Raw genomic sequence first — 57,348 nt, 5'->3', positions numbered from 1 at the left:
TACGAGCGGCCCTTGCGGGCCAGCTCCTCGAGGAGGGTGACCGCTTCCCGGGCGAGGCTGTCGTTGCCGGCCAGCAGGACGTGGAACTCGTCGACCACCGCCACGATCCGGGGTGCCGGCGTGTCCCGGGGCAGGTCGGCGAGTTTGGTGACGCCGTACCGTTTCAGCGCGCTGGCCCGGCGTCCCAGTTCGCGGCGGAGTTCCCGGAGCACGGCGACGCCGTACTCGCGGTCGGACTCGATGCCGACCGCGCGGGCGTGCGGCAGCCAGGACGGGTCCCGCCCGGTGGGGACGAACTCGGTGAAGCTGACCCCCTCCTTGAAGTCGAGGAGGTACAGGTGCAGTTCCGCCGGGGAGTAGCGGGTGGCCAGGCCGTAGAGCACGTCGAGGAGGAAGACCGTCTTGCCGGCCCCGGTCCGTCCGCCGACCAGCCAGTGCGGGGTGGCGTCGTCGAACGCCACGGTGACCGGGGTACGCCCAGCCCGGCCGATCACGGTACGCAGGCCGGAGCGGGCCGACTCGGCCCAGTGGTGGGCCGGGAGCAGGTCGGTGAAGCGGAGTGCGGCGTCCTGCCGGGTGGCGGTGGCGAGGTGTTCGGCGAGCGCGGCGACGGTGGCCGGTGCCGGGTCGCCGTCGAGCAGCACCGGGGCGGCCAGTCCGGTCCCGTCCGGGCTGTACGGCAGGCCGGGCGGGTCGCCGACGTGGGCGTACCGGTCGGTGAGGGTGATCCGGGTGGCGGCGGCCAGCGGTGGGGGTGGCGGCCCGACGTCCCGGGGTGGCTGCCCGGCGAGCAGCACGCAGAGCGCGGCGGTCGGGCCGGCGTGGGTGAGGGCGGCGAGCCGGGCGAGTTCCCGTGGCGGGGGCGGTGCCGCGCCGACCACGACCAGGGTGGGCAGATCGGCGTCCGGGCCGGCCTGCTGGGCAAGACGGGCGTGCCGTTCGACCGTGTCGAGCAGAGTGGCGATCTCGGGTTCGGTGGTGGCGGGCGGATCGAGCACCCCGGCGTCGACCAGTGGTCGCAGCGGCAGGAAGGCCGCCCCGAACGTGGCCGGGTCGAGGGCGGCGACCCGGACGGTGCCCGGTGGTGCGGTGGCGACCAGCCGGAGCACCAGGGCGCGCAGCAGGGCGGCGACCCGGGGATCGCGGGCGTCGGTGTCGACCGCCAGGTGCCGGCCGCTGCCGAGCGGTACGACCACAGCAAAGTCGCCGTCCACGGTGGACGCTTCGCCGACCCGGACCGGGACCGGTCCGGCGGTCAGCGGGGTCGCGCCGGGGGTCGGGGTGGCCAGGGTCGCGCCGACCCGGGCGAGCCGGGCGACCAGGTCGGCGGTCTCCCCGCCGGTCGGGGCGGGACGCTCGGCGAGGGCCCGGGTGAGCCGGTCGAGCCGCTCACGGGCTTCCCGGTGGGCCGTTACCGCCTGCCGGTACGCCGACGTGAGCCGCGCCATCCGTCACCTCCTGATCACCGTCCGCCGTATCGCGCCACGGTAGCGGAGACGCCCGACAGCCGGCAGTCCGGTATGGACTGCCGGCGGACGGATCGGTGGTCGCCTCGGGTCAGCCGGTGACGGCGTTGAGGGCGGGCAGGTAGCCGAGGCGGTAGCCCGAATCAGTGCCTGATCCTCGACTGGCGCGCCGGCTTCTACGACAACGGGACGCCGGTCATCCAGTACCCGCACTGCAAGGGGTACGGTCCGGGCGAGTGGTTCACGGAGTGGATCTGGTACCCCGGCAACGGGTGCACGGGGTGCCTGCTCGACGGCAGGGGCTGGCACCGGCTCATCCGGAAACGCAAGACCGGACTCTGCCTGGACGTAGCCAATCCCGCCGGCAGTATGCCGGGGCACGGAGCCGTGGTGCAGCAGTGGCAGTGCATCACGGCGGCCCACGCAGTGGAACTCCTGGAACCAGATGTGGACGTTCGCCTGGCCCTCCCTCCTCGTCCGGGGTGGCATCGTCCGGGTCCGCGTTCCGTCGGCGGTCACCGTGGGGCCAGGTCCCTGACCTGCCTATCAGTCAGTGGCCGGGTGCGGTGCCCCTGGAGGAGGAGGAAGAGCTTGGCGGTCTCCTCCAACTCCTCGAGCGCGTCGAGCGCGGCGGGAAGGCTCTCGCCGGCCACCACCGGCCCGTGGTTGCTCAGCAGGAACGCGACGTTGTCGCGGGCGGTCGATTCGGCCAGGGCACCGAGCGACTCGTCGCCGGGTGCGTGGTAGGGCAGCATGGGCAGCCTGCCGATCCGCATGGCGAAGTACGCGGTCAGCGGCGGAAGCACATTCCGCTGGTCGACCCCGGCGAGGCAGGAGACCGCGGCGGAGTGTGTCGAGTGCGTGTGGATCACGGCCGTCGCGCCCGGCCGGGCCCGGTAGACCGCCGCGTGCAGGAACGCCTCCTTGGAGGGCCGGGGACCGGCCAGGTGGTGCACCCCCGTGTCGATGACGGAGAGGTGGTCGGCGCGAACGGTGCCGAGGCTGCTTCCGGTCGGGGTGACGAGGATGCGGTCGTCCAGTCGTACGCTGATGTTGCCGGTCCGTCCGTGGGTGAGCGAGCGGGTGAAGAGGGAGCGGGCGGTCGCGATCACCTCGTCGCGGAGCTCTGCCTCGGTCATGGTGCGATCTCCTTCTCGTGGTGCCCGCCGACCGCCCTGGACAGCAGGGCGACATCGCCGAAGTTGCCGGACTTGAGCAACAGGGCGAGCGGGGTGGTGTCGGTGGTGTAGATCCAGGGGGCTCCGGGTGCCGCTTCGTCGCCGATGATCCCGCTGCGGACGCCGAGGGCGGTCACCACCGCCCCCGACGTCTCACCACCGGCGACGACCAGCCGGCGGACGCCGCGTTCGACGAGTCCCTGCGCGATGCGGCCCATCGCGGCTTCCAGGAGGGTCGACGCGCGGTCCACGCCGAGTGCGTCCTGCACCGTGAGCAGCTCGGTCGGCGCGAGGGACGAGTAGACCAGCGGGGCGGGACCGGCGCGGTGGTGGTCGTACCAGTTCAGTGCGGCGGCGGCGAGGGCCTCCGAGTCGGGGGTCCTCAGCGCGTCGAGGAAGTACGCGTCGTGCCGTGCCCGCATGTAGGCGACCTGTTCCCGGGTCCGCGCGGAGCAGCTTCCGGCCAGCACCGCTCCGGGTACGTCGCCGACCGGGTCGGCGTCGAGCCGTTCGGTCGGCGACCGCCCGGGGGCGAGCCGGGCGAACCGGGCCGCACCGATGCCACCGGCCAGCCCGGCGGCACCGGTGACCAGGACGTCGTTGGTGGCCGCCGCGCCGATCTCGGCCAGGTCCTCGGCCGACACCGAGTCGACGACCAGGTACCGGTACCCCTCCGCCTCCGCCTGGTCGAACAGGGCGCGCAGCCGCTCCCGGCCGTGGCGTACCTCGCGGTGGTCGATGAGGGTGATCCGCTGTGTCGTCTGGGCGCCGAGCACGCCCGGGATGAACGAGTCGGTCATCGGGGTGAGCGGGTGGTGACGCATCGGGGAGTCCGACAGCAGTTGGCGCCCGACGAAGAGGTGCCCCAGGTACTGCGTGCGGTCGTGCTCGGGTGAGCTCGGGACGACGACCGCCCGGCCGGCGCCGAGGTAGTCGGCGAGGGCGTCGGCGACCGGTCCGATGTTGCCGCCGGGTCGGGAGTCGAACGTCGAACAGTACTTGAAGTAGATCTGCTCGGCACAGTGCGCGCGGAGCCAGGCCGCGACCTGGAGCGACTGGCGAACCGCCTCGTCCGGGTCGATGGTGCGGGTCTTGAGTGCCACGACGATCGCGTCGTGCGCCGGTAGCGGCTCGTCCCCCACCGGCGGGCCGAAGAGCACGATGGTGCGCAGTCCGGCCCGGCGGAACGCGACGGCCACGTCGGTTCCGCCGGTGAAGTCGTCGGCGATCGCCCCGATCACGCGTCGGCCTCCCGCTGCCCGACCGCGTCACGCAGGGCGAGCGCCGCCAGCCGCGGGCCGGCGAGCACGGGCCGGCCGGTGAGGTCGGCGAGGTCGGTGGCGACGGGGCTGATCGAGTACTGGCCGAGGACGATGGCGTCGGTCTCCGCGCCGTGGTCGAGGTACGCGCGGTGCAGCAGGGACACGAGCCGCCGGTGATCCCGGTCGCGGGCCGCGTCGGCTGCTCCCTCGGCCACCGCGCCGGTGACGGCGAGTTCGGCTCCGGCGCTGTCGGCGGCCGTGGCGAGACGGGCCGCGGAGTCGGCGAGCGGGCCGGCGGCCGGGGAGAGCAGCAGGACCCTCCGGTGGCCGCCGTCGAGGACGGCCGCGAAGAGCGCGTCGTCCGGGGCGAGCAGCGGCACGCTGACGGTACGGGCCAGGTCGTGCGCGACCGGCCCGTACAGCGAGCAGGTCAGCAGGATCCCGTCGGCCCGCCCGGCGAGCGCGTGCCGGACGAGTCGGCCCATCCGGTTGGCCAGGTCCGGGGTGATCCGTCGCTGGCCGGCCGCGGCCTGGAGCAGGTGGTCGTCGAGGATGTTCCACACCCGGGCGGCGGGGAACAGCTCGGCGAACGCGGCCTCGGCCGGCGGGATCGCCGCCTGGACGGCGCTCACGAGCGCGATAAGCGGGCGCTCTTGCTCGGTCACGGCTGCTTTCCTTCCTTCCGCCACCGGTGGGTGACTGCCTTCCGCCCCCGGTGGGTGACTGGTCTGTCGGTCGTCCGGCCACGCTCGGCGGGTCGGGCGACCGGTGGATGTCGGGGCGGGTGCGCGGGGCCGGAAGCCCCGCGCACCCGTACGTCAACCGGCGAGGCTGACGTGGCCGAGCAGGACGGCGGTGCCGACCAGGCACACGAAGATGCCGAGGCACCATCCGGCTGCCGCGCGCTGCCACTCCCCCAGGTCCTGCTTGGTCATGTTCAGCAGCAGGTAGATGAAGGCGGTCAGCGGGCTCAGCATGTGGAATGCCTGGCCCATGAGGGAGGCGTAGCCGACCTCGAACTCGGAGAAGCCGTACGACTGGCCGGCTTCCGAGAGGACGGGGAGCACGCCGTAGAAGAACGCGTCGTTGGAGATGAAGAAGCCGCCGGGAGCGGAGATCAGCGCGGTGATGATCGGCCACTGCGATCCGAGGGAGGCGGGGATGACGTCGACCATGCTTCCGGCGACGGCGCTGGACATCCCGGAGTTCGTGAAGAGGCCCATGAAGACGCCCGCGCCGATGACCATGATCACTGTCTGGAGCACGTCGGGTGCGGCGGAGTCGATGAACGCCTTCAGCGACGCGATCCTGGGGAAGTTGATGAGGAAGGCCAGCAGCGTGCCGACGAGGAAGATGTAGACGGGAGCGAAGACTCCGAGCACGAGCAGCACCAGGGCGCCGACGCTGAGCAGAGCGTTCACCGTCGTGATGACCCGGCTCTTCTGCACGGTGCCGACGGCGGTGCCGTCGGGCTCTCCGCCGTCCGCGTCCCCGGTCCTCTCGCCCTTGCGCATGATGGCGTCGATGTCGCTCGCGGAGAGTTCCTGGATGCCGAGCCGCCGACGTTCCCGGATACCGATGACGACGCAGACGATCATGACGAAGACGATGGCCACGGCCATGCCCGGGGCGAGGGCGCGCAGCATGTCGTTCGGGTTGATGCTGGGCATCACGGCGAGGACGCGTGCGGTCGGGCCGCTCCAGGGGAGCAGGTTGAGGATCGTGTTCATCAGGATGAGGACGACCGCGAGGTCCATCAGCCGCATGCCGAGCTTCAGGTAGATCGGAATGAGCGCCGTACAGACGATCAGGGTGGTCGTGGTGCCGTCGCCGCTGAGCGACACCACGGCGGAGATGATGCCGGTACCGATCATGACCTTGAGCGGGTCGCCCTTGGCGATCTGGAGGATCTTCCTGGTGAGCGGGTCGAAGAGGCCGACGTGGAGCATCACGGAGAAGAACAGGATGGCGAAGAGCAGGAGGAAGGCGGTGGCCGAGGTCTGGACCATGCCGTCCTTCGCCCAGTCGCCGAAGGTCTGGAGCTGGTCGAGCAACGTCACGTCGCCCGCCGGTTTCTCCATGGTCTTCGCGACCGCGTCCCGGAAGATGCCGAGGAAACCGCCGATGACGGTGAAGGCCACCGGTACGAAGGCGAGTCCGACGAACGGGTGCACCTGCGAGACGATCGTCGTGGTGTCCCCACCAGCGCCGGCGGCCAGCGGCTCACCCGCCGTGCCCTGACCGCGCCGGTCGCGCAGCCGCCGCACCAGCACGGCCCGGTTGTCCTCGGCCTCCACGCCCAGGTTCAAACTCTGGTGCATCAACCAGTCGGCGAGCGGATAGTGCCGGAACCGGATCCGCTCGGCCCCGAACGCCTCGACGCAGAGCTGCCGGTGCAGCTCCCGCAGCACGGTCGAAAGGTCGGCGTCCTCGGGCAGCGCCGCCACGTCGACCACCGCGTGCGGCACGCGCCGGTGCGCACCCTGACCGACGAGCCGCCGCAGCACGGTCATCAGGTCGGCGGCCGACGGCGGACGCACCAGCCAGAACACCGGCAGTCGCCGGTCGCCGCGCCGTGGTCGGCGCAGCAGCCGGGCGAGCAGGGCCAGAAAGTCCAGGCCACCGGCCGGGAGCCGGTCCCGCCCCGGTGGGAGCTGTGGTTCCCGAGCTGTCGCTTCCCGCACCCGACACCTCCGACGTGGCCGCCCGTGAACACCGGAGCACACAGTGTCGCCCGGCGTGGCAAGCGTCGACCACCGGGTTACGGTGCCCTCCGGTGACCATCCACACTGCCACGCCCGGCGCCGGACGAGAAGGATCGTCGATTCCCGGACACCGTGGAGCTGCCCGCGCAGACGGGGCAGCTCCACAGTGCCGGGTGGTGCGGCTGGCCGTACCCCGACGGGTCAGCGCGCGGCGAGCGGCTGTGTGGAGGCGGTCACCGGCGCGGGCAGGGTGCCCGGGCCACCGAGGTAGGAGTGGATCGCCGCGGCGGCGGACCGGCCCTCGGCGATCGCCCAGACGATCAGCGATGCGCCCCGGTGCATGTCCCCGGCGACGAAGACCCCGTCGACGTCGGTCTGCCAGTCGGGGCGGGCGTCGACCGCGCCCCGACTGTTGCGGCTGACCCCGAACTGGGCGAGCAACGGCTGCTCCTCGGTGCCCTCGAAGCCGATCGCCAGCAGCACCAGGTCGGCCGGGATCTCCCGCTCCGAGCCGGGCAGCGCGGTGACGATCCGCCGGCCGTCGCGCTTCTCCACGGTCACCTCGGCGACGCGGACCGCCCGGACCTGGCCGGTGCCGTCGTCGACGAACTCCTGCACGGCGACCGCGAAGACCCGCTCGCCGCCCTCCTCGTGCGCCGGGTAGTTGCGCAGCAGCCACGGCCAGGTCGGCCACGGGTCGCGTCCGGCGTCGCGGGTGGTCGGCGGTTCCGGGTACAGGTCGAGCTGGTGGACGCCGGCCGTGCCCTGCCGGTGGGCCGCCCCCAGGCAGTCGGCGGCGGTGTCGCCGCCACCGATGATCACCACGTGCTTGCCGGCGGCGTCGACCGCTGCGGTCTCGGCCCGTCCGGCGACCACCCGGTTCGCCGCGACCAGGTGTTCCATCGCCTGGTGGACGCCGCGCAGTCCGCGTCCGGGCGTCTCCGGGGTGTCCCGGCCGGCGAGCGCGCCGCAGGCCAGCAGGACCGCGTCGTACTCGGCGCGGAGCTGCTCGGCGGTCACGTCCACCCCGACGTTCACCCCGGTCCGGAACTGCACCCCCTCGGCGGTGAGCTGGGCCACCCGCCGGTCGATGTGCTCCTTCTCCAGCTTGAAGTCGGGGATGCCGTAGCGGAGCAGGCCGCCGATCGCGTCGTCCCGCTCGTACACGGTGACGGCGTGACCGGCGCGGACCAGTTGCTGCGCGGCGGCCAGACCGGCGGGCCCGGAGCCGACCACGGCGACCCGCCGACCGGTCGGCGCGGCCGGCGCCGCCGGGGTGACCAGGCCCCGGTCGAAGGCGGCGTTGGCGATCTCCACCTCGACCTGCTTGATGGTCACCGGGTCGTCGGCGATGCCGAGCACGCAGGCCGCCTCGCACGGGGCGGGGCAAAGCCGGCCGGTGAACTCGGGGAAGTTGTTGGTGGCGTGCAGCGACTCCACCGCCGCCGCCCAGTCCCCGGTGCGGACCAGGTCGTTCCAGTCCGGGATGCGGTTGCCCAGCGGGCAGCCGTCGTGGCAGAACGGGATGCCGCAGTCCATGCAGCGGGTGGCCTGCTCCCGGACGAGGCTCTCCTCGGCCGGCGGGTAGACCTCCCGCCAGTCGCTGATCCGCACCGGCACCGGGCGGCGGTCCGGCATCCGCCTCGGGTAGCGCAGGAAACCGTTCGGGTCAGGCACGAGCCACCTCCTGGGCCGCCGCTGTCCGGGGAGCCGGCGCGGCCGGCGCGGACAGCGCGGTCATCACCGCATCGTCGACGTCGCGGCCGGCGGCTTCGGCGGCCCGCATGATGTCCAGCACCCGGCGGTAGTCCCGGGGGACCACCGCGGTGAACTCCGCCACCGCCTCCGGCCACCGCCGGAGCAGCTCCCCGGCGACCGTCGACCCGGTCTCGGCGAGGTGCTGGCGGACCAGGTCGTGCAGCAGGTCCCGCTCCTCGGCGCGCAGCGGCGCCAGGTCCACCAGTTCGGTGTTGACCCGACGGCGGTCCAACCGGTGTACGAAGGCGAGACCACCGGACATACCGGCGGCGAAGTTACGGCCGGTCGGCCCGAGGACGACCACCGTACCGCCGGTCATGTACTCGCAGCCGTGGTCGCCGACGCCCTCGACGACCGCCGTCGCGCCGGAGTTGCGGACCGCGAACCGCTCCCCCACCCGACCGCGCAGGAACACCTGGCCGGCGGTGGCGCCGTACAGGATGGTGTTGCCGGCGATGATCTGGTCCTCGGCGCGCCCGCCCGGCTCGGCGTCGGCGGCGACGAACGGGGCGGCCTGGTCGGGGGCGACGACGAGCCGTCCCCCGGAGAGGCCCTTGCCGACGTAGTCGTTGGCGTCGCCGCGCAGCCGCAGGGTCACCCCGTACGGCAGGAACGCGCCGAACGACTGGCCGGCCGTGCCGCTCAGCACGAACTCGACGGTGTCGTCGGGCAGTCCGGTGCCGCCGAACCGGCGGGTCACCTCGCCGCCGAGCATCGCGCCGACGCTGCGGTGCTCGTTGCGCACCGCCACCTCGACCCGGACCGGGGTGCCGTCGTGCAGCGCCGGCTGGGCCAGCCGGACCAGCTCGTTGTCCAGGGCGAGGTCCAGGCCGTGGTCCTGGGCGCGTACGCCCCGCCGGGCTGCCGTCTCGGGCAGCTCCGGCAGGTGCAGGACCCGGCCCAGGTCGAGCCCCTTGGCCTTCCAGTGCTCGACCGCCGGGGCGACGTCGAGCAGCTCGGTCCGGCCGATCGCCTCGTCGATGCTGCGCAGGCCCAGCTCGGCCAGGTAGCCCCGGACCTCCTCGGCGAGGAAGAGGAAGAAGTTCTCCACGAACTCGGGCTTGCCGTTGAACCGCTCGCGCAGCACCGGGTTCTGGGTGGCGATGCCGACCGGGCAGGTGTCCAGGTGGCAGACCCGCATCATCACGCAGCCGGCGACGATCAGCGGCGCGGTGGCGAAGCCGAACTCCTCCGCGCCGAGCAGCGCCGCGACCAGCACGTCCCGGCCGGTCTTGAGCTGCCCGTCGACCTGCACGGTGACCCGGTCGCGGAGCTTGTTGAGCAGCAGCGTCTGCTGCGCCTCGGCCAGGCCCAGTTCCCACGGCGTGCCGGCGTGCTTGAGCGAGTTCAGCGGGGACGCGCCGGTGCCGCCGTCGTGGCCGGAGATCAGGATCACGTCGGCCTTGAGCTTGGCGACCCCGGCGGCGACGGTGCCGACGCCGACCTCGCTGACCAGCTTGACGTGCACCCGGGCGGCCGGGTTGACGCACTTCAGGTCGTGCACGAGCTGGGCGAGGTCCTCGATCGAGTAGATGTCGTGGTGCGGCGGCGGGGAGATCAGGCCGACGCCCGGGGTGGCGTGCCGGGTCCGGGCGATCCACGGCCACACCTTGTTGCCGGGGAGCTGGCCGCCCTCGCCGGGCTTCGCGCCCTGGGCCATCTTGATCTGGAGGTCGTCGGCGTTGACCAGGTATTCGCTGGTCACGCCGAACCGGCCGCTGGCGATCTGCTTGACCGCGGAACGGCGTTCCGGGTCGTAGAGGCGATCCCGGTCCTCACCGCCCTCGCCGGTGTTGGACTTGCCGCCGATGCGGTTCATCGCCACCGCGAGGGTCTCGTGCGCCTCCGCCGAGATCGACCCGTACGACATGGCGCCGGTGGCGAAGCGCTTGACGATCTCGCTGGCCGGCTCGACCTCCTCGATCGGCACCGGGGGCCGGACGTCGGTACGCAGCGTGAACAGGCCGCGCAGCGATCCGGACCCGGCGGCGAGCGCGTCGACCTTGCCGGTGTACTCGCGGAAGATGTCGTACTGCCGGCTGCGGGTCGCGTGCTGGAGCAGGAAGACCGTCTCCGGGTTGAACAGGTGCACCTCGCCCTCGCGGCGCCACTGGTACTCGCCGCCGACCTCGAGGCGGGTGGAGGCGGGGATGCCCGGGGCGGGCCAGGCCACGGCGTGCCGGGCGGCGACCTCGGCGTGGATGCCGTCCAGCCCGATGCCGCCGATCGTGGTCGGAGTACCCCGGAAGTACCGCTCGACGAGCTGGGCGTCCAGGCCGACGGCCTCGAAGACCTGCGCGCCGCAGTACGAGGAGACGGTGGAGATACCCATCTTCGACATGATCTTCAGGACGCCCTTGCCGAGCGCCTTGACGTAGTTCCGGACCGCCTTCCCGGGGTCCACCCCGACCAGCGCGCCGGTGGCGATCAGGTCCTCGGCGGACTCGAAGGCGAGGTACGGGTTGACCGCCGCAGCGCCGTACCCGATCAGCACGGCCGCGTGGTGCACCTCCCGGCAGTCGCCGGTCTCCACCACCAGCGCCACCTGGGTACGGGTCTGCTCCCGCACGAGGTGCTGGTGCACGGCGGCGGTGAGCAGCAGCGACGGGATCGGCGCGAGGTCGGCGTTGGAGTCCCGGTCGGAGAGGACCAGGATGCGCACGCCGTCCTCGATCGCCTCGGAGACGTGCCGGCAGATCTCGGTCAGCCGGGCCTTGATGCCCGCGCCGCCCTCCCGGATCCGGTACAGGCCGGAGACCCGGACCGCCTTGAAGCCGGGCAGGTCGCCGTCCTCGTCGACGGAGAGGAGCTTGGCCAGCTCGTCGTTGTCGATCACCGGATACGGCAGCACGATCTGCCGGCAGCTCGCCGGACCCGGGTCGAGCAGGTTGCCCTCCGGGCCGATGGTGGTCTGCAGGCTGGTCACCAACTCCTCGCGGATGGCGTCCAGCGGCGGGTTGGTGACCTGCGCGAAGAGCTGGTGGAAGTAGTCGTAGAGCAACCGCGGCCGGCTGGACAGCGGGGCGATCGGGGTGTCGGTGCCCATCGAGCCGATCGGCTCCGCGCCGGTCCGGGCCATCGGCGCGAGGAGGATCTTCAGCTCCTCCTCGGTGTAGCCGAAGGTCTGCTGGCGGCGGCGGACCGAGTCGTGGGTGTAGACGATGTGCTCGCGGGCGGGCAGGTCGTCCAGCTCGATCAGCCCGGCGTGCAGCCAGTCGCCGTACGGCTGCGCGGCGGCCAGTTCGGTCTTGATCTCGTCGTCGTGCACGATCCGACCGGCGACGGTGTCGACCAGGAACATCTTGCCCGGCTGGAGCCGCCCCTTGGCGACCACCCGGGCCGGGTCGAGGTCGAGCACGCCCGCCTCGCTGCCGAGCACCACGAGGCCGTCGGCGGTGCGCCACCAGCGGCCCGGTCGCAGCCCGTTGCGGTCCAGCACCGCGCCGACCATCGAACCGTCGGTGAAGGCGACCGAGGCCGGGCCGTCCCAGGGCTCCATCAGGCTGGCGTGGAACCGGTAGAAGGCGCGCTTGTCGGCGGCCATGTCCGGGTCGTTCTCCCACGCCTCGGGAATCATCATCAGCACCGCGTGCGGCAGGCTCCGCCCGGACAGGTGCAGCAGCTCGAGGACCTCGTCGAAGTTGGCCGAGTCGGAGGCAGCCGGGGTGCAGACCGGGAAGAGCCGGCGGATGTTGCCCGGCACGTTCACCGTCCGCAGCAGCGCCTCGCGGGCCTGCATCCAGTTGCGGTTGCCGCGGATCGTGTTGATCTCGCCGTTGTGGGCGATGAACCGGTACGGGTGCGCCAGCGGCCAGGACGGGAAGGTGTTGGTGGAGAAGCGCGAGTGCACCAGGGCGATGGCGCTGGTCACCCGCTCGTCGCGCAGGTCCGGGAAGTACGCCGGGAGCTGGTCGGGGGTGAGCATCCCCTTGAAGACCATGGTGCGCCCGGACAGCGACGGGAAGTACGCCGGCACGCCCCGCTCGGCGGTCTCCCGCTCGGTCTGCTTGCGGACGCAGAACGCCACCCGGTCCAGGTCGAGGCCGGTCAGCGGAGAGCCGGCCGGGCCGGCCGGGGAGTCGGTGAGCCGGTGCGCGGCGAGGAAGATCTGCCGGACCCGGGGCATCGCCGCCAGGGCCGTCTCGCCCAGGTCGCTGGGGTCGACCGGCACGTCCCGCCAGCCGAGCACGTCGGCCCCCTCGACCAGGGCGTACTTCTCCAGCACCTGGCGGGCACGGGCCTCGTCGGCGTCGTCGTCGGGGAGGAAGACCAGGCCGGTGGCGTACTGGCCGGCGGGCGGGAGCGGGAAGTCCACCACGGCGCGGAAGAACGCGTCCGGCACCTGGATCATGATGCCCGCGCCGTCGCCGGTGTTCGGTTCCGCGCCCCGGGCACCCCGGTGGTCGAGCCGACACAGCGCGCCGAGGCCGTTCGCGACGACCTCGTGGGAGCGTCGTCCGTACAGGTCCGCCACGAAGGCCACGCCGCAGGCGTCATGTTCGTTCGCCGGGTCGTAGAGACCCTGGGCGGCGGGAGTCGCACCGGCGGACGGGCGCGAGCCGGACTGGGGGTGGGGAGGGTACGGAAAGGCCACCGGGCCTCCTGTCGTCACTCAGGTTTTCATCAAGTCGGGACGACGTCGGCCCTCAGGGGTCTATTGAGTCTACGTTAGGGCTCGAGGCGCAAGTGCAGTAAGGATTGATCACACTTCCAGCATCTGGGACGTGTAGTCTCGCGCGGTGGATCACGTACCCGCTGAGCTGTTCGACCGGTTGGAGCACTTCTACGACGCCGTGCCCCGGGACGGAGCCCGCCCGGAGGAGTTCGGATCACTGGTGCTGTTTGTCCGGGAAGGTGCCGGATGGCCGTTTTACGCACGCCCCCGGTTGGGCACCTCCCGGCCGCCGTCGGTCGCCGACGTCGACGCCGTCCGCGCGCGACAGCGTGAACTGGGACTGCCGGAAGCCTTCGAGTGGGTCCACGAGACCACCCCCGACCTGCTCGCGGTGGCCCGCTCGGCCGGACTGGGCGTGCTGGAGGCCCCGTTAATGGTACTCGACCCGGCCGCCCTACCCGACCCAGCCTCGCTGGCCGACCTGCCGGTCCGGGTGCTGGACCCGGCGGCACCGGACTTCGCCGCGCAGGTGGCCGCCCGCCGGGCGGTGGCCGCGGTCGGCTTCAGCGCACCCGGAACCGCCGGGGGCGACGCCGGCCCCACCGAGCGCGACGCCGCGATGGCCGAACTGGATCTCGCCGCCGTCGAGGAGGAGGCCAGCCGGACCGCGGACGGCCGACGGATCTCGGCCCTCGCCGGCACCCCGGACGACGGGCCGCTGGCCTGCGGAATGGCGATGCGGGTCGGCGACGTCGCCGAGATCGCCGGGGTGGCCACCCTGCCGGTGGCCCGCCGTCGGGGCCTCGGCGCGGCGGTGACCGCCACCCTCGCCCGGGCGCTGCGCGACGCCGGCACCGACCTGGTGTTCCTCTCGGCTGGCAGCGAGGAGATCGCCCGGGTCTACGTCCGGGTCGGCTTCCGCCGGGTCGGCACCGCCTGCATCGCCGAGCCCGCCGCCGTCCTGCCCTGACGGCGGCCGGGTTCAGGACGAGGAGGAGGGCGGCCGCCACTGGGCGGCCGACGAGGCGGCGCTGCCCAGCAGTCGGGTGGTGATCGGGCCGAGCGCGGCGTCCCGGGCCCGCAGCGCGAGGCGCCCCCGGGTCTGCAACACCGCCGACATACGGCGGGTCTGCCGGACCACGTTGGCCACGCGCGGACGGCGGGTGCGGTCGTACCCGGCGACCGCGTCCGGCAACCGGGTCTCGCGGAGCAGGGACTGGAGGGTCGCCGCGTCCTCGAAGGCCAGGCAGGCGCCCTGACCGAGGTGCGGGGGCATGGCGTGGGCGGCGTCACCGAGCAGCACCACGCCGCCGGGTCCCGACCGGAAGGCGTAGTGGCGGGGCAACGGCCGCAGCTCGCGAACCTCCTGCTGCACCAGGTCAGCCGGCTCGGTGGCGGCGAGCAGCGCGTCGACCGGCGCGGGCCAGCCGGCGAACCAGCGCCGAAGCAGGGTGAGCTGGGTCTCCGCCGGCTCCGGTCGGGGCGCGCCGGCCGCGGTGGCCACCCAGTAGATGCCGCCCCGGGCGGCCCCCCCGCTGGTGTCCCGGTCCCCCAGCGACGCGGAGACGAACCGGTAACCGGCCCCGAGGATCTGCGCGCCCAGTGGCTGGTCGGCGGGCACCCGGGGCGCGCGGTACCAGGGAATCACCGCCCGCCAGGTGGCGCTGCCCGAGGCGACCACCCCGGCCTCGGGGGCGAGCTGGCGGCGGATCACGCTCTCCACGCCGTCCGCCGCGACGATCAGGTCGGCCTCGTGCTGGTGCTGGCCGTCCCCCACCGAGGGACGTTCCTTCCCGCCGGCCCGCACCGTGCGTACGGTCACCCCGGTCCGCAGGTCCACCCGGTCGCCGAGGCCGGCGACGAGAGCGTCGTGCAGGTCCTCCTGGTGCACCACGACCGGCGTCCGCTCCGGCGGGGCGGGTCGGGGCTGCACCAGCCAGTGCCCGTCCGGCCGGCGGATCCCCCCGTCCCGCAGCGGGGTGGCGACGGCGTCCAGCCCGGCACCGAGACCGAGCGCACGCAGCGCCCGGACACCGTTGGGCCAGAGCACGGTGGCGGTCGGCTCGGGGCGTACCCGGTCGGCTTTCTCCAGGATGGTGACCTGCCAGCCGGAGCGGTCCAGCGCGCCGGCGACCGCCAGGCCGCCGATTCCGGCCCCCACCACCACCGCGGTACGCACTGCCATGGCCGCCTCAGCTGTCGCGGTCGGTGGAACGCGTACCGGACTCGTTGCCCGGGACGCCGTCGGCGGCGCTGCCGGCGTCCGCCTCCGGTTCCGGACCGTCCGGCTGCCCGGCGGACACGTCGGACGCGGCGGGCTGGTCGGTGGGCGCTCCGGGCGCGTCCGGCTGGCCGGCGGCGGGCGCTCCGGGCTGGCCGGTGGGCGCGGTCCCGGTCTTCTGGTACGCCTCGAACTCCGCCTCGTCGACCACCCGGTAGCCGCGCGGGGCGGCCAGGTCGGCGCTGGTCTCCGTGCGGGAGAGGTCACGCTGGGAGACGTCGCCGCCACCGGGCACCGGAGCCGGCGCGTCGGCCGGGATCGGCACCAGGTACTCGCGGGGCCCCCGGGCGCGCAGGAAGTAGACCAACGCGCCGAGGAAGACCAGCCCCGCGGTCCAGACGTTGAGCCGGACGCCGAGGATCTCGTTGGCCTCGTCGGTGCGCATCAGCTCGATCCAGAACCGGCCGGCGGTGTACCCCATCACGTAGAGCGCGAACGCACGCCCCCGGCCCAGCCGGAACCGCCGGTCGACGGCGAAGACCAGCAGGGCGACCCCGATGTTCCAGAGCGCCTCGTAGGCGAAGGTGGGGTGGTAGAGACCCGGTTCGAGGATCGGCTGGCCGACCTCGTCGCGGAGCGCCTGACCGGGGTTGTTCGGGTCCATCCGGTGGATCTCCAGCCCCCAGGGCAGGGTGGTCCGGCCGCCGTGGAGCTCGTTGTTGAACCAGTTGCCGAGCCGGCCCACCGCCTGGGCCAGCGGCAGCCCCGGGGCGAGGGCGTCGGCCACCACGGCGAACGGGATGCCGAGCTGGCGGGCGGCGATCCAGGCGCCGACCGCGCCACCGGCGACCGCGCCCCAGATGCCGAGACCGCCCTGCCAGATGTAGAGGGCTTCGATCGGGTTGCCACCGGTGCCGAAGTACTGCTCCGGGGAGGTGATCACGTGGTAGATCCGGGCACCGATGATGCCGGCCGGCACGGCCCAGACCGCGATGTCCAGCACCGCGCCCGGGGCGACCCCCCGACGGCGCAGCCGGTACTCGGTGACCAGGCAGGCCACCACGATCCCGGCGATGATGCACAGCGCGTACGCCCGGATCGGTACCGGTCCGAGCTGCCAGACGGCGGTGCTGGGGCTGGGCAGGGCCGCCTGGGGTGTCAGCGAGGCGAGGTTCACGGGTGCACAGGCTACCGCTGTGTCCCGTGTCGGGGACATCCCGGTCCCGTGCTGTCGTCATTGGGTGACTTCTGATTTGGGGGCCCGTACGCTCTTTGTCATGAAGTCGCTCACCTGGGCGGTCGCCGCAGTCGTCACCGACGACGCCGGCCGGGTGCTTCTCTGCCGGCAGAGCAGGCCGGCGGCCCGGTGGGCGCTGCCGGGCGGCCGGTTCCGGCCGGACGAGAGCCCGCAGCAGGCGGTGGTCCGCGACGTCCACGCCGAGACCGGCCTGACCGTCGAGGTCGTGGACCTCGTCGGGATCTACCACCTGCCCACGGCAACGGACACCCCGCCGGCCGGGCCGCAGCCCGACGTCCTGGTGCACGTGCTGCGGGCCCGGGTTTCGGGCGACGCCCCGCCGGGCGTGCCGGGAGCGGGCTGCCGGGTGTCCTGGCACGATCCGGACGGGTTGCCGGATCCGCTCACCCCGGTCACCCGCTGCGCCGTGGCCGACGCCACCGCCGGCCACTCCGGCCTCCTCCGCGCGCTCTCCCCCACCCCGCCGGACCCAGCGGCCACGCCGGACCCAGCGGCCCTGGTGGCTCCGCCGGCCGCGCCGGTCCCGCGTCGATCAGGAGGTTCGCGTCACCGGGAGGTCGGACGCTGACGTCAATCTCCTGATCGACGGCATCAGGCCGGGTGGGGCGGGGCCGGGCGGGCTGCGTCGGGGCTGGACCTGAAAGCGGGTCAGTGGGGGCGGACGCCCTGGGCCAGTTCGGCGGAGAGGGTACGCAGGGCGGTCAGGCCGGTGGCCTCGTCCGGGGCGTCGAGCAGGCAGCGGATCAGCGCGCTGCCCACGATCACGCCGTCGGCGTACCCGCCCACGGTGCCGGCCTGCGCGCCGGTGCCCACGCCGAGCCCGACCCCGACCGGCAGGTCGGTGACCGCCCGCACCCGGGCGACCAGGGTCGGCGCGGCCTCGGAGGTCTGCGTCCGGGCCCCGGTCACGCCCATCACGGCGGTGGCGTAGACGAAACCCCGGCAGTGCTGGACGGTCATCGCCAGCCGGGCGTCGGTGGAGGAGGGCGCGACCAGGAACGTACGGTCCAGGTCGTGCGCGTCCGACGCGGCCAGCCACTCGTCGGCCTCATCCGGGATCAGGTCCGGGGTGATCAGGCCGGTGCCACCGGCGGCCGCGAGGTCCCGGGCGAAGGCGTCGACGCCGTACTGCTCGATCGGGTTCCAGTAGGTCATCGTCACCACCGGCGCGCCGGTGGCCGCGACCGCCTCGATGATCCGCAGCGTGTCCGCCGTACGGACCCCACCGGCGAGGGCGATGTCGCTGGCCTTCTGGATCACCGGCCCGTCCATCACCGGGTCGGAGTACGGAATCTCCACCTCGATGACGTCCACGCCCGCCTCGACCATGGCGGTCATCGCGGCGATGCTGCCCTCGACCGTCGGGAAGCCGGCCGGCATGCAACCGATCAGCAGGGCCCGTCCCTCGGCACGCGCCTTGTCGAAGGCGACCCCGATCCGGCTCATGCCGCCACCTCCGTACAGCCGGCGTCGCCCTGGGCGCACGCCACACCGGGCCCGGTGATCCGCCCGCTCATGTCACTCCTTGTCGAGGATGCCGAAGTACTCACCGGCGGTGTGGACGTCCTTGTCGCCCCGACCGGAGAGGTTGACCACGATGACCGGCTCCCGGCCCAGTTCGGCGGCGAGTCTCGGGGCGATCTTCATCGCGCCGGCCAGGGCGTGCGAGCTCTCGATCGCCGGGATGATCCCCTCGGTACGGCAGAGCAGCTCGAACGCGGCCATCGCCTCGGCGTCGGTGACCGGCTCGTACGTCGCCCGGCCGATGTCGTTCAGCCAGGCGTGCTCCGGCCCGACGCCCGGGTAGTCCAGTCCGGCGGAGATCGAGTGCGACTCGATGGTCTGCCCGTCGGCGTCCTGGAGGACGTAGGTGCGGCTGCCGTGCAGCACCCCGGACGACCCGCCGGTGATGCTGGCGGCGTGCCGGCCGGTCTCGACGCCCGCGCCGCCGGCCTCGAAGCCGTACAGCCGCACGTCCGGGTCACCGACGAAGGCGTGGAAGATACCCAGGGCGTTGGAGCCGCCACCGACGCAGGCGGCGACCGCGTCGGGCAGCGCGCCGGTGAGGTCCAGGCACTGCTGCCGGGCCTCCTCGCCGATGCCCTTGACGAAGTCCCGGACCATCGCCGGGAACGGGTGCGGCCCGGCGGCGGTGCCGATCAGGTAGTGCGTGTCGTCGACGTGGGCGACCCAGTCGCGCATCGCCTCGTTCATCGCGTCCTTGAGGGTCCGCGAGCCGTTGGTGACCGGGACGACGGTGGCGCCGAGCATCCGCATCCGGGCCACGTTCAACGCCTGCCGCTCGGTGTCCACCTCACCCATGTAGACAACGCACTCCAGGTCGAACAGGGCGGCGGCGGTGGCGGTGGCCACGCCGTGCTGCCCGGCCCCGGTCTCGGCGATCACCCGGGTCTTGCCCATCCGCTTCGTGAGCAGGGCCTGCCCGAGCACGTTACGGACCTTGTGCGCCCCGGTGTGGTTGAGGTCCTCCCGCTTGAGCAGCACCCGCGCGCCGGTCTTCGCGGAGAACCGGTGCGCCGCGTAGAGCCGGGACGGGGTGCCGGCGTAGTCGCGCAGCAACGCGTCGAACTCGGCGCGGAACGACTCGTCCGCCATCGCGTGCCGGTAGGCCGCGTCCAGCTCGTCCAACGCGGCGACCAGCGCCTCGGGCACGAACCGGCCGCCGTACCGGCCGAAGCGGCCGGCCGGGTCGGGAAGCAGGCCGGCCGCGCCGGCCAGCGCGTTGGCGCTCATCGGTGGTCCTCTCGGTGCTGACGGACCCGGTACGCCTCAGCGCGCCGGGCGCGGGGTGGCCGGATGGTTGCCGGCGTTGACCAGCTCCGAGACCGCCTCGCGGGGGCTCTTCTGGGTGACCAGTCCCTCGCCGACCAGGACGGCGTCCGCCCCGGCCGAGGCGTACCGGATGAGGTCGTGCGGTCCGCGTACGCCGGACTCGGCGATCTTGACCACGCTGCTGGGCAGGCCCGGCGCGATCCGTTCGAACACCGACCGGTCGACCTCAAGAGTACGCAGGTCACGGGCGTTGACCCCGATCACCTGGGCACCGGCCTCCAAGGCCCGGTCGGCCTCCTCCTCGTCGTGCACCTCGACCAGTGCGGTCATCCCGAGCGACTCGATCCGCTCCAGAAGCCCGACCAGGGCGTTCTGCTCCAGTGCGGCGACGATCAGCAGCACCAGGTCGGCGCCGTGTGCCCGCGCCTCGTGGACCTGGTAGCTGGAGACCACGAAGTCCTTCCGCAACACCGGGATCTTCACCGCGGCCCGGACGGCGGCCAGGTCGTCCAGCGAGCCGCCGAACCACCGCCCCTCGGTCAGCACGCTGATCGCCCGGGCGCCACCGGCGGCGTACTCGGCGGCCAGGTCGGCGGGATTGGCGATCTCGGCGAGCTGTCCCCGCGACGGCGAGGAACGTTTCACCTCCGCGATCACCGCCACGCCGGGCCGCCGCAGGGCCGCGTACGCGTCCAGCGGTGGCGGGGCGGCAGCGGCGAGTTCGCGGATCCGCTCCAGCGGAATCTGCTCCTGCCGTCGGGCGACGTCCTCGCGTACGCCGGCCAGAATCTCGTCCAGCACGCTGGCGGGCTTCGCCGGACCGGCCTCGTCCCCCTCGGCGTGCGCATGCTCAGCAGTCACCAACGGACTCCCCTCTCCGGGTGTCATGGGCCGATGCTAGGTGGCGGCGCTCGACCCCAGGTGGGGGGGTATGGCGCGCCTCACGAGATGGGCTGGGGCATAATGACCGACCTCCGGTGAGCGCAAAAACACGCAGCGCAACCGGCCGGGTCGACCAGCGCGATCGTCCCCACCGCCCGTCGTCGCCGAGTCATCGATCATTCTCATCATCATGACACCGCTGCCGGTCGTTGTCGCCGCGAGAGGGACGTGCCCAGGGCCCGCCTCCCGGGGCCGCACGTTCGTCGACGACCTCTTCCCCGCGCCGGGTGTGACGAAGGTCAAGGACGAACGGCCCTGACCATGGCGTTCTTCCCAGGCAGTGTTGATGCGGCGGTCATCCCGACGAAACGTGAAACCGGCAGCATCAGCGTCGGGCAGACTCGAAACCGGGCCGCCGCCACCGACCGAACGGATCCGTTACGGAGTGACCATGAGTACTGGCCAGTCGACCCTCGGACTCACCACGATCTCCCGGACGGTCGCCTCGCTCGCCGTCGGCGTGGTGCACACCCTCGAGCGGGCGGTCGTCGGCGAGGAGCGGATGCGTACCGCCCGGGGCAACGCCTGGGAGGCGGTCTGCGCCGACCGGGCCCGCGCCGACCGGCGCGCCGAACTGCACCGCCTGGTCGAGGAACTCGCCGCCACCCGGGCCGCCCGGTCCGCCGAGCGGCAGCCGGTCAGCTGACCGTCGGGTCCTCACCCCGGTCCAGCGCGTCCCACGCGTCGGCGGTCCGCCCCTGCGTCCGCGCCGCCGCACCGGCGGATCCCGCCTCGTCGGGGGTACCGGCAGCACCCCGGGCCGGACGCTCGTAGCGGGCGCCCATCGCCGGCCAGGCCGCTCCCCGCAGCACCGTCCACGCGCCACCGGCCGTCGCCAGCACCCCACCGAGCAGGCAGAGCGCCGGCCACTGCCGACTCACCTCACCCTCGAACCCGGCGCCCAGGGCGTACCCGCCGCCGGCCGCGACAGCCACGCCGAGCAGTAGGATCAGCATCCCGACCAGCCGGCGCAGCGCGCCCCGGGTGGCGAGCACGGCCCCCGCTCCGGCCAGCGCGACCACCGCCAGCGCGGGCAGCCAGGGCAGCAGGGCGGCACCGGACCGCGCCTCCCGCAGCGCCGGCAACGGCGCCGGCCGCGGGGTCAACTCGACCGCCCAGGTCCGGGTCGCCGCCCAGACCGCCAGGCCCGCCCCGGCCAGGCAGAGCAGCACCGCGTACGTCAGTTCGCGCCGCCCGGCCGACGACACGCCACCCCCACCGGCCGGTCGGCCGGCCCCGACGCTCACCGAGCGGGCCTTTCGTTCGCGACTGCGGGGCTCCGCTCCGCTGCACTCCTCGCGCTCACCGAGCGGGCCTTTCGTTCGCGACTGCGGGGCTCCGCTCCGCTGCACTCCTCGCGCTCACCGGGCGGGCCGGAGGGTTTCGGCGGCGGCGATGGCCGCGAGCACCGCGGCGGCCTTCGCCCGGGTCTCCCGGTCCTCGGCGGCGGGATCAGAATCGGCCACCACCCCCGCGCCGGCCTGCACGTACGCCCAGCCGTCCCGGATCAGCGCGGTCCGGATCGCGATCGCCATGTCCAGGTCACCGCCGAAGCCGAAGTAGCCGACCGTGCCGCCGTAGAGGCCCCGGCGAACCGGCTCCAACTCTTCGATGATCTCCATCGCCCGGACCTTCGGCGCACCGGAGAGGGTCCCGGCGGGGAAGGTCGCGGCGAGGGCGTCGAACGCGGTGGCGTCCTCGCGGAGCGTGCCGACCACGGTCGAGACGATGTGCATGACGTGGCTGTACCGCTCGATCGTGGCAAACTCGGGCACCTCCACGGTGCCCGGCCGGCAGACCCGGCCCAGGTCGTTGCGGCCGAGGTCGACCAGCATGACGTGCTCGGCCCGTTCCTTCGGGTCGGCCAGCAGCTCGGTGGCGAGTCGGGCGTCGTGCTCCGGGTCGACGCCCCGGGGCCGGGTACCGGCGATCGGGTGCAGCAGCGCCCGGCGCTGGCCGTCGTCGGTGCCGGTGACCTTCAGGTGCGCCTCGGGTGAGGAACCGACGATGTCGAAGCCGTCGAAGCGGAGCAGGTACATGTACGGGCTGGGGTTGGTGGTGCGCAGCACCCGGTAGACGTCCAGCGGGTCGGCGTGGGTACGCCGCTCGAAGCGCTGCGCCAGCACGATCTGGAAGCACTCCCCGGCCCGGATCGCCTCCTTGGCCGTCTCCACCGCCTTCGGGTAGCTCCCCTCGGGCGTCCGGCAGGCCACCTCGCCGGCCGACGGCCGGTCGACCGTGGAGATCATCGGCGCGTTCGGCCGGGAGAGCGCCGAGGTCATCGCGTCGAGCCGACCGATCGCGTGGTGGTAGGCGGCGGTCACCTCGGCCGCCCGGTCCGGCTCGTCCGACGGGGGCAGGACCGCGTTGGCGATGAGGATCGCCGAGCCCTCGTAGTGGTCCAGGACGACCAGGTCGGTGGCGAGCATCATGCCCACCTCGGGCACGCCGAGGTCGTCCTCGCTGAGCGTGGGCAGCCGCTCCAGGCGACGGATCAGGTCGTACCCGAGATAGCCGACCATGCCGCCGGTCAGCGGCGGCATGCCGCTGGTCGGGTCGAACGCCGGCCCGGCCAGCGCGGCCACCGTGTCGCGCAGCACCTGGGCGGGGTCGCCCCCGGTGGGCAGGCCGGCCGGCGGCTGGCCGAGCCAGGCGGCCTGGCCGTCCCGCTCGACCAGGGTGGCGCTGCTGCGTACGCCGATGAAGCTGTACCGGGACCAGGTGGCCGCCCCGACTCCCTGCTCGGCGGACTCGAGCAGGAAGGTGCCCGGGCCACCGGCGAGCTTGCGGTAGACCCCGACCGGGGTCTCGCCGTCGGCCAGCAGCCGCCGGGTGACCGGGACGACCCGCCAGCGGGCCGCCTGCTCGGTGAAGCTCGCCAGGTCGGGGCTCACCGTACCGTCGGTCATGGCGCACCCACCCCGGCGTCGGCGACCGGCAGGTCGTCCGGCGTCGCGACCGGCAGCTCGTCGGCGAAGCAGCTCCGCGTGCCGGTGTGGCAGGCCGGGCCGACCTGGTCGACGCTGACCAGCAGCGCGTCGCCGTCACAGTCCAGGGCCACCGAGCGGACGTACTGGTGGTGGCCGGAGGTGGCCCCCTTGACCCAGTACTCCTGCCGGCTGCGCGACCAGTAGGTGGCCCGGCCGGTGGTCAGGGTGCGGTGCAACGCCTCGTCGTCCATCCAGGCGACCATCAGCACCTCGCCGGTGTCGTGCTGGCGGACCACGGCGGCGACGAGGCCGTCGGCACCCCGGCGCAACCGGGCCGCGACGGCCGGGTCGAGTCGGGACGGGCGGACCGGCCCGGCGGGGGCCGGGTGGTGCGGGCTGGCGGATACGCCGGTCAGCGGCGGTTCAGGTACGGGCACAGTCACCCATTGTCCCGCACGCGACGTGGTGGCCCCAGCCGTGTCCCGGTCCGGTGACCATCCCAACGTCCCCATGCCTCCGACCCCTGATCGGAAACGGTCCACGAGCGGCCGGAGATCCGGTCGGCCGGGAGCCGGGCTCCGGGCTCCGGGGCTTGATCCACCTCGTCATCGTGCCGCACGTCCCATCGGTGGGCAATGCCCGATCTCGCACTTCCTGTCCGCCCCGGAGGGCTGGTGTCCGGTTCCCTCCAGGGGCGGCTCCCGGCCGTCATGATCGACTCCGTTTCGGCGCACGGACGCCCCGAGACCGCCTTTTCGGCGATGTGGGGCTGTCCGAAACGGTGGATGCCGCTATTTCGGCGATATGGAGTCGATCAGGCCCACCGTACCGGGCTGACCCGTCCGGTGGCCGGTGTCCGGTGTCCAGTCTGGTGTCCGGTTCGGGGAGGGTGGGTCGAGTCCCGGCCGGCAGGTCCCCGGCCGTCGGCTGGAATGCCGGCCGGGCGGGGGTCGTTACACCCTCTGGACGACCGAGGTAGCAAGCCCCGGCACCCCCGCCCCCGCCCCTCGGGGTGGTCGGATGGAATGCCGGTGGGCTGGCGGTCGTTACATCTGGACCCGGCGTGGTGAGCCCCGCTCCCCGCCGTGACCTCTCGAAGCTTTCCCCCCCTTTTTCTTGGGCGCCGGACGGTGCTCGCACACCCCCACCCCCTGGGGTGTGCCGACCCCCGAATGGAGTACCCCTCTCATGGCTACGAAGCTGCTGCGTAAGACTGTTCTCGGTGTCGCTGGTCTGGCGTTCGCCGGTGGTGTCATCGGCGGTCCGGTCGGTACCGTCCTCGACACCACTGCCGCCCACGCCGCCACCCCGGCCGCCGCTGTGGTGCAGGCCGACAAGCCGGACACCAGCAAGCTGATCCCGCATGGTGTGCAGGGCGCCCAGTCGCGGATCCCGCTCAACAGTGAGCAGACCGACAACGCGAAGGCGATCATCAAGGCCACGAAGAAGACCGGCATGAACGAGCGGGCCGCCGTGGTCGCCATCGCCACGAGCCTGCAGGAGTCGAAGCTGGAGAACCTGGGCCACCTCGGTGACCGCAACGACCACGACTCGCAGGGCCTGTTCCAGCAGCGTCCCTCGAGTGGCTGGGGCACGGTCGAGCAGATCACCGACCCCGAATACTCGACCACCGCGTTCCTGAACGGGTTGAAGGGCGTGGACGGCTGGCAGGACATGCCGCTCACCCAGGCCGCCCAGACCGTGCAGGTGTCCGCCTACCCCGACCACTACGCCCAGTGGGAAACCCAGGCCGCTGACCTCGTCGCCCAGCACTGGAACAGCTGACACACAGAACGCCTGACACACCAAACACCGTGTGGGCCGGCACCCCGAACCCGGGGTGCCGGCCCACACGTGTCTGTTCTGCTGGACACTCCCCCGCTTCGAGCGCGCACGTCGACCGGTTGTGCCGGAGCAAGATTTCACCTAGCGTTGAGTTCAACGGGTGATGAATTGACGGAGGGCGGGATGGAGAACGCGATTACCCTGGCCGACCTCGTGGTCGACCGGGGCGGGCGCCGGGTGCTCGACGGCGTGAGCTGCGCGGTGCCGCGCGGCGCGGTGACCGGGCTGCTCGGCCCGAGCGGCAGCGGCAAGACCACCCTGATGCGGGCCGTCGTCGGGGTGCAGACGGTCACCGCCGGCACGGTGACCGTGCTCGGCCGCCCGGCCGGAACGTCCGAGCTGCGGAAGCGGGTCGGCTACCTCACCCAGGCCCCGAGCGTCTACGCCGACCTGACCGTGCGGGAGAACGCCCGGTACTTCGCCGCGGTGTACGGGCGTGACCGGGCCGACGCCGACCGCGCGGTGGCCGAGGTGGGGCTCGCCGAGGCCGCCGGGCAGTTGGTCGGCACGCTCTCCGGGGGCAACGCAGTCGCGTCTCGCTGGCCTGCGTCCTGGTCGGCCGACCCGAGCTGGTCGTGCTCGACGAGCCGACCGTCGGGCAGGACCCGGTGCTGCGCGCCGACCTCTGGGCCCGGTTCCACGAGCTGGCCGCCGCCGGCACCACCCTGCTGGTCTCCAGCCACGTGATGGACGAGGCCGCCCGCTGCGACCGGCTGCTGCTGATCCGGCAGGGCCGGCTGCTCGCCGACGACACCCCCGACGAGGTACGCGCCCGCGCCGGGACAGCCGACCTGGACGAGGCGTTCCTGCGGCTGATCCGGGCGGCCGAGGGCACCGGAGAGGAGACCTCGTGAACCCACGGATCGTGGCGGCCACCGCCGGGCGGGTGCTGCGCCAACTCCGGCACGACCGGCGGACCATCGCGCTGCTGGTGGTGGTGCCCGGGGTGTTGCTGGCCCTGCTCCACGCCATGTTCGCCGAGCAGCCCACCCCACCCGGACAGGCGTCCACCTTCGACCGGGTCGCCCTGGTCATGCTGGGCGTCTTCCCCTTCACGATCATGTTCCTGGTGACCAGCATCGCGATGCTGCGCGAGCGCACCACCGGGACGCTGGAACGGCTGCTCACCACCCCGCTGGGCAAGCTCGACCTGCTGCTCGGGTACGGCCTGGCCTTCGGGTTGGCCGCCACGGTGCAGGCGGCGGTGGCCGCCGCGGTGGCGTACGGGCTGCTCGGCCTGGACACCGCGGGCAGCGTCGGGCTGGTGATCGTGATCGCCGTGGTCACCGCTCTGCTCGGCATGGCCCTGGGGCTGCTGTGCAGCGCCTTCGCCCGTACCGAGTTCCAGGCCGTACAGTTCCTCCCGGTCGTGGCGTTCCCCCAGCTCCTGCTCTGCGGGCTCTTCGTGGCACGGGAGCAGATGGTCGGCTGGCTCCAGGCGGTCAGCGACGCGCTGCCCCTGTCGTACGCGGTCGAGGCGTTGCGGGAGGTCGGCGCGCACGCCGAGCCCACCGCCACGATGTGGCGGGACCTGACGGTGGTGGCCGGGTCGGCGCTGCTGGCCCTGGTGCTCGCCGCGGCCACGCTGCGCCGGCGCAGCGGCTGACGGCGGCGGTCGACGAGCGGGGGCGGCGATGAGGGGACGGACCGGGCGGCGACCCGGCAACCCGGACACCCGGGAGGCGATCCTCTCGGCGGCCCGGACGGCGTTCGCCGAGCGCGGCTTCGACGCGGCGTCCATCCGCGCGATCGCCAGTGCGGCCGGGGTGGATCCGGCCCTGGTCCACCACTACTTCGGCAGCAAGGACAAGCTCTTCCTGGCCGCGATGAACGCGCCGGTCGACCCGGGGCGGCTGCTGCCCGGCGTGCTCGACGGCGATCCGGAGCGGATCGGCGAACGGCTGGTCCGGATGTTCCTCGGGGTGTGGGACTCCCCGGCCGGTGTGGCCGGGGTCGCCCTGCTGCGCTCGGCGGTGACCACCGAGTGGACCGCCCGGCTGCTCCGGGAGTTCCTGGTCACCCAGGTGCTGCGCCGGGTGCTCCAGCACCTCGGGGCCGCCCCGGCCGAGCTGCCACTGCGCGGCTCGCTGGCCGCCACCCAGATGGCCGGACTGGTGCTGATGCGGTACGTCATCAAGCTGGAACCGCTGGCCTCCACGCCGCCGGAGACCCTGGTGACGGCGGTGGGGCCGGCCGTGCAGCGCTACCTCACCGGCCCCCTGGACGGCGTCTTCGAGGGCTGAGCCGGCCCTGACCGGAAGGTCAGGGCCGCCGGGACCGGGCGGCCAGCCGATCGGCCGCCCGATGGTTCACCGGGTCTGCTCCAGCCAGGAGGCGTAGAGCAGCCCGTACACCGAGTCCGGGTCCCGGACCAGCTCGTCGTGCGGGCCACGCTGCACCACCCGGCCCCGGTCCACCACGATCACCTCGTCGGCCGCCTGCGCGGTGGAGAGGCGGTGCGCGATGGCGAGGGTGGTCCGGCCCCGGGTCACCGCGTCCAGGGTCTTCTGGAGCCGTACCTCGGTGGCCGGGTCGACGGCGCTGGTCGCCTCGTCCAGCACCAGCAGGTCCGGGTCAGCGACGTACGCCCGGGCCAGCGCGACCAACTGCCGCTCGCCCACACTGAGCGCCTCGCCCCGCTCCCCGACCGGGGTGTCCAGCCCGGCCGGCAGCCCCTCCAGCCAGTCGATCAGGCCCAGCTCGGTGAAGGCCGAGAGAAGCTGCTCGTCGGTGAGGTCCGGGCGGGCGAACCGGACGTTCTCCCCCACCGTGGCGTCGAAGAGGAAGCCGTCCTGCGGCACCATCACCACCCGGGACCGCAGCGATGCGAAGCGCACCTGCTCCAACGGCACGCCGGAGAGCAGCACGCTGCCGGTGGTCGGGTCCATCAGCCGGGTGAGCAGCTTGGCGAAGGTGGTCTTGCCGCTGCCGGTCTCCCCGACCACCGCCACCCGCGTCCTCGCCGCGATGCCCAGGTCGATGTCGTGCAGCACCGGCGGCCCACCCGGGTAGGCGAAGCCCACCTGCGCGAACCGGACGTCCAGCGGGCCGGTCGGCAGCTCCCGCCCCTGCTCCCCCGGGTCGGCCACGTCCGGGCTCAGGTCCAGCACGTCCAGCACCCGCCGCCAGCCGGCGATCGCGTTCTGCGCCTCGTTGAGCACCTCGGTGGCGATCTGCACCGGCTGGATGAAGAGGGTCACCAGGAAGAGGAACGCGGTGATCTGGCCCACCGAGAGCGTCCGGTCCGCGCCGAGACTCACCCCGACCACGACCACGGCGGCCAGGGCGACACCGGCCGCCAGTTCCCCGACCGAGCTGCCCAGGATGCTGAACCGGATGGCCCGCTGCTGGGCCCGCCGGTGATCGTCGATCGCCTCGTCCAGCCGTCGGGCGGTGCGCCCGGCGATCCCGTACGCCCGGATGACCGGCGCGCCGACCACGCTCTCGGCGATCGCGCCGAGCAACGCGCCCAGTCGCTGCCGGACCGTCCCGTACGCGCTGCCGAGACGGCGCTGTAGCGCCCGGATCACCAGCACGGCGGGCAGGAAGGCGGCGAAGACCACCAGGGTCAACTGCCAGGAGTAGACGAACATGACGATCGTGGTGATCACGAGCTGACCGAGGTTGACCATGAGGATCACCCCGCCCCACTGAAGGAACTGGGTGATCTGGTCGACGTCGCTGGTCACCCGGGACACCAGCGAGCCACGCCGCTCGGACTGCTGGTGCAGCATCGACAGGTCGTGCACGTGCCGGAAGGCCCGGGTCCGAACGTTGGCCAGCGCCGTCTCGCTGACCGTGAACAGCCGGCGCATCATCAGGTAGCCGCAGACCGTGGTCACCACCAGCGTCGCGGCGGTCAGGGCGACCACCGCCCCGACCGTGCCCAGGTCGATCCCGCCGACCAGACCCCGGTCGATGCCCTGCTGCACCGCCACTGGCACGGCGGCCCGGCCGACCATGTAGACCAGCGCCAGGGCGAGCGTCCCGGCCAGGCCGACCCGCAGCTCCGGGGAGAGGGCCAGACCCCGGCGCAACGTACGCCAGGCCGTCTCGGTCCGCTCCGGCGGTTGCCCCGACCCGCCCACCGGCTGCACCTTCTCCTCCACCACGCTGTTCGCGCTCACTGGTCCAATTCCACTTCGAGGCCGGTGGTCACCGGGACCACCTCCGGGTCCTGGTACGTACGGGTCTGCTCGCGTTCGGTCTCCGCCTGCTCGTACGCGGTGACCAGGTCGGCGTAGCCGGGGACCGTGGCGAGCAGTTCGGTGTGCGTACCCCGGGCGATCACCCGGCCCTGCTCGACGTAGATGACCTCGTCGGCCAGTGCGATGGTGGCCCGCCGGTACGCCACCACCAGGATCGAGGTGCCCGCGCCCGTGCCGTCGGTCGCCGAGGAGCGCAGCCCGGCCAGGATGGCCGCCTCGACCCGGGGGTCGACCGCGCTGGTCGCGTCGTCGAGCACCAGCAGTCGGGGCCGGCCGGCGAGGGCACGGGCCAGGGTGAGCCGCTGCCGCTGCCCGCCGGAGAGCGAGGTGCCCCGCTCACCGACCCGGGTGTCCAGCCCCTCCGGCAGGGCGGCGACGAACCCGTCCGCCTCGGCCAGCCGCAGCACCGCCCAGACGTCGTCGTCGCTGATGCCCGGCCGGTCCAGGGTGATGTTCGCGCGTACCGTGTCGTCGAAGACGAACGGCACCTGGGCGACCAGCGCGACGTTGCCCGCCAGCGACGCGGCGGTGAGCTGTCGCAGGTCCACCCCGTCCAGCGTGACGGCGCCCGAGTCGGGGTCGACCAGCCGCACCGACAGGGCCGCGATGGTGGACTTGCCGGCCCCGGTCGGGCCGACCAGCGCGACGGTCCGACCGGCGGGCACGGTGAAGGTGACCGCGCCGAGCACCTCGGCGCCGGGCAGGTGCGCCTCGGCCGGCTCGTACCGGAAGGAGACGTCGGTGAAGGCGAGCGTGGCCGGTCCGCCGCCGTTCGGGTCGAGGACCCGCTCCCCGTAGGCCATCTCGCCCGTGGCGCGGAGCACCTGCTGCACCCGGTCCCAGCCGGCAACGCTGCGTGGCAGTTCGGCCAGCACCCAGCCGATGGCCCGCACCGGTACGGCGAGCACGGTGAACAGGAACGCGACGCTGACCAGTTCGGCGACGGTGATCGCCTCCTGACGCAGCCGGACCGCGCCGACCACCAGCACCGCGAGGGTGCCAAGGCTGGGCAGGGTCTCCAGCAGCGGGTCGAACAGGCCGCGCAGCCGGCCGACGGCGATCAGCGCGTCCCGCAGCTCTGCCGCGCGGGCGGCGAACCGGCGGGTCTCCTGCGCCTCCCGGCCCATCGTCTTGACCACCAGCGCGCCGTCGAAGCTCTCGTGGGCGATGCCGCTGACCTCGCCCCGCAGCCGCTGGGCGCGCTCCTGCCGGGGCGCCATCCGGCGGGAGTAGACCACGTTGAGCGTGAACAGGGCCGGGAACACGGCCACCCCGACCAGGGCGAACGCCCAGTCGGTGACGAAGAGGGCGACGATGGACCCCACCACCATCACCAGCGTGCCGACCGCGAACGGCAGCGGTGCGATCGGATACCAGGCCGCCTCCACGTCCGAGTTGGCGTTGGAGAGCAGGCTGCCGGTGGCGTGTCGCTGGTGCCAGGCCAGCGGCAGGTCCAGGTAGCGCCGGGTAACCCGACGACGGTAGGCGGCCTGGAGGCGGTACTGCATGTAGCCCGCGCCGAGCCGCCGCCCGAAGATGCCGATCACCCGCAGCACGCTGATCCCGAACAGCGCGGCGGCGGCCAGCGCCAGCACGCCGACCTCCACCGAGCCACGGGCGATCGAGGGAACCACCACGTCGCCCACCACCGCGCCGACCACGTACGCGCTGCCGATCACCATCGCGCCGAAGAGCACGCTGCCGGTGACCGCGACCGTGAAGATCCGTGGTTGTTCCCGGACGGCCCGCCCGAGGACCCCGAGGCCCCGGGCGAGCACGGCCGTACTCGTCCTGTTCGACACGCTCAAACTTCCCCCGCCGTAAGCCGCAGTTATCCCCCTCATCCTTACCGGTCGTCGTCCGGCACACCTACCCGGGTGCTGATTCGTCCCCTGTGGTGCACGACCCGCCACCGCCCACGTCGGCTCGCCGGGCGGGGCCTACCATCGGGGGATGTCGCGGTATGCCCGGACGGAACGCCACGCGCTCGCCGACCTCATGCTGACCGTCGGCCCCGACGCTCCGACCCTGAACGAGGGTTGGCTCGTCCGGGACCTCGCCGCCCACCTGGTGGTCCGGGAACGCCGCCCGGACGCCGCGGGCGGGATCCTGCTGCGACCACTGCGGGGGTACGCCGAGCGGGTGCGGCTACGGATCGCGGCGCAACCGTGGGCCGAGTTGGTGCAGCAGGTACGCCAGCCGCCGGTGTGGAGCCCGCTGAGCAACCCGCTGACCGACGAGTTGGTCAACACCATGGAGTTCTTCATCCACCACGAGGACGTCCGACGGGCCGCCCCCGGCTGGCAGCCGCGGGACCTCCCGGCCGGTCTGCCCGCCGCGCTGTGGAAGCGGGTGGCTCCGCTGAGCCGGCTCGCCCTGCGCCGGTTCCCGGCGAGCCTGCTCGTCCAGGCCCCCGGTCACGGAGAGGCGCGCTGCGGACGTGGTGGGGAGGCGCTGCGGCTGGTCGGCGCGCCCGGCGAGCTGACCCTCTTCCTCTCCGGCCGGCAGCGCGTGGCCCGAGTGCAGATCGACGGGCCGGCGGCGCTGGCCGGGCGGCTGCGTACCGCCGACCTGGGTCTCTGACCCACCGGCCGGGGCGGCTCGGGACGGAGAGAACAAGTCCGATATCTTGCCCCGGCACGGATTTGTCGGTCCGCCCCGCCCGGGACGGTGTGGCAGGGGGTGGCATGCGGAGCTTCGCGCTTTTTGCGTTACGGGAACCGCCCTTCCCGGCCCGGTGCCACCCGGCGGTCGCGCAGGTCGCCCGCGAGAGCGCCGAGTGGGCGGAGCGCCTCGGACTGACCGGATCCGCCGAGCGTCGGCGACGACTGGCCGGGGCCGCCGCCGCCGACCTCGCCGCGCGGGCCTGCCCGGAGGCGCCGGTGGACCGGCTCCGCCTGTTGACCGACCTCATCAGCTGGCTCTTCGCGGTGGACGACGCCTGCGACGAGGACGGCCTGGGCGACGCGCCGACCCGGTTGGCGCCCACCGTGGCCGGCCTGCTCGACGTCCTCGACCTGCGGGGCGACCCGGCGCCGCCGGCCCTGCTCGGCAACACCGGCCCGCGCGGGGTCGCGCTGCACGACCTGTGCCGTCGGGTACGCGCGCACGACCGCCCGGCGGTGCTGCTCGCCTTCACCGGACAACTGCGGGAGTACCTGCTGGCGCTGCTCTGGGAGGCCGCGAACCGGGAGCACGGGCGGGTGCCCGGCGTCGCCGAGTACGTGCGGATGCGCCGGCGCACCGGCGGGGTGCATCCGAGCTTCACCCTCACCGACCTGGCGTACGACGGGCCGCCCCCGGACGAGCGGAGCGACCCGGCGCTGACCGACCTGGAAGCCCTCGCCGCCGATCTGGTCTGCTGGTGCAACGACGTCTTCTCCTACCGGAAGGAGCACCGGAGCATCGGCGACGGGCACACGCTGGGCGACGGGCACAACCTGGTCGTCGCCATCGCCCGGGAGGAGCAGCAGCACGAGCAGGCCGCCCTGCTCGCCGCGGCCGACCTGTTCAACCGGGCGCTGGCGGCGTACACCGAGCAGGAGACGGCGCTGCTGCGCACGGCCGACCCGGCCACCCACCGGTTCGTCGCGGCCCGCCGGGGCTGGATCCGGGCCACCTACGACTGGTCGCTGACCGCCGCCCGATACGCCTGATGCGGCGGGACACGACAGCGCCGAGGGGGCGGGTCTAGCCGATAACCCGGTGTACCCAATACCCTTCGGTAACCCGCAGACCCCCGTGACCACGATCACGTAACCACCCCCTGAAGGCGGCTACAGCGATGGCTCTCGATGTACCGTACCGTTCGATCCCGGACATGTTCCTCAAGCGCGTGGCGGCCACCCCGGACCGTCCCGCCTTCGCCCATCCCGCACCCGACGACTCGGGACCGGTCTGGCTGACCTGGGAACAGGTGGGGCACCGGGCCAAGGCGGTCGCGGCCGGCCTGCACGGCCTGGGCGTCGGGCTCGAGGACCGGGTGGCCATCCTGGCCAACACCCGGCTGGACTGGGTCATCGCCGACTTCGGCATCATGTGCGCGGGCGGGGCGACCACCACGATCTACCCGACCACCGAGCCGGAGGACACCTGCTACATCGTCGCCGACTCCGGTTCCCGGGTGCTCTTCGCCGAGAACCCGACCCAGGCCGCCAAGCTCGCCGGCACCGAACTGCCCGCGCTGACCCACGTGGTGCTCTTCGACGGCGCCGCGGACCCGGCCGCGGCCATCCCCCAGCTCACCCTCGCCGACCTGGAGGAGCGGGGCGCGCGGGCGCTGGCCGCCGAACCGGGTCTGATCGACGGAATCGTCGAGGGACTCGGGCCGGACCACCTGGCCACGTTGATCTACACCTCGGGTACCACCGGCCGCCCGAAGGGCGTCGAGCTGCTGCACGGCGGCTGGTGCTGGGAGGGGGTGGCCCAGGAGCAGGTCGAACTGCTCCAGCCCGACGACCTCCAGTACCTCTGGCTGCCGCTGTCCCACTCGTTCGGCAAGACCCTGCTCTGCGGGGCGACCCACGTCGGCATGCCGACCTACGTTGACGGCCGGGTGGACAAGCTGGTCGACATGCTCTCCGTGGTCCGGCCGACGCTGATGTGCGGCGCGCCCCGGGTCTTCGAGAAGGTCTACAACAAGTCGGTCACCACCGCGCGGGACGCCGGCGGCGTGAAGGCGAAGATCTTCGCCTGGGCGGTCCGGGTCGGCAAGGAGAAGATCGCCCTGGAACAGGCCGGCAAGCCGGTCCCGGGCGGGCTCCGGCTGCGCCACCGCCTGGCCGAGAAGCTGGTCTTCAGCAAGATCCAGGACCGGCTCGGCGGCCGGATCCGGGTGCTGGTGTCCGGTTCCGCCCCGCTGAGCCCCGACATCGCCACTTTCTTCGCCGCGGCGAACCTGCCGATCTCCGAGGGGTACGGGCTGACCGAGAGCAGCGCCGGCAACTTCGTCAACCGGCCTGGCCGGCTGCGGATCGGCACCGTCGGTCAGGCCATGGGCGACCTGGAGTGCCGGATCGACACCGACGGGGAGATCCTGCTGCGGGGCCGGCCGGTGATGCGCGGCTACCACAACCTGCCCGAGGAGACCGCCGCCGCGTTCACCGAGGACGGCTTCTTCCGCACCGGTGACATCGGCAAGCTGGACGCCAACGGCTACCTGAAGATCACCGACCGGAAGAAGGACCTGGTCAAGACCTCCGGCGGCAAGTACATCGCGCCGTCGTTCATCGAGGGCATGTTCAAGGCGATCTGCCCGTACACCTCGCAGGCGATCGTGATCAGCCAGGCCCGCAACTTCTGCACGATGCTGGTCACCCTCGACCCGGACGCGATCAAGGGCTGGGCCGCGGGCGGCCCGCTGGAGGGGCGCGACTACACCCAGATCGTCACCTCGCCGCAGGCGCAGGAGATGGTCGAGGGGTACGTCGCGGAACTGAACAGCAAGCTCAACCGCTGGGAGACCGTCAAGAAGGTCACCGTCCTGCCGCGTGACCTGACCATCGAGGACGGCGAGATCACCCCGTCGCTGAAGATCAAGCGGCGGGCGGTGGAGGCCAACTTCGCCACCGAGATCGACAAGATGTACGAGGGCTCGCTCGCCGAGATCTGACCCATCCGGCCCCGGGTGGCCGCCTCGTCACGGAGGCCACCCGGGGCCGTTTCGTGCTCCGCCCTCCCCGGACGCGACACATCCGCCACGTCCGGGGGTGAGGACCCCGGGGCATTCCCGACCGGGCTCAGGCGATGACGGAGGGCTCGCGCCACTGTGGCCGGCCAGCCCGGTCCAGGTCGTACCGGACCGCCGCGATGCGCTGGACGGCCTCGATCAGGTCGGCGGCGGGCAGGGTGAACGGCAGCCGCAGGAAGCGCTCCAGGGTGCCGTCCAGGCCGAACCGGGGGCCGGGGGCGAGGCGGACCCCGACCTCCTCGGCGGCCCGGGCCAGGGCGCTCGAGATCGGCCCGTCCAACTCCACCCAGAGGGTCACCCCGCCGCGTGGCACGGTGACCCGCCACTGCGGTAGCCGCTCGGCCAGGGCGGCCAGCAGCGCGTCCCGCTGGTGGGCGAGCTGCGCCCGGCGGGCGGCCACGATGGTCGACGCCTCGGCGAGCAGGTGGACCGCGACGAGTTGGTCCAGCACCGGGCTGGACATGTCCACCCCGATCCGGGCCGCGGCGAGCCGCTGCACCTGCGGGGCGGAGGCCCGGACCCAGCCGATGCGCAGGCCACCCCAGTACGGTTTGCTCAGCCCGCCGATGGTGATCACCCGGGAGTGCCGGTCGAAGGTGGCGGCCGGTGGGGGTACCGGTGTGCCGTCCAGCGGCAGGTCGACGAAGGACTCGTCGATCACCAGGTCGGTGCCGGCCGCGTGGGCCGCGCCGACCAGCCGTTCGCGCAGCTCGACCGGCATGAGGTGGCCGGTCGGGTTCTGGAAGTCGGGGATCAGGTAGGCCAGCTTGGGTCGGGACTGGCGGATGCTGGCCAGCAGCAGGTCGGCGTCCCAGGCCGCGTCGACCGCGAGGCCGTGGGTGGCGATCCGGGCCCGCCGCGCGGCGAGGGCGGCCAACGCGTTCGGGTACGTCGGCGACTCCACGAGCACGCTGCCGCCCGGGGCGAGCGCCAGCCGGAGCACCAGGTCCAGCGCATGCTGGGTGCCGTTGGTGACCATGATCTGCTCGGGGCTGGTGGGCAGGCCACGGTCGGCGTACGACCGGGCGATCGCCTCCCGCAACTCGATGATCCCGGTCGGGTGGTAGCCGGCGCTGCCCAGGTAGCGGGGCAGGTCCTCGGTGGCGGCCCGGGTGGCCGGGATCAGCTCCGGCGGGGCGGCCAGCGCGGCGATGCCCAGGTCGATCATGTCCAGGTCGTCCTGCGGGGTCCACAGGCCGGAGCTGGCCACCCGGTGGCCGCCGGGCAGCGTGGTCCAGCTCCCCGCCCCGCGCCGGCTGGTCAGGTGCCCGCTCTCGCGCAGCTCCCGGTAGGCGGCGGTGACCGTGGTCCGACTGATCCGCAGCGCCTCGGCGAGTTCCCGCTCGGCCGGCAGGCGCACCCCCAACGGCAGGCGGCCGTCGGCGATCAGCCCCCGGACGGCGGCGGCGAGAGCGGCGTAGTCCGGGGAGCGCCGCCGGCCCGGCAGGGCATGCCACTGCCCGAGCAGGCGAGCCAGTTGCCCACCACGGACCTGACTGGTCATGGCCACTCCTCCCCGATTGGCTCTCTCCAGCTACGCGATTGGCCTCTAGGTTGGCATGCATGGCTCCGACAGGCAACGCCCGCGATCGACTGGCCCGACGGCTCGTCCAGCTCTACGTCGGTCTGACGCTCTACGGCGTCAGCATGGCCCTCATGATCGAGTCGCGGCTCGGCCTGAACCCGTGGGACGTCTTCCACCAGGGCCTGGCCCGGCGCACCGGGCTCTCCATCGGCACCGTCATCATCCTGGTCGGGGCGCTGGTGCTGCTGCTCTGGGTGCCGCTGCGGCAACGGCCCGGCCTCGGCACGGTGAGCAACGTCCTGGTCATCGGCCTGGTGGTCGACGCCAGCCTCGCGCTGCTGCCGGACGTACACCCGCTCGCCGCGCGGGGTGCCCTGCTCGTCGCCGGCATCCTGTTCAACGGCCTGGCCACCGCCCTCTACCTCGGCGCGCGGCTCGGTGCGGGGCCGCGGGACGGCCTGATGACCGGCTACGTCGCCCGCCACCCCGGCCGGTCGGTACGCCTGGTCCGAACGGTCATCGAGGTGACCGTGCTGTCGCTGGGCTGGCTGCTGGGCGGCACGGTGGGGGTCGGCACGGTCGCCTACGCGCTGGCCATCGGCCCGCTGGCCCAGGCGTTCCTGCCGTTGGTCACCGTCGCCCCGGCCGACTCGCCGGCCCGACCACTGACCGAGCCCGTGTGAGCTGGGGCGTCCTGAGACGCCGAACCGGATGTTTTACTCCGGGCCAGTCAGCCGGCATCATTTCCCCATGGGGGCTGAGGGATGGCGTTGGTCGGACGCGTGGATCTTCGTGGCACTCGTGATCGCCAGCGGAGCCGGACGGCACCGCCGGTCACCGTCGAGTCGACGGCCGGAGGGCGTGCGCCTCACCGACGTGCTCTCCACCGCCGACCACCTCAACCAGGCGATCCCGCAACGGCACGAGGTGGAGACGGCGGTACGCCGCCTGGCGGGCGCGGGTCTGGTGAGCGTCACCGACGGCTGGTTCCGGATCACGCCCGACGGTGAGCAGCTCTGGCGCACCCGGCCGAACGCGGGGCTCTCCACCGCCGTCGACACCGTGCAGACGGCGCTGAGCCGGCGGCACACGCCGGGGCAGGCCGACTGGGTGCTGCCGGAGGAGGAGCACTCCGCCGCGGTCCACGAGTACGTCAAGCGGTCCATCCCGAGCCCACGCCGCTCACCGGAGGGCGGCGGTCCGGGGCGCGACCGGAACTGACCGGACGCCGCACGCTCCGGCGGACGTCGAGACCTCCGGCCCGGTCCTGGCCGGGCTCGCCCCGACGGGCCTCAGGCGTCGGCGGGCACCCCGGTCGGGGTCACGGCGCTGGCCGGCACGACCGACGCGGCGGGCAGCCGGACCGGGTGCCCGGCGGTGTGCAGCGCGTCCTTGACGTCGCCGATGCGGAGCTCGCCGAAGTGGAAGACGCTGGCCGCCAGCACCGCGTCGGCGCCCGCCGCCACGGCCGGCGGGAAGTGGGCCACCGCCCCGGCCCCACCAGAGGCGATCACCGGCACGTCGACGACCGCCCGTACCGCGCGGATCAACTCCAGGTCGAACCCGGCCTTCGTGCCGTCGGCGTCCATCGAGTTGAGCAGGATCTCGCCGGCGCCCAGCCCGGCCACCCGGTGCGCCCACTCCACCGCGTCCAGGCCGGTGCCCCGGCGCCCGCCGTGGGTGGTCACCTCGAACCCGCTGCCGGTGGTGCCGTCCGCCGTCCGCCGCACATCGAGGGAGAGCACGAGCACCTGCCGGCCGAACCGCTCGGCGATCTCGGCGATCAGCTCGGGGCGGGCGATGGCGGCGGTGTTCACGCCGACCTTGTCCGCGCCCGCCCGGAGCAGCACGTCCACGTCGGTGACGCTCCGGACCCCCCCGCCGACGGTGAGCGGGATGAAGACCGACTCGGCGGTCCGGCGGACCACGTCGAGCATGGTGCCCCGGGCGTCGGAGGAGGCGGTCACGTCGAGGAAGGTCAGCTCGTCCGCGCCCGCCCGGTCGTACGCCGCAGCCAGCTCGACCGGGTCGCCGGCGTCCCGCAGGTCGACGAAGTTGACCCCTTTGACCACCCGTCCGGCGTCCACGTCCAGACAGGGAATCACCCGTACCGCCACCGTCATGCCCGCGAGCCTATCGCCCGCCGGTGGGCTCGACGAGTACGCGCAGCGCCTCGGCGACGGTGAACGCGCCCGCATACAGCGCCTTGCCGGCGATGACCCCCTCCACGCCGATCGGCTCGAGGGTGGCCAGGGCGCGCAGGTCGTCCAGGGTCGAGACGCCCCCGGAGGCGATCACCGGGGCGTCGGTACGGGCGCAGACCTCGCGCAGCAGGTCCAGGTTCGGCCCGCGCATGGTGCCGTCCTTGGTGATGTCGGTGACCACGTACCGGGACGCACCGGCCTTGTCCAGCCGCTCCAGCACCTCGTAGAGGTCACCGCCGTCGCGGGTCCAGCCCCGGGCCGCGAGGGTACGACCCCGCACGTCCAACCCGATCGCCACCCGGTCGCCGTACTCGCCGCAGACCCGGTCGCACCACTCGGGGTCCTCCAGCGCGGCGGTGCCGATGTTGACCCGGGCCGCCCCGGTGGCCAGCGCGGCGCGCAGCGACGCGTCGTCGCGGATCCCGCCGGAGAGTTCCACCTTCACGTCCAGCCGGCGCACCACCTCGGCGAGCAGGGCCGCGTTCGACCCCCGGCCGAAGGCCGCGTCGAGGTCCACCAGGTGGATCCAGTCCGCGCCGTCGTGCTGCCAGGCCAGCGCCGCCTCCAGCGGGTCGCCGTAGGTGGTCTCGCTACCGGCGGCGCCCTGCACGAGACGGACGGCCTGCCCGTCGGCGACGTCCACGGCGGGCAGCAGGGTCAGACTCAACGTGTTCTCCTCGTTCAGGTACGGCGGTCCAGGGCGATCACCACGATCGCCGGGAGTACGAGCAGTAGTACCACCATCAGCAGCAGCCGCAGCGCGGGATCGGGCACCAGCGCCCAGATCGACGCCAGCACGGCCAGGGTCAGCACCACGATGCCGGCGCGTTCGGCCCGGCTCCGGCGGGCCAGCAGGCGCCCGGTACGCCGACGCCGCCAGCGCGGCCTGAGTCGGCGCAGGAGGGCCCGACGACGCTCACGGCGGGCCACCTTCCGGGACCGGGCGGCCTTCTCCCGTTCCCGTTCGGCCTCCCGGGCGGCCCGCAGCCGGGCCCGCTCCTTGCTCACCGGCCGCCGCGCTCAGTCATCGCCGGTCACAGCGTGGCCAGCCAGTTGCGCAACAGCAGGGCACCGGTGTCGGCGGACTTCTCGGGGTGGAACTGGGCGGCCGAGAGCGCACCCCGCTCCACGGCGGCGACGAAGTCATCCCCGTGCCGGGCGGTGGTCACCCGGGCGCCGGCGGCGGTCAGCGCCGCGACGTCGGCCACCGCGTACGAGTGGACGAAGTAGAACCGGCTCTCCTCGGGCAGCCCGGCGAAGAGCGTCGAGTCTGTCGGCGGGCGCAGCGTGTTCCAGCCCATGTGCGGCAGCCGGGTGGCGGCCAGCCGGGTCACCCCGCCCGGCAGCAGGCCGAGCCCCTTGGTCACCACCCCGTGCTCCTCGCCGTGGGCGAAGAGCACCTGCATGCCGACGCAGATACCGAGCACCGGCCGCCCCGCGGCGACCCGGTCGGCGATCACCGGGCCGGCGCCGAGCGCCTCGATCCCGGCCATGCAGGCGGCGAAGGCGCCCACCCCCGGCACCACCAGCCCGTCCGCGGCGGCTGCCGCGGCCAGGTCGTCGGTGACCGTCACGTCGGCGCCGGCCCGCTGCAACGCCCGCTCGGCGGAACGCAGGTTGCCCGAGCCGTAGTCGAGCACCACGACGCGGCTCACGAGGTGACCTCCGGGATCAGCCAGAGCACGCCGCCGGCCGTGGCGAGCAGCGCGAGCACAGCGGTGACCACGAGGACGCTCCGGGCGGCGCCCTGCCGGTGCAGGGACACCACCCCGCCGACCAGGAGTCCGGCGAGGATCAGCAGCAGCGACGGCAGCACCGTGTCCATCAGCGGCCTCCCGTCCCGGTGGTGGTCACAGCGCCCCCTTGGTGCTCGGCACCACGCCCGCCGAGCGGGGGTCGATCGCGGTGGCCTCGCGCAACGCCCGGGAGACCGCCTTGAACTGCGCCTCCACCACGTGGTGCGCGTCCGGGTGGCCGCCCGGACGGGCCGCCCGGAGTACATCCACGTGCAGGGTGATCCGGGCCGCCTGCCCGAACGACTCCCAGATGTGCCGGGTCATGCTGGTCGGGTAGACCGGCCCGATGTACGGGGTGAGCAGCGGCTCGTCGTGCACCACGTACGGCCGGCCGGAGAGGTCGACCGCCGCCCGGACCAGCACCTCGTCCATCGGGACGGTCGCCGAGCCGTACCGGCGGATGCCGGCCTTGTCCCCCAGGGCCTGGTCGAACGCGGCGCCGAGGGCCAGCGCGGTGTCCTCCATGGTGTGGTGGGCGTCGATCTCCAGGTCACCGACGGTTCGCACGGTGAGGTCGAAGCCGCCGTGCCGGGCGATCTGGTGCAGCATGTGGTCGTAGAAGCCGACGCCGGTGCTGATCTCCGCCGCGCCGGTGCCGTCCAGGTCGATCTCGACCAGGACCTTGGTCTCCTTGGTGATCCGCTCCACCCGGGCGGTCCGGCTCATGCTGGATTACCTTTCGTTCGCACAACCGGCTCGCTCACCGGGGACGGTTTCGTTCGCGACTGCGGGGCTCGCCATACGGACAGATTCACCGGGGTTACCTTTCGCTCGCGACTGCGGGGCTCGCAAGCTCACGCCTCGCGCTCACCGGGTCTCCGCCAGGGCGGCCAGGAAGGCGTCGGTCTCGGACGCGGTACCGGCGGTGACCCGCAGCCAGCCGGCCAGGCCGACGTCCCGGACCAGCACACCCCGGTCCAGCAGCGCCTGCCACGCCACGGACTGCTCCCCGCCGACCTCGAACAGGACGAAGTTCGCGTCACTGTCGGCCACCCGCATCCCCCACTCCCGCAACGTGGTGACGATCCGGTCCCGCTGGGCCTTGATCGACGCCACCGTACCGAGCAGGGCGTCCCGGTGGGCCAGCGCCGCGCGGGCGGCCGCCTGGGTCAGCGCGGAGAGGTGGTACGGCAGCCGCACGAGCTGCACCGCCGCCACCACGGCCGGGTCGGCGGCCAGGTAGCCGAGACGCCCACCGGCGAAACCGAACGCCTTGCTCATCGTCCGGGTCACCACCAGGCGCGGGTGGCCGGGGAGCACGGCCAGGGCGCTGACCGTGCCGGGGCGGGCGAACTCGGCGTACGCCTCGTCGACCACCACCATGCCGGGCGCGACGTCCAGGACGGCGGCCACCACCTCCGGATCGAGCGCGGTGCCGGTCGGGTTGTTCGGCGAGCAGAGGAAGACCACGTCCGGACGCTGCTCGCGGACCTGGGCCACCGCGTCGTCCACGGTCAGCCCGAAGTCCGCGCCGCGCCGGGCCGGCTGCCAGCCGGTGCCGGTGCCCAGCGCCAGCAGCGGGTGCATGGAGTACGCGGGCGTGAAGCCCAGCGCCGTCCGGCCCGGGCCGCCGAACGCCTGGAGCAGTTGCTGCTGGATCTCGTTGGAGCCGTTGGCCGCCCAGAGGTGCTCGACGGTCAGCCCGTGCCCCAGGTAGCCGGCCAGGTCGGCGCGGAGCGCCACCGCGTCCCGGTCCGGGTAGCGGTTCAGGTCACGCAACTCGGCCGCGAGGGCCTTGCCGATCGCCTCCACCACCGGCTCGGGCACCGGGTGGGAGTTCTCGTTCGTGTTCAGTCGCACCGGCACGTCGAGCTGCGGCGCGCCGTACGGGCGGAGACCGCGCAGGTCGTCCCGGATCGGCAGGTCGTCCAGGCTGGCCCGGACCGGCGCATCGGCGGACGCGGTGCCGACCGGCAGGTTGTCGGGGGCGGTCACGACAGGGCCTCGCCGGGGAAGCGGGCCCGCACCGCCTGGCCGTGCGCGGGCAGGTCTTCCACATTGGCGAGGGTGACCACGTGCCCGGCGACCTCCCGCAGCGCCTCGCGGGTGTACTCGACCAGGTGGATGCCGCGCAGGAAGGACTGCACCGACAGGCCGGAGGAGTGCCGGGCGCAGCCGCCGGTGGGCAGCACGTGGTTGGAGCCGGCGCAGTAGTCGCCGAGCGACACCGGCGACCAGGCGCCGACGAAGACCGCCCCGGCGTTGCGGACCCGCAGCGCCCACTCCCGGGCGTCGGCGGTCTGGATCTCCAGGTGCTCGGCGGCGTACGCGTCGACCACCCGCAGGCCGGCCTCGAGGTCGTCGACGAGGACGATTCCGCTCTGCTCGCCGGTCAGCGCGGTGGTGACCCGCTCGACGTGCTTGGTGGCCGCCACCTGGCGGGTCAGCTCCCGGTCCACCGCATCGGCCAACGCCACCGACGGGGTGACCAGCACGCTCGCCGCCAGCGGGTCGTGCTCGGCCTGGCTGACCAGGTCGGCGGCGACGTGGGCCGGGTCGGCGGTGTCGTCGGCGAGGATGGCGATCTCGGTCGGGCCGGCCTCGGCGTCGATGCCGACCACCCCGCGCAGCAGCCGCTTCGCGGCGGTGACCCAGATGTTGCCCGGTCCGGTGATCATGTCGACCGGCGCGCAGCGGGTCGCCCCGTCGGCGTCGGTGGTCGACCCGTACGCCAGCATCGCCACCGCCTGCGCGCCGCCGACGGCGTACACCTCGTCCACGCCGAGCAGCGCGCACGCGGCCAGCACGCGCTGGTCGGGCAGGCCGCCGTTGTCCCGCTGCGGCGGGCTGGTCACGACCAGCGAGCGGACCCCGGCCGCCTGCGCCGGGACCACGTTCATCACCACGGTCGACGGGTACATCGCCAGGCCACCGGGGACGTAGAGGCCCACCCGGTCGACCGGCACCCAGCGCTCGGTGACCGTCCCGCCGGGCACCACCCGGGTGGTGTGGTCGGTGCGGCGCTGGTCGTCGTGCACCCGACGGGCCCGGGCGATCGACTCCAGCAGCGCGGCACGCACCTGCGGGTCGAGCGTCCCCTCGGCGGCGGCGATGGCCTCGGTCGGCACCCGCAGCCGCTCCGGGGCGACCCCGTCGAAGCGTTCGCTCGCCTCGCGGATCGCCGAGTAGCCATGCTCCCGCACCGCCTCGACGAGCGGGCGGATCCGCTCGACCGCCACCGAGACGTCGAGCTGGGCACGGGGCAGCAGCCGGCGCGGGTCGGTGTCGCTCCCACGTAGGTCGATCCGATTCAACACACCTGCGAGTCTAGGCGGCCCGGCGCGGCGCGCCCCGGGGCGTCCGTACGGCGGGACGGTGAGGCGAGCCACGCCCGACCGGATCGGGCTACCCTCGACGGCGTGACCGCACGGCTACCGGTGTTCCCGCTCGGGACGGTGCTCTTTCCCGGACTGGTGTTGCCGCTGCACATCTTCGAGGAGCGGTACCGGGCGCTGATCCGCCACCTGGTCACCCTCCCCGAGGGCGTGCCCCGGGAATTCGGGGTGGTGGCGATCCGGCGGGGCTCCGAGGTGGCCCCGCCCGCCCCGCCCGACGGGTCACCGCCGGGGCTGGCCGGGGTGACGCTGTTCGAGGTGGGGTGCACGGCGGAGCTGCGGCAGGTCACCGAGCTGGACGACGGTGGCTTCGACGTGGTGACGGTGGGCCGACGGCGGTTCCGGCTGGCCGGGGTCGACGAGCAGGCCGCGCCGTACCTGACCGCCGACGTGGAGTGGCTGCCCGAGCCGGCGGAGCCCGACGAGGTCACCGGGCTGCTCGCCGCCCGGGTGATCGCGGTCTTCCGGCAGTACCTCGGGCTGATCCGGCCCGACCCGGAGGCGATCGCCGAGCAGTTGCCCGACGACCCGACGGTGCTCTCCCACCTGGTGGCGGCGACCGCCGCGCTGACCGTGGCCGACCGGCAACGGCTGCTCGCCATCGACGACACCGCCGGCCGGCTCCGCGCCGAACTACGGCTACTCAACCGCGAGGCGGCTCTGCTGCGTCAGGTGCGGGCGGTTCCGGTGCCGCTGCGGGAGCTGGGGTCCCCGCCGGCACCCAACTGACCTCGACGGGCTCCGGGCGCAGCGACGGCCAACGCGACCAGCCGGCCAGCAGGGTGTACGTCACAGCGACGGCGAAGGCCGGCAGCAGCAGGTTGCCGTACGGCACCGGCAGCACCCCGAGAACCTGGTCGATGCCCCCGGCGCGCAGGTCGGCCGGCTTGTCGAAGTGCCGCCCGACGGGGGCCTCGACCAGCAGCCGCTGGAAGGTGTCCAACCCGATCCGCCGGCCGAGCTGCCAGGCCACCAGGGCGGCGCCCAGGCTGCCGAGGGCCCCGGCGAGCAGCTCGAGCGGGCCCCGGTGCCGGCGCAGCAGGGTCCACAGGCCGAGCGCGACGAGTACCCCGAAGCCGAGGCCGAGAAGGCTGAACCAGCCGTCCGCCGCGATCGGCTGTTCCGGCTGGGCCTCGGCGTAGACGGCCCCGTCGGCGGTCTTGATCACCGGCGTGCCGGGGGCGAGGGCCGCCCAGAGCAGCCCCAACGGGACGCCCAGCACGGTCAGCAGCACGAGCACGCCGGCCACCCGGCGCAGCGCCGCGCGCACGTCGGTGCCGGACGGTCCGTCGCTGACCGGCAACCCATCGGTGGCCGGCGGGCCATCGGGGTCGACTGGGCCGTCGGAGTCGCCCGGGCCGTCGCTGGCCGACGGTCCCTCGGTGGCCACCGGACGGTCTGGTTCACCGCTCCCGGACGGTCCCTCGGTGGCCACCGGACCGGCCGGCTCATCACTCCCGGTCGGGTCGTCGGCGCTGGTTGGTTCGCCGGTGCCGGTCGGGCGGTCGGTGGCCGGCGGGTCGTCGGCGGGCGGATGCGGCGGGTGCGCCGCGTCGGCGTGCTCGACGGGACGGTCGGGGTCGGGGACTGCCGGGCTCACCCGGTGATCCTCTCAGGCAGCCCGCCGCCGTGGCACGGCGGTGGCCCGTCCCGGCCTCACCGGCCGAAGGGCTCCAGCATCACCGAGGCCGCGCGCAGCCACGCCTGCCGGGTCTCCGGCTGGAGCTGGTGGTACTCGATCGACGAGCCGGTCTCCAGGGCCGGGTCGTAGGGCACCACGGCGACCGCCCGGGTCCGGGTGGCGAAGTGCCGCTGGAAGTCGTCCAGCAGCGGCGAGCGCTCCGGGTTCGGGCAGGAGAGCAGGGTGACCGCGTTGTCGGCCAGCTCGCCCATGCCGACCTCGTGCAGCCAGTCGAGCATCCAGTCGGCGCTGAACGCCGCGTCCTCCCGGGGCACCGTGGTCAGCACGAGCTGGTCGGCGGCCTGCATCACCGCCCGCCAGTTCGGGCTCTCCACGTTGTTGCCGGTGTCCACGCAGATCACGTCGTGGGTCCGGCGGAGCAGCTCGAGCACCCGCTGGACGGTGTACTTGTCGAGCTTCTGGGCGAAGCGGGGACTCTCCTCGCCGGCCAGCACGTCGTACGAGCCGTCGGAGGCGTGCCGCAGGTAGTCGTCGAGCTGTTCCACCAGGTCGGGGCCCTGGCTGATCTCGATGCTGGCCAGGTCGGTGATCAGGTGTCGGATCGTCCGGGCGTGCCGCGCGCTACCGGCGCGCAGCCCGAGGGTGCCGCGCAACTCGTTGTCGTCCCAGGCCAGCACACCCCGGCCCCGGACGCTGCCCACCGTCGCGGCGGCCAGCACGGTGGCGGTGGTCTTGTGCACCCCGCCCTTCGGGTTGGCGAAGGCGAGCACCCGGGGGGTGCCGAAGTCGCGCCGCAGGATCGCCGCCGCCCGGTCCTGCTCGCTCTCGACGGCCTGCGGACGCCACTCCAGCTGCGCCGGATAGCCGCGATCGGCGACGGCGGGCACCGCCGCTCGGGCCACCGGCGGCGGGTAGTCGGGCTCCGGCTGACGGTAGCCGCTCTCCAGCGCCGCGTGGCGGCTCTCGCTGGCGTAAGGGTTGTGCCGGTACTGCTCCAGCAGCGCGTACCGGGACTCCGCCGGCGGGGACGGCGGCTCTCCCCGGTACGCCGGCTCGGCCGGATAGCTCGGTCCCGGCTGGTAGGCCGGTTCCGCCGGGGCCGCGTAGGCCGACTCCGCCGGGGCCGCGTAGGTCGGCTCCGGCTGGTAGGCCGGTTCCGCCCGGTACGCCGGCTCGGTGGGGTAGCCCGGCTCCGTCCGGTAGCTGGGCTCCGCCGGGTAGGCCGGCTCGGCCGGGCGGTAGGTCGCTTCCTCCCGCTGCCCCCACGGACCCTGATCTCCGCCGCGGTAGCCGGAGTCGGCGCGGTAACCGGAACCGGAACGGTAGCCGGCGTCGGCGTCGGCCCGGTAGCCCGAATCGGCGCGATAAGCTGGTTCGGCCGGGTACGCCGGGTCTGTCGGGTATTTCGGCTCAGCCGGATATTTCGATTCAGCCGGATAGGTCGTCCCGCCCGGGTGCCCCGAGTCGGCCCGGTAGCCGGAGTCGGCACGGTACGTCGACCCGCCCGGGTAACCGGGCTCCGCCGGGTAGGCCGGGTCCGACCGGTATCCGGGCTCCCCGCCGTACGTCGGCTCCATCGCCCGCGCCCGTCCGGCGTAGCCGTTCCCACCGCCCCGCCGGGGCAGCGGCTCCGGTTCCGGCGGTAGGAAGGGCTCCCGTTCCGGTGGCAGGAACGGTTCGTCGTCCCGCCCGTCGACCTCCGCCTGCTCCCCGCCGCCACGGCCGCCGAGCCGAGCCCGGTCGAGCAGTGCACGCCAGCGCGGTGCTGGTTCGGCCGACCGACCCCAACCGGTCTCGGTGCCGTCCAAGGCTCGCCCTCCCAGCGCCATCCATCTCCGCCCGACAGGCTACGAAGCCAACCCTATTCGGACCACACCGGTACGCGCACCTCTCCGTCGCCGGTCTCACGGCGTCGGTTCGGAGCCATCCCCGCTGATCGGTCCGTCCGGAGTGGACCGGGACGGCTGCGGTGCGACCGTGGTGGCCCCGCCCGAGCCGGCCGGGCTGCTCGGCGCGGTCGGGGCTGGCGCGCTGGTCACGGTACCGCCCGGCGTACCGCTGGGCACCGGGCCGGTGGGCACTGGGCCGGTGGACCGGGGCGACGGCGGCGCGCTCGGCAGCTGCTCGTCGGCCGGCGGGCGGACCTGGTCCTCCTGCTCGGGCAGGGGCGGGGTGAAGACGGTCCGGTCCAGCCGCTCCACCTCGGGCGCCGGGTCCACCGCCCGGACCCCGGGGCGGGCCGCCACCGTCCGCAGCCGGGCCGGCTCGGCCCGGACCACCGCCGCGTACACGCAGGAACAACCGGCCCGGTACGCCGCCGCCTCGGCCGTCGCCACCTCGGCTCCGCTCTGGTAGAGCTGGCGCAGCTCCCGCTCCTGCGGCCCGTCACCGGTCAGCTCCGCGCCGCGGGCCCGGTAGTCCGCCGCCTCCCGCTCCTTGCGCCCGGCCAGCTCGACCATCCCGGCCCGCACGTCCTCGGGCACCCGGGGTGCCGGAATACGCACGATCTGGGTCTGCCGGCCGGGCAACGGCACCCGCCCGAAGACCACGGCGACCGGCACGTCCCCGAGCACCGGGGCGAGCCGTTCCGGCGGCAGGTACTCGGCGAGGGACACCAGCGCCCACGTCGACCCGGCCGCCGGGGCCGGGTCCGGCAGCGCGGCGAGTTCGTCCCCGGCGGCGCGCAGGTAACTGGGGATCGAGTCGCCCTCGCCCAACCCGACCCGGGTGACCTCGCCCACCGTCCGGTCGCCGACCGGCGGACGGTCGGTTGCCCAGAACGCGGTGAGCAGGACCGCGCCCACCGAGGCGAACGCCACCCAGCCCAGCAGCCGGGGCCGGCCCCGCCCGGTCAGGGCCCGGACCAGCGGCGGCAGGCACTGCTGGTCCAGGCGGCGCAACAGCTCGCCGGTACGCACGGGCGACCGCCCCCTCACGTCGTCGGGTGACCGGTGGACCGCCGCCGACGGGCCGGCACGTCAGTCGCGTAGGCGACCCAGCGCGCAATCCAGATCGTCAGGGTAGTCGCTGACGAACTGGACCTCGTCCCCCGTTCGGGGGTGCAGGAAGCTCAACGCACGGGCGTGCAGCCACTGTCTGGACAGGCCCAACCGGGCCGACAGGGTGGGATCGGCACCGTAGGTGAGATCGCCCACGCAGGGGTGGCGCAACGTGGAGAAGTGCACCCGGATCTGGTGGGTCCGGCCGGTCTCCAGCCGGACGTCGACCAGGCTGGCCGCGGGGAACGCCTCGACGGTGTCGTAGTGGGTGATGCTCGGCTTGCCGCCGGAGACCACCGCCCAGCGGTAGTCGTGGTGCGGGTGCCGGTCGATGGGGGCGTCGATGGTGCCGCTCAGTGGGTCCAGGTGGCCCTGCACGACCGCGTGGTAGCGCTTCTCGACCTCGCGGTACTTGAAGGCCCGCTTCAGCACGGTGTACGCCTGCTCGCTCTTGGCCACCACCATGATCCCGGTGGTGCCCACGTCGAGCCGGTGCACCACCCCCTGCCGCTCGGCCGCGCCGCTGGTGGAGATCCGGTGTCCGATCGCGGCGAGCCCACCGATCACGGTCGGGCCGGTCCAGCCGGGGCTGGGATGGGCGGCCACGCCCACCGGCTTGTCCACCACCACGATGTCGTCGTCGGCGTAGACCACCCGCAGGCCCGGCACCGCCTGCGGCACCACGGTCGGCGGGGCGGCCGGGGCGGGCAGGGTGACCTCCAGCCAGGAGCCGGCCTTGACCTTGTGCGAGTTCGCCCGGACCGTGCCGTCGACCAGGGCGTCGCCCGCGTCGACCAGGGTCGCGGCGGCGGTGCGGGAGAGCCCGAACAGCCGGGCCACGGCCTGGTCGAGACGCATGCCGTCGAGGCCGTCGGGGACCGGTAGGGAACGGTGGTCGCCGCCACCGTGGGGGGCGCTCACGCCCGCCCCCGCGGCTCGAGGCTCGTCGTCTCCCGCCGCCCGTCGGCGGCGGTGGTGGTGGCGGTGGCGGACTCAGCGGTGGCTGCGGGCTCAGCGGTGGCGGGGGACGCGGGCGAGGCGGGCTCGGCGGTGGCCGGCCGGAGCCGGCTGCCGTCGCGCTGTCGGCCGGTGAGTTCAAGGCCGACGGCCAGCGCCACGCCGCAGACCAGCGCGCTGTCGGCGAGGTTGAACACCGGCCACACCTGGCCATACGGGTCGAAGAGGCTCACCATGTCGACCACGTGGCCGACGAAGTGCCCCGGTGCCCGGAAGATCCGGTCGGCGAGGTTGCCGAGCGCACCCCCGAGCACCAGGCCGAGCGCGAGCCCCCAGGGCACCGACCGCAGCCGCAGTCCCATCCACCCGATCCAGCCGATCACCGCGATGGTGATCAGCGAGAAGACCCAGGTGTGGTCGGAGCCGAGGCTGAACGCGGCCCCGCTGTTGCGGGTCAGGGTGAGGTAGACCGTCCCGCCGAGCAGACGGACCGGGTCCCGCTCGTCGAGCGTGGCCAGCGCCAGGTGCTTGGTGGACAGGTCGGCCAGGAAGGCGAACCCGGCGGTGCCGGCGAGGACCACGATCGCGCGTCGTCCGGGCCCGCCACCACCCGGTTCGGCGGTTCCGGGCCCGTCCGGCCCTGCTGCCGTCATGTGCTCCCCATCGACGTCCTGCGGTGATCGCTCACCGGCTCTCGACCCGGCCGCCGGGGAGCACGCCTCAGCGCCGCTCCTCCAGCTGCTTGCAGGTCACGCAGAGGGTGGCCGACGGGAAGGCGGCGAGCCGCTCCACCGGGATCGGGTTGCCGCACCGCTCGCACCAGCCGTAGCCGCCCTCGTCGAGTCGCTCCAGTGCCCGCTCGACCTGCGCGATCCGCTCCAGGATGCTGTTGGCGAGGGAGATCTCCTGCTCCCGCTCGAAGGTCCGGGAACCGGTGTCGGCCGGATCGTCGCCGGCCGAGTCGGTCAACCGGTCGCGCTGGAGTTCGGTGATCTCGCTCAGGGTGTGATCGTACTCGGCGCGCAACTCGTCACGCCGGGCCGCCAGGGCCGCCCGGATCTTCTCGGTCTCGGCGGCGCTGCGGGGGGCCTTCGCCGTCGGTTTCCGGCCGACGGTCCTGGTGTCTGGCTTCGCCATCGTCGCCTCCTCGGCCGCGGCACCCGCGGCGTCCCGGTGCCTGGACGGGGTTCGCCGGCGGTGGCGTCCCCCAGTGAACAAAAGGGGCGCACGACAGCTGCCGTGCACTCCACAGATTCGCAAGAATACGGAACGTACAGGCGTCCGACAACGTGCCGCACCGATATCCCGTATTTCATCCCCGAACATTCCTCAATCGGAGCAAAAGGACAATAGCAGCTCAATCGCCACGGTCGTCGCCGGATTCACCGAACCAACGAGCCAGCCGGCCCCGGCGGCTGACCGCCCGCAGTCGCCGCTCCGCCTCGTCCCGGACCGCGGCCGTCGCGACGATCAACAGGCTGTCCCCGACCTTCAGCCTGGTGTCCGCACCGGGCACGAAGCCGGTGCCGTCGCGCAGCACCAGGGTGACCGACGCCCCCAGCGGCAGCCGCAGCTCGTCGACGTGCACCCCGGCCAGCCGGGAGCCCTCCGGCACCTCCAGTTGGAGCAGGTCCGCCCGCATCCGCTCCAGCGGCGCCGTCTCCACCTGGATCTCCGCGAGTTCGGCCGGCGCGGTCACCCGCAGCCGACGGGCGACCGGGGCCAGCGTTCCGGCCTGCACCAGCGTAAAGATCACCACGAGCACGAAGACCGCGTCGAAGAGCCGGTCCGCACCGGGCACCCCCGCGGAGAGCGGGATGGTGGCGAGCACGATCGGCACCGCTCCCCGCAGGCCCGCCCAGGAGAGGAAGGCCTGCTCCCGGAGGCCAAACCGGAACGGCAGCGCGGCCACGGCCACGCTCAGCGGCCGGGCGAGGAAGAGCAGCGCCAGGCCGGCCACCACCGCCGGCAGGAACGCCTCGTCCAGCCGCGCCGGAGTCACCAGCAGACCGAGCAGCACGAAGAGGCCGATCTGGGCCAGCCAGGCCAGCCCGTCGGCGAAGCCCAGGATCGCCTGCCGGTGCGGCAGCCGGGCGTTGCCCAGCAGCACCCCGGCCACGTAGACGGCGAGGAACCCGGAGGCGTGCACCGAGGCCCCGACCGCGTACGCCAGCACGGTGAACCCGACCACCGCGATCGGGTAGAGCCCCGCTGCCGGCAGCGCGGCCCGACGCAACGCGATCCGGCCGAGGTAGCCGGCCGCGACGCCCACCACGGCCCCGGCGACCAGCTCGTAGCTGACCAGGAACAGCTCGTACCACCACGGGTGAGCCAGCGGGAAGCCCCGGGACAGCAGCAGCACCAACAGCACCACCGGGGCGTCGTTCATCCCCGACTCGGCCTCCAGGGTGGCCACCAGCCGGGGCGGCAGGCGCAACCGGCGCAGGGTCGCGAAGACCGCCGCCGCGTCGGTCGAGGACAGCACCGCACCGTAGAGGAGCGCCAGCCGCCAGTCCAGGCCGAGCAGCAGGTGCGCCGCCAGCCCCACCACCAGGATGCTCACCAGCACCCCCACCGTGGACAGCGCCACGGTCAACCCGAGCACCGGGCGCAGGGTGCTCCACCGGGCGGTGAGCCCGCCCTCGGCGATGATCACGATGAGCGCGCAGAAGCCGAGCATCCGGGTCAGCTCGGCGTCGTCGAACCGGATGCCGAAGCCGGACTTGCCGATCAGCACGCCGAGGGCCAGGTAGACCAGGAGGCTCGGCACGCCGAGCCGGGAGGAGGACCACACCGCGCCGATGGCGACCAGGAGCACCGCCGCGCCGACCAGCAGCGCGAGGTCCAAGTCGTGCGTCATCGACGCCCGCCCCGCCGGCCCCTCACCCGTCCGACCCGTCGCGTAGTCGGGACAGCAGCGCGGACACGGCTGGCTCCGGGTCGGCGACCAGGAAGAGCTTGTCGCGGCTCGCCGCGCCGGCCCGCAGGGAGACCGCAGCCGCTCGTACGCCGAGCGCGTCAGCCAGCGCCCGCCGGGCCGCCTCGGTCGCCCGGCCGTCCACCGCGGGAGCGTTCACCGCGATCACCAGCGCCGGCCCGTGCGGACCGTCGAAGCGACCGCCCACCCGCGCCCGGGACGCGCCGGGCTTGACCCGAACCGCGACGGTCAGCGTGTCGTTCCCCGGCACGGCGGTCGGTCAGGACGGACGGGAGTCGGCGAGCAGGGCGGTGTCCGGCGTGCAGTCCGCGCAGGGGGTGAAGCCCAACTCGACGGCCTCGGCGGCGGGCAGCGGCTCGGCCTCCCGGCCGAGCAGGTGCGGGCAGTCGGCGAGGTGGTAACGGGGCCGGCCGTCGACCACCAGCACCTCGGCGTCGAGCCGGGCCACCCGGGCCGCGTCGGCCGCAGCGACCTCCTGCACGCCGGGCTCGTCGTCGGGGTCGCTGTCCTGGGGCTCGACGGCGACCGGTGACCCGGGCGGGGTCGCGGGCTCCGGAACGGCCACCGGCGACCCGGGTGGTTGCCGCCACCCGCTGTCATCGGCATCCTCCGGCGCGGGGACGAACTGGGTCGGCACGGTCTGCCCGGCGGGACGCCGGAGGTCGGCCGCCGGCGCACGTCGACGCGGACGAGTGGTGGCGCCGGTCGGATCCGCTGCCGCCCGTGCGGCGACCGCCTGGCGGGCGCCCACCACGAGAGCCACCGCGGCCAGCAGGCTGGCCCCGATGGAGGTGATCAGCAGGACGCTGGAACCGCTGACGAGACCGGCCACCAGAAGCACGACAGCGACGAGGATGAGCAGGAGACTTCCGACTATCACGGCTCACCCCCGTCGCGTCGTCCGATCCGGGTCAGCTGGTCCCGGTACTCAGTGGCCGGCTTCGAGGGCGTTGGAGCGGCCCCCGCTGTACGATCCGCCGAGGCCGGCGGCGGCCAGGCCACCGTTGCCGACGCTCCGGCCACCCTCGGCACGGTTGATGTCGGCCTCGAGGTCCTGACCCCGGGCACCGAGGTCGCGCAGCTGGCTCTCCAGGTACGCCTTGAGCCGGGTGCGGTACTCCCGCTCGAACTGCTTGAGCTCCTCGATGTGCTTCTGCAGCGAGGTGCGCTTGGCGTCCAGCCCACCCATCGCCTCCTGGTGCCGCTGCCGGGCGTCCCGCTCGAGGGCGTCCGCCTTGTTGCGGGCCTCGCGGGTGACCTCCTCGGCCTTCGACCGGGCCTCGGTGAGAAGCTGGTCGGCCTCGCGGCGCGCGTCGGAGAGGTGGTCGTCGGCGGTGCGCTGGGCCATCATCAGCACCCGCAGCGCCTGCTGCTCACCGTCCGCGCCAGCGGCCGGCGGGGCCCCCTGGGAGCGGACCTGCTCCAACTCGGCCTGCATCGCGCGGGCGGCCTGCTCAGCTGCGGCCTTGTCGCGCTGCGCCCGGTCGAGCTGGGCCTTCGCGTCGTTCAGCTCGGCGGCCAGCCGGGCGTCGGTGGCGGGGCCGGCCGGAGCGCCGCCTCGTCCACCGCGCTCCACCTGGGCGCGAAGCTCGTTGTTCTCCTCTATCAGACGGGCCAGCTCGCGCTCGACCTCGTCCAGGAACGCGTCAACCTCCTCCTCGTCATACCCCCGCTTGCCGATCGGCGGCTTTTTGAAGGCGACGTTGTGGACGTCGGCCGGGGTCAGCGGCATCGAAACTCCTCGGGTCAGTTGCGGCCGCGTAGCGGGCTGGTCGCCGGGTGTTCACCCGAGGATCAGCCGCCTTAACACGAACTCCATCAGCACGAACAGGATAACCAGGAGCACAAGGGAAGCCAGGTCGATGCTCACGGTACCAATCCGCAGCGGAGGGATCACCCGCCTCAACGCCCACAGGGGCGGATCAGTGACGCTCCACACCAATTCCAGTCCCGCCGACGCTCCCCGGCTGGGCTGCCAGCGGCGACCGTACTGCAACACGGCGCTGAGCACGAAGCGGGCCAGGAGGAGGAGCAGAAAGACGTACAGGATCAGGTACAGCACTTGGAGCACGATCGACAACACGGCAGGCGACGTCCCTCGGTCGGGGGGTGTTAACCCAGGCTGAAAAAGCCACCCTCAGCGATCTTGGCCTTGTCCTCCGCGGTGACCTGGACATTGGCTGGTGAGAGCAGGAACACCCGGTTGGTCACGCGCTCGATCGTACCCCGCAGGCCGAAGGCCAGACCGGCGGCGAAGTCCACCAGACGACGGGCGTCCGCCTCGTCCATCTCGGTGAGGTTGATGATCACCGGAACGCCGTCACGGAAGTGCTCGCCGATCGTCCGGGCCTCGCGGTAGGTCGTCGGGTGCAGCGTGGTGATCTGGTAACGCTGCTCCTCCTCGGCGACCACGGTCCGCTCCCGGGGCTGCACCTGGGGCGCCAGGGCGAGGTTGTCCCGGGTGTGGTAGCTCGTGCTGGAGGTCTCCCCGACGCTCGACCGGGTGATCGACCGTACGCTGGCCCGCTCCGTCCGGTCGGCCCGCTCCAACCGGTCACTGTCCGACCGGTCACTCTCCGTACGGGCGGTGGCCCGCTCGGACAGCCGGCTCCGCTCGCCCGGCCGTGGCCGGGGCGCCGGCGCGTCCTCGGTCTCGTCGTCATCGTCGTCGGCGAACTCCTCGGAGTACCGGCTCTGCCGGTACCGCGAGTCGCGGTAGCTGCTCTTCTCGTAGCCACCGTCGTCGTAGCCCCGCTCGTCGTCCTCCTCGACGAGACCGAGCCAGACCCCCGCCTTGCGCAGTGCACCCATCGCCGCGCCCTTCCGTCCGCCGTGCGGCACGCGCCCCCGTGCCCGTGTCGCGTGTCGCGTGTGGGACTCCCCTTGCCCACCGGACCGGGCCGGCAACCGCAGCGGACGATTCGCGGTCGTCCATCTGACCCCCGACATGGGAAGCCGACCCAAACAACACTGATGTAATTTGCGTTTCCGGTGGAAGGCTACCGCAGCGTGGGACGCATTCCGAGCAACGCGCTACCGACGCGGACATGTGTCGCGCCGTATTCGATCGCGATTTCCAGGTCGCCGCTCATGCCGGCCGAGAGCGCGGTGGCACCCGGATGGACGGTCCGGAACCCCGCCGCCACCTCGGCGAGCCGGGCGAAGGCCCGTTCCGGCTCCCAGCCCAGCGGCGCCACCGCCATCAGCCCGGCCAGGCGCAGCGGACCGGCCCCGGCCACCGCCTCGGCCACCCGGGGCAGGCCCCGGTCGGGGTCGACGGAGTCCGGCAGCGCCCCGCCTCGGGCCGGGTCACCGTCGATGCTGACCTGCACCAGCACCTCCAGCGGCCGGTCCCGCTCCTGTCCCGCCGCACCGCCCAGCGCGTCCGCCAGCCGGACGCTGTCCACCGAGTGGACCACGTCGGCGTACCGGACCACCGACCGGCACTTGTTGCGTTGGAGCTGCCCGATGAAGTGCCACCGGGGGTGCACCCCGGCCGCCGCCACCTCGGCGGCCTTGGGGGACGCCTCCTGGTCGCGGTTCTCCCCGACGTCGAGCACGCCGAGCCCGGCCAGCGCGACCACGTCGCTGGCCGGGTAGGTCTTGGTCACCGCGACCATGGTCACCTCGGCGCGGTCCCGCCCGGCGGCGGCGCAGGCGTCAGCGATCCTGGCGCGGACCCGGGCCAGCCCGGCGGTGAGCTCGGCCCGGCGGTCGGGGCGGACCGGGGTGGATCGGTCGGTCATGGGCGCGACTCAGGACCCGTTCTTGAGGAAGTCGGGCACGTCGACGTCGTCGAAGAGCACCCGGCGCGGCGACTGGGTGGACGGGGGCATCGTGGTCTGCGGCGGCACCGGCGAGGGCGGGGTGGTCGGCTGGTTCTGGTTGCTCTTGCGGCCCGAGTCGACCGACTTGTACGCCGGCGCGCCGCCGTCGAACCCGGCGGCGATCACCGTCACCCGCACCTCGTCGCCGAGGGCGTCGTCGATGACCGCGCCGAAGATGATGTTCGCGTCCGGGTGGGCCGCGTCGGTGACCAGCTGGGCCGCGTCATTGATCTCGAACAGGCCCAGGTCGGAGCCACCGGCGATGGAGAGCAGCACGCCGCGCGCGCCGTCCATGCTCTGCTCCAGCAGCGGGCTGGAGATGGCCGCCTCGGCCGCCTCGACCGCGCGGTTCTCGCCCCGGGCGCTGCCGATGCCCATCAGCGCGCTACCCGCGCCGCTCATCACGCTCTTGACGTCGGCGAAGTCCAGGTTGATCAGGCCGGGCGTGGTGATCAGGTCGGTGATGCCCTGGACACCGGAAAGGAGCACCTGGTCGGCCTGACGGAAGGCGTCCATCATGCTGATGCCCCGGTCACCGAGGGCCAGCAGCCGGTCGTTCGGGATGACGATCAGCGTGTCGCACTGGTTGCGCAGCTCCTCGATGCCGGCCTCGGCCTGCACCTGCCGCCGCTTGCCCTCGAAGGAGAACGGCCGGGTGACCACACCGATGGTGAGCGCCCCCAGCTTGCGGGCGATGTTGGCCACCACCGGCGCGCCGCCGGTGCCGGTGCCGCCACCCTCCCCACAGGTCACGAAGACCATGTCGGCGCCCTTGAGCACCTCCTCGATCTCGTCGCGGTGGTCCTCGGCGGCGTTCTTGCCCACATCCGGGTTGGCGCCCGCGCCGAGTCCCCGGGTCAGTTCCCGGCCGACGTCGAGCTTGACGTCGGCGTCACTCATCAGCAGCGCCTGCGCGTCGGTGTTGATCGCGATGAACTCGACGCCCTTGAGCCCAACCTCGATCATCCGGTTGACGGCGTTGACGCCGCCGCCCCCGATGCCGACGACCTTGATGACCGCCAGGTAGTTGTGCGGAGGTGTCATCTCCGGTCCTTTCCCTTCGAGATTGGCCACGCCGACCGACCACTCGCCCCGGATCGCGGTCGACGCCAACTGTCACCCGTGAAGACGAAGGGCTTAACCTTCACCCTCTACTAGAGACTTACGGTTATGTCAACTACTGATCCTCTTCCGGGCAACGTAAGCGTCCCCGTGCGATGAGCCAAGGACCTGACCGGCGTGTCGTCGCCGAGAG

General features: G+C 73.4%; 50 protein-coding genes and 3 pseudogenes (1 of these 53 only partly in view). 13 read left to right on the top strand and 40 right to left on the bottom strand.

Annotation, left to right across the window (positions count from 1 at the left end; genetic code table 11):
* From GA0074692_RS02250 to gltB, 7 genes are all read right to left on the bottom strand, one after another.
* Window positions 1-1,448 carry the 5' portion of an FtsK/SpoIIIE domain-containing protein gene (locus GA0074692_RS02250; RefSeq protein ID WP_091638828.1) on the bottom strand. It extends 1,102 nt beyond the left edge of the window, so only the first 1,448 of its 2,550 coding nucleotides appear in the window; it begins with the start codon at window positions 1,446-1,448; the stop codon falls past the left edge of the window.
* Between the two features lie 533 nt (window positions 1,449-1,981).
* Window positions 1,982-2,605, bottom strand: a complete 624-nt coding sequence (gene otnC, locus GA0074692_RS02245) for a 3-oxo-tetronate 4-phosphate decarboxylase (protein ID WP_091638827.1) — start codon at window positions 2,603-2,605, stop codon at window positions 1,982-1,984.
* On the bottom strand, window positions 2,602-3,885 hold the full coding sequence (gene otnK / locus GA0074692_RS02240) for a 3-oxo-tetronate kinase (protein ID WP_091638826.1): 1,284 nt from the start codon (window positions 3,883-3,885) through the stop codon (window positions 2,602-2,604). Before otnK ends, otnC begins: the two co-directional genes overlap by 4 nt.
* Window positions 3,882-4,571, bottom strand: a complete 690-nt coding sequence (locus GA0074692_RS02235; protein ID WP_091638825.1) for an aspartate/glutamate racemase family protein — start codon at window positions 4,569-4,571, stop codon at window positions 3,882-3,884. The genes otnK and GA0074692_RS02235 overlap by 4 nt, the downstream gene beginning before the upstream one ends.
* 153 nt (window positions 4,572-4,724) lie before the next feature.
* Complete coding sequence (locus GA0074692_RS02230; protein WP_218106525.1) at window positions 4,725-6,590, bottom strand: citrate:proton symporter; 1,866 nt, start codon at window positions 6,588-6,590, stop codon at window positions 4,725-4,727.
* A gap of 222 nt (window positions 6,591-6,812) precedes the next feature.
* Window positions 6,813-8,288, bottom strand: coding sequence for a glutamate synthase subunit beta (locus GA0074692_RS02225; RefSeq protein ID WP_091638824.1), 1,476 nt, complete (start codon window positions 8,286-8,288; stop codon window positions 6,813-6,815).
* Window positions 8,281-12,963 carry a glutamate synthase large subunit gene (gene gltB, locus GA0074692_RS02220; RefSeq protein ID WP_091638823.1) on the bottom strand — a complete coding sequence of 1,561 codons (4,683 nt, stop codon included), beginning with the start codon at window positions 12,961-12,963 and terminating at the stop codon, window positions 8,281-8,283. The genes GA0074692_RS02225 and gltB overlap by 8 nt, the downstream gene beginning before the upstream one ends.
* 145 nt (window positions 12,964-13,108) lie before the next feature.
* On the opposite strand from gltB, the gene GA0074692_RS02215 reads away from it, so the two are divergent.
* Window positions 13,109-13,954 (top strand): GNAT family N-acetyltransferase, encoded by an 846-nt coding sequence (locus GA0074692_RS02215; RefSeq protein WP_091638822.1) that lies wholly within the window; start codon window positions 13,109-13,111, stop codon window positions 13,952-13,954.
* A 12-nt stretch (window positions 13,955-13,966) separates the two neighbouring features.
* On the opposite strand, the gene GA0074692_RS02210 is transcribed toward GA0074692_RS02215, so the two are convergent.
* Together GA0074692_RS02210 and lgt are read right to left on the bottom strand one after the other, a co-directional pair.
* Window positions 13,967-15,163 (bottom strand): FAD-dependent oxidoreductase, encoded by a 1,197-nt coding sequence (locus GA0074692_RS02210; RefSeq protein ID WP_091638821.1) that lies wholly within the window; start codon window positions 15,161-15,163, stop codon window positions 13,967-13,969.
* Window positions 15,164-15,176: 13 nt separating this feature from the next.
* A complete protein-coding gene (lgt, locus tag GA0074692_RS02205; RefSeq protein WP_091638820.1) occupies window positions 15,177-16,382 on the bottom strand; it encodes a prolipoprotein diacylglyceryl transferase in 1,206 nt (401 codons plus the stop codon).
* A gap of 100 nt (window positions 16,383-16,482) precedes the next feature.
* Here lgt and GA0074692_RS02200 point away from each other — a divergent pair, with 100 nt between their 5' ends.
* Window positions 16,483-17,031 carry an NUDIX hydrolase gene (locus tag GA0074692_RS02200; RefSeq protein ID WP_091638819.1) on the top strand — a complete coding sequence of 183 codons (549 nt, stop codon included), beginning with the start codon at window positions 16,483-16,485 and terminating at the stop codon, window positions 17,029-17,031.
* An 80-nt stretch (window positions 17,032-17,111) separates the two neighbouring features.
* Here the strand turns inward: GA0074692_RS02200 and trpA are convergent, their stop codons facing one another.
* The 3 genes from trpA to trpC form a co-directional block, all read right to left on the bottom strand.
* On the bottom strand, window positions 17,112-17,909 hold the full coding sequence (gene trpA / locus GA0074692_RS02195) for a tryptophan synthase subunit alpha (RefSeq protein WP_091638818.1): 798 nt from the start codon (window positions 17,907-17,909) through the stop codon (window positions 17,112-17,114).
* Between the two features lie 72 nt (window positions 17,910-17,981).
* Window positions 17,982-19,217 carry a tryptophan synthase subunit beta gene (gene trpB / locus GA0074692_RS02190; protein WP_091638817.1) on the bottom strand — a complete coding sequence of 412 codons (1,236 nt, stop codon included), beginning with the start codon at window positions 19,215-19,217 and terminating at the stop codon, window positions 17,982-17,984.
* Window positions 19,218-19,253: 36 nt separating this feature from the next.
* A complete protein-coding gene (trpC, locus tag GA0074692_RS02185; RefSeq protein ID WP_176738659.1) occupies window positions 19,254-20,057 on the bottom strand; it encodes an indole-3-glycerol phosphate synthase TrpC in 804 nt (267 codons plus the stop codon).
* A 532-nt stretch (window positions 20,058-20,589) separates the two neighbouring features.
* Here trpC and GA0074692_RS02180 point away from each other — a divergent pair.
* Window positions 20,590-20,844, top strand: coding sequence for a hypothetical protein (locus tag GA0074692_RS02180; RefSeq protein WP_091638815.1), 255 nt, complete (start codon window positions 20,590-20,592; stop codon window positions 20,842-20,844).
* Here the strand turns inward: GA0074692_RS02180 and GA0074692_RS02175 are convergent.
* The 3 genes from GA0074692_RS02175 to hisI all read right to left on the bottom strand — a co-directional run bounded on the left by GA0074692_RS02175 (window position 20,837) and on the right by hisI (window position 23,565).
* Window positions 20,837-21,445, bottom strand: coding sequence for a Trp biosynthesis-associated membrane protein (locus tag GA0074692_RS02175; RefSeq protein ID WP_091638814.1), 609 nt, complete (start codon window positions 21,443-21,445; stop codon window positions 20,837-20,839). The two genes, GA0074692_RS02180 and GA0074692_RS02175, sit on opposite strands and share 8 nt — an antisense overlap.
* Before the next feature lie 114 nt (window positions 21,446-21,559).
* Entirely contained in the window at window positions 21,560-23,107 is a 1,548-nt protein-coding gene (locus GA0074692_RS02170; RefSeq protein ID WP_091638813.1) for an anthranilate synthase component I, read from the bottom strand.
* Window positions 23,104-23,565, bottom strand: coding sequence for a phosphoribosyl-AMP cyclohydrolase (hisI, locus tag GA0074692_RS02165; protein WP_425413322.1), 462 nt, complete (start codon window positions 23,563-23,565; stop codon window positions 23,104-23,106). Before hisI ends, GA0074692_RS02170 begins: the two co-directional genes overlap by 4 nt.
* Window positions 23,566-24,316: 751 nt before the next feature.
* Between hisI and GA0074692_RS02160 the strand changes: the two genes are divergently transcribed.
* The 4 genes and pseudogenes from GA0074692_RS02160 to GA0074692_RS02145 all read left to right on the top strand — a co-directional run bounded on the left by GA0074692_RS02160 (window position 24,317) and on the right by GA0074692_RS02145 (window position 27,216).
* On the top strand, window positions 24,317-24,913 hold the full coding sequence (locus GA0074692_RS02160) for a hypothetical protein (protein ID WP_091638811.1): 597 nt from the start codon (window positions 24,317-24,319) through the stop codon (window positions 24,911-24,913).
* A 183-nt stretch (window positions 24,914-25,096) separates the two neighbouring features.
* Window positions 25,097-25,827: pseudogene (locus GA0074692_RS02155) on the top strand (ABC transporter ATP-binding protein).
* Window positions 25,824-26,579, top strand: coding sequence for an ABC transporter permease (locus GA0074692_RS02150; RefSeq protein ID WP_091638810.1), 756 nt, complete (start codon window positions 25,824-25,826; stop codon window positions 26,577-26,579). Before GA0074692_RS02155 ends, GA0074692_RS02150 begins: the two are co-directional and overlap by 4 nt.
* Before the next feature lie 28 nt (window positions 26,580-26,607).
* A complete protein-coding gene (locus GA0074692_RS02145; protein WP_091638809.1) occupies window positions 26,608-27,216 on the top strand; it encodes a TetR/AcrR family transcriptional regulator in 609 nt (202 codons plus the stop codon).
* Window positions 27,217-27,282: 66 nt separating this feature from the next.
* On the opposite strand, the gene GA0074692_RS02140 is transcribed toward GA0074692_RS02145, so the two are convergent.
* Together GA0074692_RS02140 and GA0074692_RS02135 are read right to left on the bottom strand one after the other, a co-directional pair.
* The gene (locus GA0074692_RS02140) at window positions 27,283-29,061 is read right to left on the bottom strand and encodes an ABC transporter ATP-binding protein (protein WP_091652390.1); all 1,779 of its coding nucleotides are present in this window, start codon (window positions 29,059-29,061) and stop codon (window positions 27,283-27,285) included.
* Between the two features lie 35 nt (window positions 29,062-29,096).
* Window positions 29,097-30,959: an ABC transporter ATP-binding protein gene (locus tag GA0074692_RS02135; RefSeq protein ID WP_245730589.1), complete on the bottom strand. Its 1,863-nt coding sequence runs from the start codon at window positions 30,957-30,959 to the stop codon at window positions 29,097-29,099.
* Between the two features lie 175 nt (window positions 30,960-31,134).
* On the opposite strand from GA0074692_RS02135, the gene GA0074692_RS02130 reads away from it, so the two are divergent.
* The 3 genes from GA0074692_RS02130 to GA0074692_RS02120 all read left to right on the top strand — a co-directional run bounded on the left by GA0074692_RS02130 (window position 31,135) and on the right by GA0074692_RS02120 (window position 34,792).
* Complete coding sequence (locus tag GA0074692_RS02130) at window positions 31,135-31,764, top strand: TIGR03085 family metal-binding protein (protein ID WP_091638807.1); 630 nt, start codon at window positions 31,135-31,137, stop codon at window positions 31,762-31,764.
* Window positions 31,765-31,868: 104 nt separating this feature from the next.
* The gene (locus tag GA0074692_RS02125) at window positions 31,869-32,837 is read left to right on the top strand and encodes a terpene synthase family protein (RefSeq protein ID WP_091638806.1); all 969 of its coding nucleotides are present in this window, start codon (window positions 31,869-31,871) and stop codon (window positions 32,835-32,837) included.
* A gap of 128 nt (window positions 32,838-32,965) precedes the next feature.
* Window positions 32,966-34,792, top strand: coding sequence for an AMP-dependent synthetase/ligase (locus GA0074692_RS02120; RefSeq protein ID WP_091638805.1), 1,827 nt, complete (start codon window positions 32,966-32,968; stop codon window positions 34,790-34,792).
* Window positions 34,793-34,919: 127 nt separating this feature from the next.
* Here the strand turns inward: GA0074692_RS02120 and yczR are convergent, their stop codons facing one another.
* Entirely contained in the window at window positions 34,920-36,374 is a 1,455-nt protein-coding gene (gene yczR, locus GA0074692_RS02115; protein ID WP_091638804.1) for a MocR-like transcription factor YczR, read from the bottom strand.
* Window positions 36,375-36,433: 59 nt separating this feature from the next.
* On the opposite strand from yczR, the gene yczE reads away from it, so the two are divergent.
* On the top strand, window positions 36,434-37,078 hold the full coding sequence (gene yczE / locus GA0074692_RS02110) for a membrane protein YczE (RefSeq protein ID WP_091638803.1): 645 nt from the start codon (window positions 36,434-36,436) through the stop codon (window positions 37,076-37,078).
* A 67-nt stretch (window positions 37,079-37,145) separates the two neighbouring features.
* The gene (locus tag GA0074692_RS02105; protein WP_091638802.1) at window positions 37,146-37,616 is read left to right on the top strand and encodes a hypothetical protein; all 471 of its coding nucleotides are present in this window, start codon (window positions 37,146-37,148) and stop codon (window positions 37,614-37,616) included.
* Window positions 37,617-37,753: 137 nt separating this feature from the next.
* On the opposite strand, the pseudogene hisF reads toward GA0074692_RS02105, so the two are convergent.
* The 8 genes and pseudogenes from hisF to hisD all read right to left on the bottom strand — a co-directional run.
* A pseudogene (gene hisF, locus GA0074692_RS02100) lies at window positions 37,754-38,518 on the bottom strand (imidazole glycerol phosphate synthase subunit HisF); the annotation flags it as partial.
* Window positions 38,519-38,528: 10 nt separating this feature from the next.
* Window positions 38,529-39,266, bottom strand: a complete 738-nt coding sequence (priA, locus tag GA0074692_RS02095) for a bifunctional 1-(5-phosphoribosyl)-5-((5-phosphoribosylamino)methylideneamino)imidazole-4-carboxamide isomerase/phosphoribosylanthranilate isomerase PriA (protein WP_091638801.1) — start codon at window positions 39,264-39,266, stop codon at window positions 38,529-38,531.
* 14 nt (window positions 39,267-39,280) lie between these two features.
* Window positions 39,281-39,607, bottom strand: a complete 327-nt coding sequence (locus GA0074692_RS02090) for a hypothetical protein (RefSeq protein WP_091638800.1) — start codon at window positions 39,605-39,607, stop codon at window positions 39,281-39,283.
* A 26-nt stretch (window positions 39,608-39,633) separates the two neighbouring features.
* Window positions 39,634-40,254, bottom strand: a complete 621-nt coding sequence (hisH, locus tag GA0074692_RS02085) for an imidazole glycerol phosphate synthase subunit HisH (protein ID WP_091638799.1) — start codon at window positions 40,252-40,254, stop codon at window positions 39,634-39,636.
* A complete protein-coding gene (locus tag GA0074692_RS34490; protein WP_176738260.1) occupies window positions 40,251-40,424 on the bottom strand; it encodes a hypothetical protein in 174 nt (57 codons plus the stop codon). Before GA0074692_RS34490 ends, hisH begins: the two co-directional genes overlap by 4 nt.
* A gap of 25 nt (window positions 40,425-40,449) precedes the next feature.
* Window positions 40,450-41,061 (bottom strand): imidazoleglycerol-phosphate dehydratase HisB, encoded by a 612-nt coding sequence (gene hisB / locus GA0074692_RS02080; protein ID WP_091638798.1) that lies wholly within the window; start codon window positions 41,059-41,061, stop codon window positions 40,450-40,452.
* 141 nt (window positions 41,062-41,202) lie between these two features.
* Entirely contained in the window at window positions 41,203-42,312 is a 1,110-nt protein-coding gene (locus tag GA0074692_RS02075) for a histidinol-phosphate transaminase (RefSeq protein ID WP_091652386.1), read from the bottom strand.
* Window positions 42,313-42,326: 14 nt separating this feature from the next.
* On the bottom strand, window positions 42,327-43,652 hold the full coding sequence (gene hisD / locus GA0074692_RS02070; protein ID WP_091638797.1) for a histidinol dehydrogenase: 1,326 nt from the start codon (window positions 43,650-43,652) through the stop codon (window positions 42,327-42,329).
* Between the two features lie 102 nt (window positions 43,653-43,754).
* Between hisD and GA0074692_RS02065 the strand changes: the two genes are divergently transcribed.
* Window positions 43,755-44,459: an LON peptidase substrate-binding domain-containing protein gene (locus GA0074692_RS02065; RefSeq protein WP_091638796.1), complete on the top strand. Its 705-nt coding sequence runs from the start codon at window positions 43,755-43,757 to the stop codon at window positions 44,457-44,459.
* Here the strand turns inward: GA0074692_RS02065 and GA0074692_RS36650 are convergent.
* The 14 genes and pseudogenes from GA0074692_RS36650 to ftsZ all read right to left on the bottom strand — a co-directional run bounded on the left by GA0074692_RS36650 (window position 44,374) and on the right by ftsZ (window position 57,137).
* On the bottom strand, window positions 44,374-45,165 hold the full coding sequence (locus GA0074692_RS36650; RefSeq protein ID WP_425413374.1) for a DUF2567 domain-containing protein: 792 nt from the start codon (window positions 45,163-45,165) through the stop codon (window positions 44,374-44,376). The two genes, GA0074692_RS02065 and GA0074692_RS36650, sit on opposite strands and share 86 nt — an antisense overlap.
* 221 nt (window positions 45,166-45,386) lie before the next feature.
* Complete coding sequence (locus GA0074692_RS02055; protein WP_091638794.1) at window positions 45,387-47,180, bottom strand: MinD/ParA family ATP-binding protein; 1,794 nt, start codon at window positions 47,178-47,180, stop codon at window positions 45,387-45,389.
* A gap of 96 nt (window positions 47,181-47,276) precedes the next feature.
* Window positions 47,277-48,290, bottom strand: coding sequence for a hypothetical protein (locus tag GA0074692_RS02050; protein ID WP_091638793.1), 1,014 nt, complete (start codon window positions 48,288-48,290; stop codon window positions 47,277-47,279).
* Between the two features lie 60 nt (window positions 48,291-48,350).
* A complete protein-coding gene (locus tag GA0074692_RS02045) occupies window positions 48,351-49,229 on the bottom strand; it encodes an RluA family pseudouridine synthase (RefSeq protein ID WP_245730588.1) in 879 nt (292 codons plus the stop codon).
* 164 nt (window positions 49,230-49,393) lie between these two features.
* Window positions 49,394-49,981 (bottom strand): annotated as a pseudogene (gene lspA, locus GA0074692_RS02040) (signal peptidase II); the annotation flags it as partial.
* Between the two features lie 67 nt (window positions 49,982-50,048).
* On the bottom strand, window positions 50,049-50,465 hold the full coding sequence (locus GA0074692_RS02035; RefSeq protein ID WP_091638790.1) for a TraR/DksA family transcriptional regulator: 417 nt from the start codon (window positions 50,463-50,465) through the stop codon (window positions 50,049-50,051).
* A 220-nt stretch (window positions 50,466-50,685) separates the two neighbouring features.
* Entirely contained in the window at window positions 50,686-52,188 is a 1,503-nt protein-coding gene (locus GA0074692_RS02030; protein WP_091638789.1) for a potassium/proton antiporter, read from the bottom strand.
* 22 nt (window positions 52,189-52,210) lie between these two features.
* The gene (locus GA0074692_RS02025; RefSeq protein ID WP_091638788.1) at window positions 52,211-52,516 is read right to left on the bottom strand and encodes a DUF167 domain-containing protein; all 306 of its coding nucleotides are present in this window, start codon (window positions 52,514-52,516) and stop codon (window positions 52,211-52,213) included.
* 9 nt (window positions 52,517-52,525) lie between these two features.
* Entirely contained in the window at window positions 52,526-53,146 is a 621-nt protein-coding gene (locus tag GA0074692_RS02020) for a hypothetical protein (RefSeq protein ID WP_091638787.1), read from the bottom strand.
* Window positions 53,147-53,194: 48 nt separating this feature from the next.
* Window positions 53,195-53,998 carry a DivIVA domain-containing protein gene (locus tag GA0074692_RS02015; protein WP_091638786.1) on the bottom strand — a complete coding sequence of 268 codons (804 nt, stop codon included), beginning with the start codon at window positions 53,996-53,998 and terminating at the stop codon, window positions 53,195-53,197.
* A 51-nt stretch (window positions 53,999-54,049) separates the two neighbouring features.
* Window positions 54,050-54,349 carry a YggT family protein gene (locus GA0074692_RS02010; RefSeq protein ID WP_091638785.1) on the bottom strand — a complete coding sequence of 100 codons (300 nt, stop codon included), beginning with the start codon at window positions 54,347-54,349 and terminating at the stop codon, window positions 54,050-54,052.
* 29 nt (window positions 54,350-54,378) lie between these two features.
* Window positions 54,379-55,077, bottom strand: a complete 699-nt coding sequence (locus GA0074692_RS02005; RefSeq protein ID WP_091638784.1) for a cell division protein SepF — start codon at window positions 55,075-55,077, stop codon at window positions 54,379-54,381.
* Window positions 55,078-55,265: 188 nt separating this feature from the next.
* Complete coding sequence (locus GA0074692_RS02000; protein WP_091638783.1) at window positions 55,266-56,012, bottom strand: YggS family pyridoxal phosphate-dependent enzyme; 747 nt, start codon at window positions 56,010-56,012, stop codon at window positions 55,266-55,268.
* A gap of 9 nt (window positions 56,013-56,021) precedes the next feature.
* Window positions 56,022-57,137 (bottom strand): cell division protein FtsZ, encoded by a 1,116-nt coding sequence (gene ftsZ / locus GA0074692_RS01995; RefSeq protein ID WP_091638782.1) that lies wholly within the window; start codon window positions 57,135-57,137, stop codon window positions 56,022-56,024.
* Window positions 57,138-57,348: the final 211 nt, after the last annotated feature.

Source organism: Micromonospora pallida (assembly GCF_900090325.1).
In the GTDB taxonomy this organism is placed as follows: Bacteria; Actinomycetota; Actinomycetes; order Mycobacteriales; family Micromonosporaceae; genus Micromonospora; species Micromonospora pallida.
Note: the sequence above shows the minus strand (reverse complement) of the source record. Positions and strands in the feature narration are given on the sequence as shown.

Coding starts and splice junctions, on each gene's coding strand:
- GA0074692_RS02130 (WP_091638807.1), top strand. CDS start 31,135: ATGTCGCGGTATGCCCGGACGGAACGCCACGCGCTCGCCGACCTCATG.
- GA0074692_RS02160 (WP_091638811.1), top strand. CDS start 24,317: ATGGCTACGAAGCTGCTGCGTAAGACTGTTCTCGGTGTCGCTGGTCTG.
- ftsZ (WP_091638782.1), bottom strand. CDS start 57,137: ATGACACCTCCGCACAACTACCTGGCGGTCATCAAGGTCGTCGGCATC.
- GA0074692_RS02045 (WP_245730588.1), bottom strand. CDS start 49,229: ATGCGTCTCGACCAGGCCGTGGCCCGGCTGTTCGGGCTCTCCCGCACC.
- GA0074692_RS02005 (WP_091638784.1), bottom strand. CDS start 55,077: ATGGGTGCACTGCGCAAGGCGGGGGTCTGGCTCGGTCTCGTCGAGGAG.
- hisB (WP_091638798.1), bottom strand. CDS start 41,061: ATGAGCCGGACCGCCCGGGTGGAGCGGATCACCAAGGAGACCAAGGTC.
- GA0074692_RS02180 (WP_091638815.1), top strand. CDS start 20,590: ATGAGTACTGGCCAGTCGACCCTCGGACTCACCACGATCTCCCGGACG.
- GA0074692_RS02035 (WP_091638790.1), bottom strand. CDS start 50,465: ATGGCGAAGCCAGACACCAGGACCGTCGGCCGGAAACCGACGGCGAAG.
- GA0074692_RS34490 (WP_176738260.1), bottom strand. CDS start 40,424: ATGGACACGGTGCTGCCGTCGCTGCTGCTGATCCTCGCCGGACTCCTG.
- GA0074692_RS02120 (WP_091638805.1), top strand. CDS start 32,966: ATGGCTCTCGATGTACCGTACCGTTCGATCCCGGACATGTTCCTCAAG.
- GA0074692_RS02000 (WP_091638783.1), bottom strand. CDS start 56,012: ATGACCGACCGATCCACCCCGGTCCGCCCCGACCGCCGGGCCGAGCTC.
- trpA (WP_091638818.1), bottom strand. CDS start 17,909: ATGAGCCGGATCGGGGTCGCCTTCGACAAGGCGCGTGCCGAGGGACGG.
- otnC (WP_091638827.1), bottom strand. CDS start 2,605: ATGACCGAGGCAGAGCTCCGCGACGAGGTGATCGCGACCGCCCGCTCC.
- GA0074692_RS02170 (WP_091638813.1), bottom strand. CDS start 23,107: ATGACCGACGGTACGGTGAGCCCCGACCTGGCGAGCTTCACCGAGCAG.
- yczR (WP_091638804.1), bottom strand. CDS start 36,374: ATGACCAGTCAGGTCCGTGGTGGGCAACTGGCTCGCCTGCTCGGGCAG.
- yczE (WP_091638803.1), top strand. CDS start 36,434: ATGGCTCCGACAGGCAACGCCCGCGATCGACTGGCCCGACGGCTCGTC.
- GA0074692_RS02125 (WP_091638806.1), top strand. CDS start 31,869: ATGCGGAGCTTCGCGCTTTTTGCGTTACGGGAACCGCCCTTCCCGGCC.
- GA0074692_RS02105 (WP_091638802.1), top strand. CDS start 37,146: ATGGGGGCTGAGGGATGGCGTTGGTCGGACGCGTGGATCTTCGTGGCA.
- GA0074692_RS02030 (WP_091638789.1), bottom strand. CDS start 52,188: ATGACGCACGACTTGGACCTCGCGCTGCTGGTCGGCGCGGCGGTGCTC.
- trpB (WP_091638817.1), bottom strand. CDS start 19,217: ATGAGCGCCAACGCGCTGGCCGGCGCGGCCGGCCTGCTTCCCGACCCG.
- GA0074692_RS02015 (WP_091638786.1), bottom strand. CDS start 53,998: ATGCCGCTGACCCCGGCCGACGTCCACAACGTCGCCTTCAAAAAGCCG.
- GA0074692_RS02145 (WP_091638809.1), top strand. CDS start 26,608: ATGAGGGGACGGACCGGGCGGCGACCCGGCAACCCGGACACCCGGGAG.
- GA0074692_RS02200 (WP_091638819.1), top strand. CDS start 16,483: ATGAAGTCGCTCACCTGGGCGGTCGCCGCAGTCGTCACCGACGACGCC.